Source organism: Nocardia sp. 852002-51101_SCH5132738 (assembly GCF_001665695.1).
Taxonomy (GTDB): Bacteria; Actinomycetota; Actinomycetes; order Mycobacteriales; family Mycobacteriaceae; genus Nocardia; species Nocardia nova.
The window spans coordinates 57,672-113,777 of the sequence record NZ_LZML01000189.1; the positions used below are offsets into that span (position 1 = coordinate 57,672).

Annotated in this window: 59 protein-coding genes and 1 riboswitch (1 of these 60 cut by a window edge); of the genes, 19 read left to right on the plus strand and 40 right to left on the minus strand. The window is 68.2% G+C overall.

Features of this window, described 5'->3' with window-relative positions; genetic code table 11:
- The 6 genes from carD to A5789_RS29625 all read left to right on the plus strand — a co-directional run.
- Nucleotides 1-80: the 3' end of an RNA polymerase-binding transcription factor CarD gene (gene carD / locus A5789_RS29600; protein WP_019931623.1), read on the plus strand. Its footprint begins 409 nt before the window's first position; 80 of the gene's 489 nt are visible here — the last part of the coding sequence; its start codon lies beyond the left edge, outside the window; the stop codon is at nt 78-80.
- Nucleotides 81-90: 10 nt separating this feature from the next.
- Nucleotides 91-867 (plus strand): 2-C-methyl-D-erythritol 4-phosphate cytidylyltransferase, encoded by a 777-nt coding sequence (gene ispD / locus A5789_RS29605; RefSeq protein ID WP_082856664.1) that lies wholly within the window; start codon nt 91-93, stop codon nt 865-867.
- 14 nt (nt 868-881) lie between these two features.
- On the plus strand, nt 882-1,364 hold the full coding sequence (ispF, locus tag A5789_RS29610; RefSeq protein ID WP_063010212.1) for a 2-C-methyl-D-erythritol 2,4-cyclodiphosphate synthase: 483 nt from the start codon (nt 882-884) through the stop codon (nt 1,362-1,364).
- A gap of 238 nt (nt 1,365-1,602) precedes the next feature.
- Nucleotides 1,603-2,988: a cysteine--tRNA ligase gene (gene cysS / locus A5789_RS29615; protein ID WP_064903602.1), complete on the plus strand. Its 1,386-nt coding sequence runs from the start codon at nt 1,603-1,605 to the stop codon at nt 2,986-2,988.
- 61 nt (nt 2,989-3,049) lie between these two features.
- Entirely contained in the window at nt 3,050-4,018 is a 969-nt protein-coding gene (rlmB, locus tag A5789_RS29620; RefSeq protein ID WP_063010106.1) for a 23S rRNA (guanosine(2251)-2'-O)-methyltransferase RlmB, read from the plus strand.
- Between the two features lie 275 nt (nt 4,019-4,293).
- A complete protein-coding gene (locus tag A5789_RS29625; RefSeq protein WP_063010108.1) occupies nt 4,294-4,590 on the plus strand; it encodes a hypothetical protein in 297 nt (98 codons plus the stop codon).
- Nucleotides 4,591-4,665: 75 nt separating this feature from the next.
- Here the strand turns inward: A5789_RS29625 and A5789_RS29630 are convergent, their stop codons facing one another.
- The 3 genes from A5789_RS29630 to A5789_RS29640 form a co-directional block, all read right to left on the minus strand.
- Nucleotides 4,666-5,496: an enoyl-CoA hydratase/isomerase family protein gene (locus A5789_RS29630; RefSeq protein WP_063010110.1), complete on the minus strand. Its 831-nt coding sequence runs from the start codon at nt 5,494-5,496 to the stop codon at nt 4,666-4,668.
- Between the two features lie 130 nt (nt 5,497-5,626).
- Nucleotides 5,627-6,799 (minus strand): acyl-CoA dehydrogenase family protein, encoded by a 1,173-nt coding sequence (locus A5789_RS29635; RefSeq protein ID WP_030517325.1) that lies wholly within the window; start codon nt 6,797-6,799, stop codon nt 5,627-5,629.
- Nucleotides 6,800-6,924: 125 nt separating this feature from the next.
- A complete protein-coding gene (locus A5789_RS29640; RefSeq protein ID WP_064903630.1) occupies nt 6,925-7,668 on the minus strand; it encodes an alpha/beta fold hydrolase in 744 nt (247 codons plus the stop codon).
- A 44-nt stretch (nt 7,669-7,712) separates the two neighbouring features.
- Between A5789_RS29640 and mhuD the strand changes: the two genes are divergently transcribed.
- Nucleotides 7,713-8,027 (plus strand): mycobilin-forming heme oxygenase MhuD, encoded by a 315-nt coding sequence (gene mhuD, locus A5789_RS29645; RefSeq protein ID WP_030517327.1) that lies wholly within the window; start codon nt 7,713-7,715, stop codon nt 8,025-8,027.
- Nucleotides 8,028-8,087: 60 nt separating this feature from the next.
- Here mhuD and A5789_RS29650 read toward each other — a convergent pair whose 3' ends face one another.
- The 3 genes from A5789_RS29650 to A5789_RS29660 all read right to left on the minus strand — a co-directional run bounded on the left by A5789_RS29650 (nt 8,088) and on the right by A5789_RS29660 (nt 10,483).
- On the minus strand, nt 8,088-8,531 hold the full coding sequence (locus A5789_RS29650; RefSeq protein WP_030517328.1) for an OsmC family peroxiredoxin: 444 nt from the start codon (nt 8,529-8,531) through the stop codon (nt 8,088-8,090).
- 114 nt (nt 8,532-8,645) lie between these two features.
- Nucleotides 8,646-9,494: an ABC transporter permease subunit gene (locus tag A5789_RS29655; protein ID WP_063010112.1), complete on the minus strand. Its 849-nt coding sequence runs from the start codon at nt 9,492-9,494 to the stop codon at nt 8,646-8,648.
- Complete coding sequence (locus tag A5789_RS29660; protein WP_082941056.1) at nt 9,491-10,483, minus strand: ABC transporter ATP-binding protein; 993 nt, start codon at nt 10,481-10,483, stop codon at nt 9,491-9,493. Before A5789_RS29660 ends, A5789_RS29655 begins: the two co-directional genes overlap by 4 nt.
- Before the next feature lie 126 nt (nt 10,484-10,609).
- Here A5789_RS29660 and A5789_RS29665 point away from each other — a divergent pair, with 126 nt between their 5' ends.
- Both A5789_RS29665 and A5789_RS29670 read left to right on the plus strand, forming a co-directional pair.
- Entirely contained in the window at nt 10,610-11,821 is a 1,212-nt protein-coding gene (locus A5789_RS29665) for a sensor histidine kinase (protein ID WP_064903604.1), read from the plus strand.
- Nucleotides 11,818-12,483 (plus strand): response regulator transcription factor, encoded by a 666-nt coding sequence (locus A5789_RS29670; protein WP_064903606.1) that lies wholly within the window; start codon nt 11,818-11,820, stop codon nt 12,481-12,483. Before A5789_RS29665 ends, A5789_RS29670 begins: the two co-directional genes overlap by 4 nt.
- A gap of 24 nt (nt 12,484-12,507) precedes the next feature.
- Here A5789_RS29670 and A5789_RS29675 read toward each other — a convergent pair whose 3' ends face one another.
- The 21 genes from A5789_RS29675 to ftsH all read right to left on the minus strand — a co-directional run bounded on the left by A5789_RS29675 (nt 12,508) and on the right by ftsH (nt 33,858).
- Nucleotides 12,508-13,416 (minus strand): LLM class flavin-dependent oxidoreductase, encoded by a 909-nt coding sequence (locus tag A5789_RS29675; protein WP_064903607.1) that lies wholly within the window; start codon nt 13,414-13,416, stop codon nt 12,508-12,510.
- 76 nt (nt 13,417-13,492) lie between these two features.
- Nucleotides 13,493-14,278, minus strand: a complete 786-nt coding sequence (locus A5789_RS29680; RefSeq protein ID WP_064903609.1) for a phytanoyl-CoA dioxygenase family protein — start codon at nt 14,276-14,278, stop codon at nt 13,493-13,495.
- A gap of 146 nt (nt 14,279-14,424) precedes the next feature.
- Entirely contained in the window at nt 14,425-16,974 is a 2,550-nt protein-coding gene (locus A5789_RS29685; protein WP_063010122.1) for an ATP-dependent Clp protease ATP-binding subunit, read from the minus strand.
- Nucleotides 16,975-17,301: 327 nt separating this feature from the next.
- Nucleotides 17,302-18,276 (minus strand): triacylglycerol lipase, encoded by a 975-nt coding sequence (locus A5789_RS29690; RefSeq protein ID WP_064903611.1) that lies wholly within the window; start codon nt 18,274-18,276, stop codon nt 17,302-17,304.
- 111 nt (nt 18,277-18,387) lie between these two features.
- Entirely contained in the window at nt 18,388-19,011 is a 624-nt protein-coding gene (locus A5789_RS29695) for an FHA domain-containing protein (RefSeq protein WP_063010126.1), read from the minus strand.
- Between the two features lie 238 nt (nt 19,012-19,249).
- A complete protein-coding gene (locus A5789_RS29700; RefSeq protein ID WP_030517338.1) occupies nt 19,250-19,615 on the minus strand; it encodes an Lsr2 family protein in 366 nt (121 codons plus the stop codon).
- A gap of 114 nt (nt 19,616-19,729) precedes the next feature.
- Nucleotides 19,730-21,196 carry a lysine--tRNA ligase gene (lysS, locus tag A5789_RS29705; RefSeq protein ID WP_063010128.1) on the minus strand — a complete coding sequence of 489 codons (1,467 nt, stop codon included), beginning with the start codon at nt 21,194-21,196 and terminating at the stop codon, nt 19,730-19,732.
- 165 nt (nt 21,197-21,361) lie between these two features.
- Nucleotides 21,362-21,799 (minus strand): rhodanese-like domain-containing protein, encoded by a 438-nt coding sequence (locus A5789_RS29710; RefSeq protein ID WP_063010130.1) that lies wholly within the window; start codon nt 21,797-21,799, stop codon nt 21,362-21,364.
- Nucleotides 21,796-22,455: a cysteine dioxygenase family protein gene (locus A5789_RS29715; protein WP_082941048.1), complete on the minus strand. Its 660-nt coding sequence runs from the start codon at nt 22,453-22,455 to the stop codon at nt 21,796-21,798. Before A5789_RS29715 ends, A5789_RS29710 begins: the two co-directional genes overlap by 4 nt.
- 175 nt (nt 22,456-22,630) lie before the next feature.
- Nucleotides 22,631-23,425: a type III pantothenate kinase gene (locus A5789_RS29720; protein ID WP_036497452.1), complete on the minus strand. Its 795-nt coding sequence runs from the start codon at nt 23,423-23,425 to the stop codon at nt 22,631-22,633.
- 21 nt (nt 23,426-23,446) lie between these two features.
- On the minus strand, nt 23,447-23,866 hold the full coding sequence (gene panD / locus A5789_RS29725) for an aspartate 1-decarboxylase (RefSeq protein ID WP_030517343.1): 420 nt from the start codon (nt 23,864-23,866) through the stop codon (nt 23,447-23,449).
- Between the two features lie 14 nt (nt 23,867-23,880).
- Entirely contained in the window at nt 23,881-24,906 is a 1,026-nt protein-coding gene (gene panC, locus A5789_RS29730) for a pantoate--beta-alanine ligase (protein ID WP_082856666.1), read from the minus strand.
- Complete coding sequence (locus A5789_RS29735; protein ID WP_063010220.1) at nt 24,906-25,781, minus strand: Rossmann-like and DUF2520 domain-containing protein; 876 nt, start codon at nt 25,779-25,781, stop codon at nt 24,906-24,908. The genes panC and A5789_RS29735 overlap by 1 nt, the downstream gene beginning before the upstream one ends.
- Before the next feature lie 346 nt (nt 25,782-26,127).
- Nucleotides 26,128-27,111 (minus strand): diiron oxygenase, encoded by a 984-nt coding sequence (locus tag A5789_RS29740; protein WP_030517346.1) that lies wholly within the window; start codon nt 27,109-27,111, stop codon nt 26,128-26,130.
- An 89-nt stretch (nt 27,112-27,200) separates the two neighbouring features.
- Nucleotides 27,201-28,283, minus strand: coding sequence for a DUF6779 domain-containing protein (locus A5789_RS29745; protein ID WP_193615586.1), 1,083 nt, complete (start codon nt 28,281-28,283; stop codon nt 27,201-27,203).
- Between the two features lie 70 nt (nt 28,284-28,353).
- A complete protein-coding gene (locus A5789_RS29750) occupies nt 28,354-28,824 on the minus strand; it encodes a DUF3180 domain-containing protein (protein ID WP_063010222.1) in 471 nt (156 codons plus the stop codon).
- A gap of 22 nt (nt 28,825-28,846) precedes the next feature.
- The gene (folK, locus tag A5789_RS29755) at nt 28,847-29,383 is read right to left on the minus strand and encodes a 2-amino-4-hydroxy-6-hydroxymethyldihydropteridine diphosphokinase (RefSeq protein ID WP_064903613.1); all 537 of its coding nucleotides are present in this window, start codon (nt 29,381-29,383) and stop codon (nt 28,847-28,849) included.
- Nucleotides 29,380-29,772, minus strand: coding sequence for a dihydroneopterin aldolase (folB, locus tag A5789_RS29760; RefSeq protein ID WP_063010141.1), 393 nt, complete (start codon nt 29,770-29,772; stop codon nt 29,380-29,382). The genes folK and folB overlap by 4 nt, the downstream gene beginning before the upstream one ends.
- Nucleotides 29,769-30,692: a dihydropteroate synthase gene (gene folP / locus A5789_RS29765; RefSeq protein ID WP_064903615.1), complete on the minus strand. Its 924-nt coding sequence runs from the start codon at nt 30,690-30,692 to the stop codon at nt 29,769-29,771. Before folP ends, folB begins: the two co-directional genes overlap by 4 nt.
- A 10-nt stretch (nt 30,693-30,702) precedes the next feature.
- Entirely contained in the window at nt 30,703-31,374 is a 672-nt protein-coding gene (gene folE, locus A5789_RS29770) for a GTP cyclohydrolase I FolE (RefSeq protein ID WP_036525602.1), read from the minus strand.
- A 75-nt stretch (nt 31,375-31,449) separates the two neighbouring features.
- Nucleotides 31,450-33,858 carry an ATP-dependent zinc metalloprotease FtsH gene (gene ftsH, locus A5789_RS29775; protein WP_063010145.1) on the minus strand — a complete coding sequence of 803 codons (2,409 nt, stop codon included), beginning with the start codon at nt 33,856-33,858 and terminating at the stop codon, nt 31,450-31,452.
- A gap of 311 nt (nt 33,859-34,169) precedes the next feature.
- On the opposite strand from ftsH, the gene A5789_RS29780 reads away from it, so the two are divergent.
- Complete coding sequence (locus tag A5789_RS29780; RefSeq protein ID WP_063010147.1) at nt 34,170-35,093, plus strand: hypothetical protein; 924 nt, start codon at nt 34,170-34,172, stop codon at nt 35,091-35,093.
- A gap of 6 nt (nt 35,094-35,099) precedes the next feature.
- Here the strand turns inward: A5789_RS29780 and A5789_RS29785 are convergent, their stop codons facing one another.
- On the minus strand, nt 35,100-35,921 hold the full coding sequence (locus tag A5789_RS29785; RefSeq protein WP_227463118.1) for a DUF1266 domain-containing protein: 822 nt from the start codon (nt 35,919-35,921) through the stop codon (nt 35,100-35,102).
- A 217-nt stretch (nt 35,922-36,138) separates the two neighbouring features.
- On the opposite strand from A5789_RS29785, the gene A5789_RS29790 reads away from it, so the two are divergent.
- Entirely contained in the window at nt 36,139-36,387 is a 249-nt protein-coding gene (locus A5789_RS29790) for a DUF2277 domain-containing protein (protein ID WP_030517356.1), read from the plus strand.
- A 4-nt stretch (nt 36,388-36,391) separates the two neighbouring features.
- Here A5789_RS29790 and A5789_RS29795 read toward each other — a convergent pair whose 3' ends face one another.
- Nucleotides 36,392-37,786, minus strand: coding sequence for a CdaR family transcriptional regulator (locus A5789_RS29795; protein ID WP_064903617.1), 1,395 nt, complete (start codon nt 37,784-37,786; stop codon nt 36,392-36,394).
- Nucleotides 37,787-38,254: 468 nt separating this feature from the next.
- Between A5789_RS29795 and A5789_RS29805 the strand changes: the two genes are divergently transcribed.
- The 3 genes from A5789_RS29805 to A5789_RS29815 all read left to right on the plus strand — a co-directional run bounded on the left by A5789_RS29805 (nt 38,255) and on the right by A5789_RS29815 (nt 42,556).
- Entirely contained in the window at nt 38,255-39,790 is a 1,536-nt protein-coding gene (locus A5789_RS29805; RefSeq protein ID WP_227463121.1) for an aldehyde dehydrogenase family protein, read from the plus strand.
- The gene (locus A5789_RS29810) at nt 39,787-40,626 is read left to right on the plus strand and encodes an SDR family oxidoreductase (RefSeq protein ID WP_063010153.1); all 840 of its coding nucleotides are present in this window, start codon (nt 39,787-39,789) and stop codon (nt 40,624-40,626) included. Before A5789_RS29805 ends, A5789_RS29810 begins: the two co-directional genes overlap by 4 nt.
- Nucleotides 40,627-41,179: 553 nt before the next feature.
- Complete coding sequence (locus tag A5789_RS29815; protein ID WP_369817529.1) at nt 41,180-42,556, plus strand: amidase; 1,377 nt, start codon at nt 41,180-41,182, stop codon at nt 42,554-42,556.
- 22 nt (nt 42,557-42,578) lie between these two features.
- On the opposite strand, the gene A5789_RS29820 is transcribed toward A5789_RS29815, so the two are convergent.
- The 5 genes from A5789_RS29820 to A5789_RS29840 form a co-directional block, all read right to left on the minus strand.
- On the minus strand, nt 42,579-43,460 hold the full coding sequence (locus A5789_RS29820) for a LysR family transcriptional regulator (protein ID WP_030517361.1): 882 nt from the start codon (nt 43,458-43,460) through the stop codon (nt 42,579-42,581).
- 376 nt (nt 43,461-43,836) lie between these two features.
- A complete protein-coding gene (hpt, locus tag A5789_RS29825; RefSeq protein WP_030517362.1) occupies nt 43,837-44,391 on the minus strand; it encodes a hypoxanthine phosphoribosyltransferase in 555 nt (184 codons plus the stop codon).
- Nucleotides 44,392-44,415: 24 nt separating this feature from the next.
- On the minus strand, nt 44,416-45,348 hold the full coding sequence (gene tilS / locus A5789_RS29830; protein WP_063010230.1) for a tRNA lysidine(34) synthetase TilS: 933 nt from the start codon (nt 45,346-45,348) through the stop codon (nt 44,416-44,418).
- 173 nt (nt 45,349-45,521) lie between these two features.
- Complete coding sequence (locus tag A5789_RS29835; protein WP_082856671.1) at nt 45,522-46,658, minus strand: zinc-dependent metalloprotease; 1,137 nt, start codon at nt 46,656-46,658, stop codon at nt 45,522-45,524.
- Between the two features lie 14 nt (nt 46,659-46,672).
- Nucleotides 46,673-48,100, minus strand: a complete 1,428-nt coding sequence (locus tag A5789_RS29840) for a D-alanyl-D-alanine carboxypeptidase/D-alanyl-D-alanine-endopeptidase (RefSeq protein ID WP_064903621.1) — start codon at nt 48,098-48,100, stop codon at nt 46,673-46,675.
- A gap of 268 nt (nt 48,101-48,368) precedes the next feature.
- On the opposite strand from A5789_RS29840, the gene ppa reads away from it, so the two are divergent.
- Nucleotides 48,369-48,860 carry an inorganic diphosphatase gene (gene ppa, locus A5789_RS29845; RefSeq protein ID WP_064903623.1) on the plus strand — a complete coding sequence of 164 codons (492 nt, stop codon included), beginning with the start codon at nt 48,369-48,371 and terminating at the stop codon, nt 48,858-48,860.
- Between the two features lie 130 nt (nt 48,861-48,990).
- Here ppa and A5789_RS29850 read toward each other — a convergent pair whose 3' ends face one another.
- Nucleotides 48,991-49,812: a crotonase/enoyl-CoA hydratase family protein gene (locus A5789_RS29850; RefSeq protein ID WP_064923426.1), complete on the minus strand. Its 822-nt coding sequence runs from the start codon at nt 49,810-49,812 to the stop codon at nt 48,991-48,993.
- A gap of 185 nt (nt 49,813-49,997) precedes the next feature.
- Here A5789_RS29850 and A5789_RS29855 point away from each other — a divergent pair, with 185 nt between their 5' ends.
- Together A5789_RS29855 and A5789_RS29860 are read left to right on the plus strand one after the other, a co-directional pair.
- Nucleotides 49,998-50,462: a flavin reductase family protein gene (locus A5789_RS29855; RefSeq protein ID WP_082856681.1), complete on the plus strand. Its 465-nt coding sequence runs from the start codon at nt 49,998-50,000 to the stop codon at nt 50,460-50,462.
- Nucleotides 50,463-50,569: 107 nt separating this feature from the next.
- Nucleotides 50,570-50,683: riboswitch (SAM riboswitch) on the plus strand.
- Between the two features lie 212 nt (nt 50,684-50,895).
- Nucleotides 50,896-52,197, plus strand: a complete 1,302-nt coding sequence (locus A5789_RS29860; RefSeq protein ID WP_064903635.1) for an aminotransferase class V-fold PLP-dependent enzyme — start codon at nt 50,896-50,898, stop codon at nt 52,195-52,197.
- 16 nt (nt 52,198-52,213) lie between these two features.
- Here A5789_RS29860 and A5789_RS29865 read toward each other — a convergent pair whose 3' ends face one another.
- The 4 genes from A5789_RS29865 to A5789_RS29880 all read right to left on the minus strand — a co-directional run bounded on the left by A5789_RS29865 (nt 52,214) and on the right by A5789_RS29880 (nt 53,968).
- Nucleotides 52,214-52,402 (minus strand): hypothetical protein, encoded by a 189-nt coding sequence (locus A5789_RS29865; protein WP_030517370.1) that lies wholly within the window; start codon nt 52,400-52,402, stop codon nt 52,214-52,216.
- 29 nt (nt 52,403-52,431) lie between these two features.
- Entirely contained in the window at nt 52,432-52,884 is a 453-nt protein-coding gene (locus A5789_RS29870; protein ID WP_082856673.1) for a DUF2752 domain-containing protein, read from the minus strand.
- 64 nt (nt 52,885-52,948) lie between these two features.
- Nucleotides 52,949-53,326: a glyoxalase superfamily protein gene (locus tag A5789_RS29875; protein ID WP_082941051.1), complete on the minus strand. Its 378-nt coding sequence runs from the start codon at nt 53,324-53,326 to the stop codon at nt 52,949-52,951.
- An 18-nt stretch (nt 53,327-53,344) separates the two neighbouring features.
- Nucleotides 53,345-53,968, minus strand: a complete 624-nt coding sequence (locus A5789_RS29880) for a TetR/AcrR family transcriptional regulator (RefSeq protein WP_155525876.1) — start codon at nt 53,966-53,968, stop codon at nt 53,345-53,347.
- A 99-nt stretch (nt 53,969-54,067) separates the two neighbouring features.
- Between A5789_RS29880 and A5789_RS29885 the strand changes: the two genes are divergently transcribed.
- Nucleotides 54,068-54,856, plus strand: a complete 789-nt coding sequence (locus tag A5789_RS29885; protein ID WP_063010161.1) for an SDR family oxidoreductase — start codon at nt 54,068-54,070, stop codon at nt 54,854-54,856.
- Nucleotides 54,857-55,028: 172 nt separating this feature from the next.
- Nucleotides 55,029-55,544 carry a L,D-transpeptidase gene (locus tag A5789_RS29890; protein WP_051041826.1) on the plus strand — a complete coding sequence of 172 codons (516 nt, stop codon included), beginning with the start codon at nt 55,029-55,031 and terminating at the stop codon, nt 55,542-55,544.
- 34 nt (nt 55,545-55,578) lie between these two features.
- Here A5789_RS29890 and A5789_RS29895 read toward each other — a convergent pair whose 3' ends face one another.
- Nucleotides 55,579-55,923: a YrdB family protein gene (locus A5789_RS29895; protein ID WP_030517376.1), complete on the minus strand. Its 345-nt coding sequence runs from the start codon at nt 55,921-55,923 to the stop codon at nt 55,579-55,581.
- Nucleotides 55,924-56,106: the final 183 nt, after the last annotated feature.

Genomic DNA, 56,106 nt, shown 5'->3' on the forward strand with positions numbered 1-56,106 from the left:
GTGAGCTCGCGCTCGCCGAGGGCACCGACGACGTCAAGGCCGAGACCCTGCTCGACGAGGTTCTCGCCGCGGCCTCCTGACCGCATCGCCTTGACGCTCAACTCCCGCCGCGTTGTGGCATTGGTACCTGCCGCCGGTCGGGGCGTTCGCCTGGGTGAATCGACACCCAAGGCATTCGTCCCGGTCGGCGGCAGTCCCATGCTCGTACACGCAGTAGACGGTCTGATCGCGTCCGGGGTCGTCGACCGCATCGTGATCATGGCGCCCATCGAGATGATCGATGCGGCCCGGGAACTGCTCGCCGCCCGTGCCCACGCGGCCAGCTCGATACCGGTCGATGTGGTGGCCGGCGGCGTAGAACGCACCGACTCGGTGCGCGCCGGCTTGGCCGCCGCCCCGGAAGCCACCCATATCCTCGTGCACGACGCGGCCCGCGCCCTGACGCCGCCGTCGTTGATCGAGCGCGTCGTGGACGCGCTGGACGCCGGTCATCGCGCGGTCGTCCCCGGCATCCCGGTGGCCGACACCATCAAGGCAGTCGACGCGGCCGGTGATGTCACCGGGACACCGGACCGCTCCGGACTGCGGGCGATCCAGACTCCCCAGGGCTTCGACGCCGCGCTGCTGCGCGAGGCCTATGCGGTCGACCTGCCCGCCACCGACGATGCCGGCCTCGTGGAGGCGATGGGCGCGACCGTCTCGGTGGTTCCGGGCGATCCCCTGGCATTCAAGATCACCGGCCCACTGGATCTGCGACTGGCGAACGCGCTGGTAGCGGACGACTCCACCGCCGCGGGCGGGGCTGCCGGCGCGGCGAACGCCGAGACCGCGGTCACCACGACGACCGAGGCGGCGGTGACCGGATGACCGATCTCACCGCGCTGCGCACCGGCATCGGCAGCGATGTGCATCCCATCGAACCCGGTCGGCCCTGCTGGATGGCCGGGCTGCTGTTCGAGGGCGACGACGGCTGCTCCGGACATTCCGACGGCGATGTGGCCGCCCACGCCCTGTGCGATGCGCTGCTGTCGGCCGCCTGCCTGGGCGATGTCGGCGCGGTCTTCGGCACCGGACGTCCCGAGTGGGAGGGCGTCTCCGGCGCCGCGATGCTGACCGAGGTACGGCGCCTGCTCGCCGAATCCGGATATCGGATCGTCAACGCGGCGGTGCAGATCATCGGTAATCGCCCCAAAATCGGGCCGCGACGCGCCGAAGCGCAAAAAATACTCGGCGAATTACTCGACGCCCCGGTTTCGGTATCCGGTACGACGTCCGACGGTCTGGGGCTCACCGGCCGTGGGGAGGGAATCGCCGCGGTCGCGACCGCATTACTCGTGCACGACGGGCGATGTAGTACCGCGTAACCGCAGTCGGCGATTCGGTGCTGATTTATCGTTCGCGCCGATCTACCGCGGCGAACTCGGCGCCGACCGCCGTATTCGCATCCGCGCCGGGCGGCCGCACCGTCGGCCTCACACTCGCTCCGGAAACATGCCCCGTCGAATCCGTTCCGGACCCGCGGTGTCATCGCATTCGATGGACCGTGGACCATAGGAGGGGCCCACCCATACCGTTGTTCAACAAGCCTTAGGATGGCTGGTCGTGACTCTGCGCCTGTTCGACACCGCGACGCGGACCCTGCGGGATTTCACCCCGCTGGTCCCTGGACGTGCGTCGGTGTACCTGTGTGGCGCCACCGTGCAGGGCGAACCCCATATCGGGCACGTCCGCAGCGGCGTCGCCTTCGACGTGCTGCGCCGCTGGCTCACCGCGAACGGCTACGACGTGGCCTTCGTGCGAAATGTCACCGATATCGACGACAAGATCCTCGCCAAGGCCGCCGCGGCGGGCCGCCCGTGGTGGGAATGGGCAGCGACGCACGAACGCGCCTTCGACCGCGCCTACGAAGCGCTCGGGGTGCTGCCGCCCTCGGTGGAACCGCGGGCCACCGGGCACATCACCCAGATGGTCGAGATGATGCAGCGGCTCATCGACCGCGGCCACGCCTACGCGTCGAGCGGCAATGTGTATTTCGATGTGCGCAGTTATCCGGAATACGGTGCGCTGTCCGGGCACAAACTCGAAGATGTGCAACAGGGCGAGAGCGCCGGCGAGGGTAAGCGCGATCCGCGCGATTTCACGCTGTGGAAGGCCGCGAAACCGGGCGAGCCGACCTGGCCCTCGCCATGGGGACCCGGGCGTCCGGGCTGGCATCTGGAATGCTCGGCGATGGCCGAGTTCTACCTCGGGCCCGAATTCGATATCCACTGCGGTGGTATGGATCTGGTTTTTCCGCACCACGAGAACGAAATCGCCCAATCCCGCGGCGCCGGAGACGGATTCGCGCAGTACTGGCTGCACAACGGGTGGGTGACGCTCGGCGGCGAGAAGATGTCGAAATCGCTCGGCAACACGCTCTCGGTGCCGAATATTCTCGCCCAGGTGCGGGCCGTGGAATTGCGGTTCTATTTGGGCAGTGCGCATTACGCGTCGATGCTCGAATATTCCGAACAGGCGCTGGCGGATGCCGCGCAGACCTATCAGCGACTCGAGGCATTCGTGCAGCGCACCGTCGAGCGGGTGGGTGAGGTCGCGGTCGGGAAATGGACCGACGCCTTCGCCGAGGCGCTGGACGACAGTCTCGCGATCCCGAAGGCCCTGGCCGAGATTCATCGCGTGGTGCACGAGGGCAATCGGGCGTTGGAAGCGGGCGCGGGCGAATCGGCGCGCGAGGCCGCCGGACAGGTGCGGGCGATGCTCGGAATTCTGGGCGTCGATCCGCTGGATGCGCACTGGGCCGGCCCGAAGGACACCTCGGCGGCCGAATCCGCGCTCGACGTCCTGGTGCGGGCCGAACTCGAACGCCGCCAGCAGGCCCGCCGCGAAAAGGACTGGGCCACCGCCGACGCCGTGCGCGACCGGTTGGGCGCGGCCGGAATCGACGTCGTCGACACTCCCGGCGGCTCGGATTGGTCGCTGGCCAAATGATTCTCCCAGCGAAGCCTGCTGATCGGGTGCGGGTGTCGCGACCGACACGAAAGGCATACTGATGGCAGGAAATTCGCAGCGACGAGGTGCGATCCGTAAGGGCGGCACCAAGAAGGGCGCCGTCGTCGGCAGCGGTGGTAAGCGCCGTCGCGGACTCGAGGGCCGCGGCGCCACCCCGCCCGCCACCATGCGCAAGAACCACCCCGCCGCGAAACGCGCTGCGGCGGCGGCGAAAGCGGCCAAGGCGACGCAGGGGCAGAACCGCGCCCGGCCCGGTACCCGCAAGGGTGACGACGGGCCGGAGTTGGTGCTCGGCCGCAATCCGGTGGTGGAGTGTCTGCGCGCGGAGGTTCCGGCCACCGCGCTGTACGTCGCGCTGGGCACCGAGAACGACGACCGCCTCACCGAGTCCGTGCAGCGCGCCGCCGATGCCGGAATCTCCATCCTGGAGGTGTCGCGCATCGACCTGGATCGGATGAGCACCAACGGTTTACATCAGGGCATGGCCCTGCAGGTGCCGCCGTACCGCTACGCCCATCCGGAGGATCTGCTGGACAGCGCCCGCGCTTCGGGGACCGCCCCGCTGCTGGTGGCGCTGGACAACATCTCCGATCCCCGCAACCTGGGCGCGGTGATCCGTTCGGTCGCCGCGTTCGGCGGGCACGGCGTGGTGATTCCGCAGCGCCGCAGCGCCAGCGTCACCGCGGTCGCCTGGCGCACCAGCGCCGGCGCCGCGGCCCGGCTGCCCGTGGCGCGTGCGACCAATCTGACTCGCACACTGAAGGATTGGGCCAAGGCAGGTCTGCAGGTGGTCGGCCTCGATGCCGGCGGCGACACCGTCCTCGACGACTTCGACGGCACCACACCGACCGTCGTGGTCGTCGGCTCGGAGGGCAAGGGCCTGTCGCGCCTGGTCCGCGAAACCTGCGACACCATCATCAGCATCCCGATGGCCGGGCCGGTGGAGTCGCTCAACGCCTCGGTGGCAGCGGGAGTCGTGCTGGCCGACATCGCCCGCCAACGCCGCTGAGCGGGGGGCAGCCGGGCTATCGGCCAGTGAGTTCTGCACCGTCGCAGCCGTTTGCGAGGCAGCAGGCGCTTACCCCACGCGGGTGAACGTCTACGAGGCGTGCACCATGGTGGTCTCGGCCCGCCTCGATTTTGGAGCGACGGAGCGAGGGAGCGCAGCGACTGAGCGGAGGAGTGAAAAATCGAGGCCCAAGGGGCCGAGACCCCCGCCGAAGCGAAGCGTAGGCCGAAGATACAGCTTTTAGGGTGGGCACGCCTTAAACTCGCACGGTGGCCATGAATCAACCCGACTACTGGGGATCGCTGCCTGAGCCGCCGACCGGTAACCCGGTCGAACACCCCCATGCGACGACGGTGCTGATCCTGGGTGTGCTGAGCCTATTGTGTTGTGGCGCATTGGGTCCGGTGGCATGGGTGATGGGCAAGCGGGCGCTCGACCAGATCGAGATGTCCGGCGGCACCATCGGCGGCCGATCGCAGGTGGTGGTCGGCTATGTGGTCGGCATCGTCGGCACCGTACTGATGGTGTTGTACGCGTGCGTCTTTCTGTTGATGCTCATCGGCGGGCGCTGACCGGGCGGCTCCGGGGGAACTCGCCGGCGGTGGCTCCGTAACCGGTCCGAGGTCGAAGCGCCCGGCTTCGCAGGACTAGGCCGGTTCCTCGGCGGTGCCGTCGAGACCGCGACGCTCGCCCGGCGACGACAACTCGCCCGCGGGCCATTCGGCGCTGATACTGCCCTTCCACTGTGGCTGGCGGCGGTCGCGAAACGCCGCCATGCCCTCGGCCGCGTCCACGCTCTTGCCGACGAAGCCGTGCAGCTCGGATTCCAGCCGGCCGACCGCCTCGGGGCTCATCCCCAGGCCCTCCCAGAGCAACCGTTTGGTCAGAGCGGTCGGTAGCGGCGCGGAACCGGCCGCCAGGTCGTGCGCCACGGCCAAGGCGGTCGGCAGTACCTCGCCCGCCGGCAGACTGCTGTTGGCCACGCCCATCTGGCGCGCTTCCTCACCGTCGAAGGTGCGGCCGGTGAGCATGATGTCGGCGGCGTTGGCCATTCCCGCCAGCCGCGGCAGTGTCCAGTGCGCGTAGCCGTCGGCCATCGCGCCGCGACGCACCTGATTCAGCCCGTATACGGCATCGGTGGCCATGTATCGCAGATCGCACTGCAGGGCCAGCGACAGCCCGATCCCCACGGCATGCCCGTTCACGGCCGCGATCACCGGCTTGCGGATTTGCCACGGCGGCGGATCGATCGTGCCGCGCACGTCACCGACGCGGGCGGACAGATCGGCGCCCGCGCAGAACGCGGGCGGCGTCCCGGTGATCACCACCGCCCGAATCGCGTCCTCGGTATCGCAGCGCCGCAGCGCGGTCCCGAGCTCCACCGCCATCGTGGGCGTCATGGCGTTCTGCTGTGCGGGACGGTTGAGCGTGAGTACGGCGACACCGGCGGACACATCGACCTGCAGTTCCGAACTCATGCGACGATCCTAGGTTTGGGTGATCTTTCCCGACCACCTTACTGGCTGTGTTATCTGCCTCCGCTTCGCTGCGGCGGGGTGAACGGCTCATAGACGTACGCCTTGACAGATGGCAGCAGGCGCAGGACCGCTATCCCCGCAACACTTGGCGGCCGATCGCGTACTTGTGGACCTCGGTGGGGCCGTCGTAGAGGCGGAAGGCGCGCATATCGCGGAAGATCATCTCGACCACGGTTTCGTCGCTGATGCCGATGCCGCCGAGGACCTGGACGCAGCGGTCGGCGACCTTGAACAGTTCCTCGGACACATACGATTTGGCCATCGAACTCTCGTGGCGAGCCTTGTGGCCCTGGTCCATCAACCAGCAGGCGTGCCAGATGGTCAGGCGGCACTGGTGCAGGGCGATCTCGTTGTCGGCGAGCATGAAGGACACGCCCTCGTGCTCGCCGATCGGCTTGCCGAAGGCCGTGCGGGTCTTGGCGTGTTCGACGGCGATGCTCTGGGCGCGTTCGGCGGCGCCGAGCCAGCGCATGCAGTGGGTGAGGCGGGCGGGGGCCAGTCGCAGCTGGGCGTAGCGCAGCGCCTGGCCGCTCTCTCCCAGCAGCGACTCCTTGGGCAGGATCAGATTCTCGAAGCGCACGACGCCGTGGCCGCCGACGTAGTTGCGGTCCATCGTGTTCATGGTTCGCTCGATGACGATTCCGGGCGCGTCCCCCTCGGTGAGGAACAGGGTCGGGCCCGCGGGGAGGTGGTCGTTGTCCTCGAGTTTGGCCATGATGATCCACGTCTTGGCCCCGTCGGCCCCGGTGATCAGCCATTTGCGGCCGTTGACGGTGAAGTTCTCGCCGTCGAAGGTGGCGGTGGTGGCGAGCTGGCCGGGATCGGATCCGGCGCCGCCCGGCTCGGTCATCGCGAAGACCGAGCGCTGACGGCCGTCGATCACCGGCATCAGGAAGCGGTCGACCTGCTCGGTGTCGGCGACCTTGGACAGTAGGAACATGTTGCCCTCGTCGGGCGCGGCGCAGTTCATCGCGACCGGTCCCAGCGTGGACCACCCGGCGGCCTCGTACAGCACGGCCTGTTCGACGTGGGTGAGCCCGCGGCCGCCGAGTGCCTCGGGCGCCTGGATGGTGAGCAGCTTCTCGGCCCGCGCCAATTCGACCAATTCCTGGCGCAGATCGTCGTTGGGCCCGTGCGCGGTCAGGCGGGGGTCGCGCTCGAACGGAACGATCTTGTCGATGACGAACCGGCGGATGCGGTCACGTTCGGCGGCGAGGTCGGCGGGTATCGAGAAGTTAATCATGATTCACCTTATGGTCGGGGCCTGAGTGGAGCATACGTCGCCTCCCCACCGAGACTGAAGGCGATTGCCCGCAACTGCCGGACCTCGGGTCTCCCTTCGCCCGGACCCACGCGCAGGCGATCCGATCAACCCACGTTTTCGTGCAGAAACCGTTCGACTTCGGCGCGATAGACAGCGGGCTGGTCGTCGTGGACGAGATGTCCGGCGGCACCGACGACCACATGGCGCACACCCGCCCGAGCGGCCGCCATCTCCCGCATCTGACCTGGCGGCGTGATCGTGTATTCGCCCTCGATCAGCAGGGTCGGCACGCGCACCGCGGCCCATTCGGCCCAGAAATCGCGGGTGCCCCACTCCTCGGAGATGTCGCGGAAGGTCGCGACCGAACCGTGCAACCGGTAGCCGTCCCGGCCGCGCGTGAACGAGTTGAGGAAGTAGCGCCCGGCGACCGGGCCGAAAAAGTCCAGTACCGCGTCGGCGTCGGGGAACGGTTGCGGCCAGGCCTCGATCATCTCCGCCCAGTGCCGCGCGGTGCGCCCGCGGAAATCGGGCGCCATATCCTCGACCACCAGCGCCCGGACCCGCTCCGGGTGCGCGGCCGCGAACATCCACCCGTGCAGTCCGCCCATCGAATGGCCGATCACCACCATCGGTTCCGATATCGCGGCGGTCGCGGCGGCCAGATCGGCGACGAATGCCTCGGTGGTGAGCTCCGGCGGGGCCGGTCGGCCGTGCCCAGCGGCGTCGAAGGAGTGGACATGGCCGAATTCGCGCAGCCACGGCACCTGACCCGCCCAGGTCCGCGCGCTGCCCATCAATCCGTGCAGCAGCAGAATCGGCACCCCGGTGCCACCCTCGTCGTACAACATCGGCACCGACGATACGTGCCGCGCGGTGGGATTAGCCTGTGCTCATGGCTGTTGTGAAGATCAATGCGATCGAGGTTCCCGAGGGAGCCGGACCCGAACTCGAGAAGCGCTTCGCCCATCGGGCGCACGCGGTGGAGAATTCTCCCGGCTTCCTGGGCTTCCAGTTGCTGCGCCCGGTCGCCGGTGACAACCGGTATTTCGTTGTGACGCAGTGGGATTCGGAGGAGTCGTTCGCCGCGTGGCGAGACGGACCGGCCAAGGAGGCGCATGCCGGCCAGGCCCGCCAGCCGGTCGCCACGGGCGCCTCGCTGCTGGAATTCGAGGTGGTCCTCGACGTCGCGGCGAAGCCCGCTCAGTAGTTTCTCGCCGCACCCGGTGGTCGGTCCGACCACCGGGTGAGGTGCGCCGGTCGCCCCGGCTCAGCTTTCGAGGGCGGCGTCGAGTTCGATCGTCTCGACGCCGGCCAGAGCCTTGCTGACCGGGCAACCGGCCTTGGCGGTCTGGGCGGCCTGCTCGAAGCCGCCGGCGTCGATACCCGAGACCCGGCCGCGCACGGTCAGCTTGATCGCCGAGATGCGGAAACCGCCCGCGGGATCCGGGCCGAGCGTCACATCGGCATTCACGTCCAGGCTTTCGATGGTGCCGCCGGCAGCGCCGATCTGACCGGACAGCGCCATCGCGTAGCAGGACGAATGCGCGGCCGCGATCAGTTCCTCGGGGCTGGTGGTGCCCTCGGCGGTATCGGCGGTGCGCTTCGGGAACGAGACGTCGAATTTGCCGACACCGGAACTGGCCAGGTCGACCTGTCCGGAACCGTCCTGCAAGCCACCGGTCCATGCGGTACGCGCGCTGCGTGTAGGCATCGCTGTCCTTTCGTCGAGTGAGAATGAGCCGTCGCGATCGAACCTACTCGCCGCGCGCGCTCGACTCACCGCTGTCCGGCCCGGCGCGATTCCGGCGCGACGCCGCGGCGCTGTTCACGCCATATCGCGGCGCACCATCAGTGCCACTGTGCCGCAGGCGAATACCGCGATGTACACCGCCAGCACGACGAACGACGCCGGTCGGGACAGGATGTCCAGGACGCCCGGCGTCGCCGTGCCGCCCACGGTGCGCATGGCCCCGGCCGCCGAACCCGCCGCGGTCCCCGGCAGATGGTCGGTGAGCGCCCGGACAGGCGAGAAGATCGACGCGACACCGCGCAGCAGATTCTCCACGACGAGCACCCACACCAGGCCCAGGCCCACCGCCAGCGCCGGACCACGGGCGATCGCCGCGATCAGCGCGCCGGCCAGCGTCCACATACCGAGGATCACCACGCCGGTCGCGAGACCGAGCAGGGTGTGCGCGGCTGTCGGCAGCGTCGGCGTCCGATGCTCGGCGGCCCCGATCATCGCGGCCACCCCGGTATCCACCACGAACGCCGCACCGACCAGGCCCACCACCACGCTCATCAGGGAAACCACGGTTCCGCCGACCACCGCACGACGCGAGGGTCCCTGGGTGAAAACGGTTTTCCAACTGCCCCAGCCGTATCCGCTTCCCACCACCAGCGCGCCCAGGACGAGCATGAGCGCACCACCGAACATCGCCATGCCCTGGGTGAACACCTCCGGCACGGCCGCGGGCAGCATCAACTGCAACAGCACCTCGCGCGGCTGCCCGTTCGACATCCGGGAACTGCTGCCCGAGGTGTAGGCCAGATAGTTGAACAGATACGCGAAAACGAGATTCAGCGCGATCCAGGTGCCGAGCACGATCCAGAACGCGGGCCACTTCCGCAGCCGTGCGAATTCGGCCCTGGTGCAGGCCACTACGTCGTTCATCGGTGCTCCTGTTTCGTCATCTCGAAAAACACTTCCTCCAGCGACTTTTCGTCGGTGCGCAGTTCCAGCAGATCCGCGCCGGATGCGATCACCGCGCGCGCCACCTCGGGCGCCATTGCCCTGCCGGCATCGACTCTGATGCCGGCGGCGATCGGTAACGCACGGTGTTCGCCCACCACCCGGCGCACCGCCGGATAGGCCTTCTCCATCGGCTCGGCGCGCACGAGAAGTGTTGCCGCACCGCGCAATTGGCTCACGGTCGATTCGGTGAGCAACTTCCCGCCGGAGATGACGCCGACCCGATCGCAGATTTCCTGCACCTCGCTGAGCAGATGCGAGGAGAGCACGACGGTGTGCCCGTCGGCGGCCAAACCGGTCACCAGTTCTCGCATTTCGGCCATTCCGGCCGGGTCCAGACCGTTGGTCGGCTCGTCGAGTATGAGCAGATCCGGGTTGCCGAGCAGGGCCGCGCCGACACCGAGGCGCTGCTTCATGCCGAGCGAGTAGGTGCGGAACCGATCGCCTGCCCGGTCGGCGAGTCCGACTCGCGCCAGGATCTCGTCCACCTCGGCGAATCGGTCGCGAGGCCGGGAACCGGCGGTGCGCTCGGTCAGGTGGTAGCGGGCCAGCACGCGCAGGTTGTCGCGGCCGGACAGGTACGGATAGAAGCCGGGCCCTTCGATCAGAACGCCGATGCGCCGCAACGACTCCCGTTCGCCCGGATTCAGGCCCAGCACCGTCGCGGTACCGGAGGTCGGCACGATCAGCCCGACGAGCATCCGCAGCGTCGTCGTCTTACCGGCGCCGTTGGGGACGAGAAATCCGTAGATCTCGCCGCGGCGCACGGTCATGGAGACGGCGTCGACTGCCGTGTGGTCGCCGTACTTCTTGGTGAGAGACTCGGTAACCACGATCTCGGTGGCGCTGGTCCGGGTCCGCGTGACCGTGCCGGGGAACTCGCCGGCCGGATCGGCATTCGATCTGTTCATACCTCGACCATCCGCTTCGACCAGCACCGACACATCCGCCGGGGCGCCCGGCTCGGCGTACGTATCTGGACGTAATTCGCGGCGCGCGGGCTCGTGCGGCGACGCGGCGGGGTTACCGTTCGAACTGTGCAGTCGAGTAAACGGCCCGGCGCCCGGGATGTGCTGCTGTGCGTCGTCGTGGCCGTCGTCCAGCTGGGCGGCGGGCATGCGGCGAATGCGCATCAGTCCGGCGTGCGTCCACTGGATGCGCTGGGATATGCGCTGCTGGTGGCCGGCCCGCTGCTGTTGACGATGCGCGCGAGGTATCCCCGGGCGGTCTTCGTGGGCGTGCTCGCGGTCACCGTCGCCTATCTGCTGGTCGGCTACGGTTACGGGCCGGTCTTCGTATCGCTGGTTATCGCCTTCCTGACCGCGGCCTCGCGCGGCTCCCGCTGGTACACCTATCCGCTGGTGCCGCTGGGATTCCTGCTGATGGTGTGGCCGGTGCCCGCGCTGCGCGGCCACGGGCCCGGGGGCTGGCCGGTCGTCGGCATCCTGGCCTGGCTCGTGGTGCTGATCGCGATCGCCGAGGGCATCCGGCAGCGGCGTTCGGCGCTGATCGCGCGCCGGCAGCGCGTCGAGGCTGCCCGGCGCAACCGGGAAGCCGAGCGTGCCCGTGAACTGGCCGAGCGCGAACAGCGCGCGGCCCAGGAACGGCTGGCCATCGCGCGCGAACTGCACGATGTGCTCGCCCACAGCCTGTCGCTGATCAATGTCCAGTCGTCGGTGGCGCTGGAACTGCTCGACCGCAAACCCGAACAGGCCGCGACCACCCTTTCGGCGATCAAAGAGGTCAGCCGCGATGCGCTCGGCGAGGTGCACAGTCTGTTGCGCTCGATCCGCGCCGGCGCGGAAACCGTTGCGGCGCCGACCAGCCCGGCGGTCGGCATCGGCGATCTGGAATCATTGCTGGCTCCGATGCGCGCCGCCGGCACGCCGGTCCACACCCGGATTTCCGGCACACCGCGCCGGGTGCCGGTGGTGGTCGACGTCGCCGCCGCTCGCATCGTGCAGGAATCGCTGACCAATGTGCTGCGGCATGCGCCCGGGGCGGAAGCGACCGTGGCTGTCGATTATTCGCCGAGCGAGCTGTGCATCACTGTGGACAACGAGCGCTCCCCGAATTCTCCACAGTCGTCCACAACCGGTGGTGGGAACGGAATTCCGGGCATGATCGAACGCGCCCGCGCACTGGGTGGCGAGCTCTCGGCAGCACCGCGGCCGGACGGCGGGTTCGCCGTGCGGGCCCGGCTGCCGATTCCGGATCGGCCGGACGCCGGCCTACAGGAGGTGTCGTGAACGAGATCCGCGTCCTGGTCGCCGACGACCAGGCTCTGGTTCGCGCGGGATTCGCCGCGCTGCTGGACGCCCAGGACGGCATCGAGGTCGTCGGGGAGGCCGGTGACGGCGACCAGGCCCTGCGGATGACCCGGGAGCTGCATCCCGATGTGGTGCTGATGGATATCCGCATGCCGGTCCTCGACGGCCTGTCGGCCACCCGCGAGATCGCCGCCGACCCCGGCCTGTCCGAGGTGAAGGTCGTGGTACTCACCACCTTCGAACTCGACGAATACGTCTTCGAAGCCGTGTGCGCGGGCGCCACCGGGTTCCTGGTCAAACACACCGAACCCGCGGATCTGGTGAAGGCGGTGCGCGTGGTGGCTGCCGGGGACGCGCTGCTCTCGCCCAGCGTCACCCGCCGCCTGGTCGCCGAATTCGCCACCCACGCCAAACCCGCGCCCGCCGCGGCGCTGTCGGAGCTCACCGATCGGGAGCGCGAGGTGATGGCGCTGGTCGCGGAAGGGCTCACCAATGCCGAAATCGGCCGGCGCCTCTTCATGAGCCCCGCCACCGCTCGCACTCACGTGAGCCGAATCCTGGTGAAACTCAACGCCCGTGATCGAACGCAACTCGTGGTCCTTGCCTACGAGTCGGGGTTGGTCCGCCCCGGCTGGCAGTAATTCGGGGTCGGTCGCGGCTCCGGGTCAGCGACCGAATTCCGCGGCCACCGGGATCACCTCGCGCCCGAGCACCTCCAGGGGCGTCAGCTCGTCGACGCCGGCCACCCGTCCGATCACCAGATCGATTCCCACCTCCGCCATCCGCTCCAGCTGCCCCAGCACCTGGCCCACGCCGCCACCGCTCGGCCCGAGATCGAAGGCGAAGACGCAGCTCTTGCGGATCTCGCGCGGATCGCGGCCGATCTCCGCGCACAGCCGGTCCAGCAGTTCGATCTTGCTCGCCAGCTCCGGCCCCGGCCGCAGACTCGCCACATCCGCGTAGCGCGCCACCAGCGGCAATGTGCGCCGCTCACCGTCGCCGCCGACGAGCACGGGTGGATGCGGGCGATGTCCGCCCGCCGGCGGATTCCGCACCACCTGCGGAGCGTTCAGCGGGCGCTCGACGTGAAAGTGCTTGCCGGATACGGGTTCCGGACCGCCCCGCGCACCGGTCCACATGGCCCGGCAGATCCGCAGCGCCTCCTCCAGCATGTCGTAGCGGTCGCGCAGCGGCGGGAACGGCAGGCCGTACCCTTCAACATCGCCGGTGGAGGTGCCCGTCCCGATTCCCAGCCAGGCCCGGCCGCCGGACAGCACATCCAGGGTGGTGACCAGCTTTCCGAGCATGGCCGGATGCCGATAGTGCACCCCCGACACCACCGCGGTCAGCTCCACCCGCGAGGTGTGCGCCGCGATGAACGACAGTGTCGAATACGCCTCCAGCACATTCTGTTCCACCCGTCCCAGCCATGGGCTCTGCCAGAGATGATCACCCACCGCGACGACTGAGAACCCGCTGTCCTCGGCCGTGTGGACGACCTCGGCCAGGCGCGATCCGATGCGTTCGGAGGGGGTGTCCAGCGCGAAGTTCGTCAGATGCAATCCGATATCCATGACTTTCACCCTCTGCCTCGCGGCAGCGCGAATCATCCGTCCGGAGAACACATCCCGGGTACGTCCCCGCGCGTAGTCAGCGGGTGACGCCGAGCTCGAGCCCCTGTCGGATCGCCTGCTCCACCGGCGAATACGCACCGTCGGGCCGGTCCAGCACGCACGGTTCGTGCAGCAGCAGCGGCGGCTGGGCCATGAATTTCGGGTTCCGGCCTCGATGCGCCTGGGCGGCATGCACCAGGAACGGATGGCACAGATACACATCTCCGGCCCGACCGGTCGCCGCCATTTCCGGAAGGTCCGCGGTGGCGGCGAAGTCCTCGACCAGGTCCGACATCGCGACTCCGGCCACACCGTACGGTTCCAGCACCTTCGCCATGCGCAGATGCGAGCCCATCCGGATCCGTGTCGGCGCATCGTCGGGGCCGACATCGGAGAACAGGAACAGCATCAGCAGCCCCCGCCCCTGCGACCGCACGTTGATGCGCCACCGCAGATAGTCCTGCGGATCCTCGCCCGGGAAACTCGCATCGATATGCCATCCGTCGTCACCCGGCGGCTGCTCGCTGGGGAAGCGAATCGGGAAGGTGCCCAGTCCCTGAGCGGCGACCCATCGGCCCGCACCGACCAGCCGATCGCACGCCTGGGCCAGCACTGGGCTGCGCGCGGCCCGGGCGAACGGCGGGTCCGCGAAACCGGGCAGCCGGACCACCGGCCGCGTCCACGTTCCGGAATCCGCCGGATCGCATCCGGTCGCGCGCCAGAGTATTTCCCGCGCCTCGGCCGCGGTGGACTCGGAGAACGCACCCTCCACTCGGACGAAACCGTCGGAGATGAAGTCTTGCACCTCGGCATCGGTCAGCACACAGCCCTCATTCCGCTCGCGAACATCGCCAGCATGGAACAGGTTCCCGCGCGGCCGCCACTCATTTTCAGGGCAGGCAGCCGCGGATACGACGATGCCGGCCACCCCGTCGGGGTGACCGGCATCGGTCGGTTCGTACGGACTACTTACTCGCCCGAGGCCTCCGGAGCGGTCTCACCGGCGCCGGCCAGCGCCGCGACCGGTTCGGCTTCCGCCTTGGCGGGCTTGGCCTTACCGGCGAAGGTGAACTTGGCATCCTCGCCGGCGCCCTCGCCGTCCCAGTTCTCGACGTCGACCTCGACGATCTGGCCGGGGCCGATCTCGCCGAACAGGATCTTCTCCGAGAGCTGATCCTCGATCTCGCGCTGGATGGTCCGGCGCAGCGGGCGAGCGCCCAGCACCGGATCGAAACCGCGCTTGGCGAGCAGGCTCTTGGCCTTCTCGGTGAGCTCGATCTCCATATCCTTGTTCCGCAGCTGCGTCGCGACGCGGTTGATCATCAGATCCACCATCTCCACGATCTGCTCGTTGGTGAGCTGGTGGAAGACGATGACGTCGTCGATACGGTTGAGGAACTCCGGACGGAAGTGCTTCTTCAGCTCGTCGTTGACCTTGAGCTTCATCCGCTCGTAGTTCGAGCCCTCGGCGTTGGACTGCGAGAAGCCCAGACCCACGGCCTTCGAGATATCCGAGGTGCCGAGGTTCGAGGTGAAGATCAGCACCGTGTTCTTGAAGTCCACGGTCCGGCCCTGGCCGTCGGTGAGGCGGCCGTCCTCCAGCACCTGCAACAGGGTGTTGTAGATCTCCTGGTGGGCCTTCTCGATCTCGTCGAACAGCACGACCGAGAACGGCTTGCGGCGCACCTTCTCGGTGAGCTGGCCGCCCTCCTCGTAGCCGACGTAGCCCGGAGGGGCACCGAACAGCCGCGAGGCGGTGAAGCGGTCGTGGAACTCGCCCATGTCGATCTGGATGAGCGCGTCGTCGTCGCCGAACAGGAAGTTCGCCAGCGCCTTGGACAGCTCGGTCTTACCGACGCCGGACGGACCGGCGAAGATGAACGAACCGGACGGACGCTTCGGATCCTTCAGGCCGGCGCGAGTACGGCGGATGGCCTTCGACACGGCCTTGACCGCGTCCTCCTGGCCGATGATCCGCTTGTGCAGCTCGTCCTCCATGCGGAGCAGACGGGTGGTCTCCTCCTCGGTGAGCTTGAACACCGGAATACCGGTCCAGTTGGCCAGCACCTCCGCGATCTGCTCGTCGTCGACCTCGGCCACGACGTCCAGATCACCGGAACGCCACTGCTTCTCCCGCTCGGCGCGCTTGGCGACGAGCTGCTTCTCCTTGTCGCGCAGCCGCGCGGCCTTCTCGAAGTCCTGCGCGTCGATGGCGCTTTCCTTCTCCCGGCGGGCATCGGCGATCTTGTCGTCGAATTCGCGCAGGTCCGGCGGAGCGGTCATCCGGCGGATGCGCATCCGCGCGCCCGCCTCGTCGATCAGGTCGATCGCCTTGTCCGGCAGGAACCGGTCGTTGATGTACCGGTCGGCCAGCGTGGCCGCGGCCACCAGCGCACCGTCGGTGATGGACACCCGGTGGTGCGCCTCGTAGCGGTCGCGCAGGCCCTTCAGGATGTTGATGGTGTGCTCGACCGTCGGCTCGCCCACCTGGACCGGCTGGAACCGGCGCTCCAGGGCGGCGTCCTTCTCGATGTACTTGCGGTACTCGTCGAGGGTGGTGGCACCGATGGTCTGCAGCTCACCGCGGGCCAGCTTCGGCTTCAGGATCGAGGCCGCGTCGATCGCGCCCTCGGCGGCACCCGCACCCACGAGCGTGTGCAGCTCGTCGATGAACAGGATGATGTCGCCGCGGGTGTTGATCTCCTTGAGCACCTTCTTCAGGCGCTCCTCGAAATCACCGCGGTAGCGGCTGCCCGCGACCAGGGAACCCAGGTCGAGGGTGTAGAGCTGCTTATCCTTCAGCGTCTCCGGCACCTCGCCGTTGACGATGGCCTGAGCGAGACCCTCGACGACGGCGGTTTTACCGACGCCGGGCTCACCGATCAGGACCGGGTTGTTCTTGGTGCGGCGGCTCAGCACCTGCATGACGCGCTCGATCTCCTTCGAGCGGCCGATGACCGGGTCGAGTTTGCCTTCGAGTGCGGCCTGGGTCAGGTTGCGGCCGAACTGGTCGAGGACCAGCGAGGTGGACGGGGTCCCGGATTCGCCACGAGCACCGGACTCCACCGCCTCCTTACCGCCCTGGTAGCCGGACAGCAGCTGGATGACCTGCTGCCGCACCCGGTTGAGGTCGGCGCCCAGCTTCACCAGCACCTGGGCCGCGACGCCTTCGCCCTCACGAATCAGGCCGAGCAGAATGTGCTCGGTGCCGATGTAGTTGTGGCCGAGCTGCAGCGCCTCGCGCAGGCTCAGCTCCAGCACCTTCTTGGCCCGGGGGGTGAAGGGGATGTGACCGGACGGCGCCTGCTGGCCCTGTCCGATGATCTCCTCCACCTGGCTGCGCACACCCTCGAGCGAAATTCCCAGCGACTCCAGGGACTTCGCCGCGACACCCTCACCCTCGTGGATCAGGCCCAGCAGGATGTGCTCGGTGCCGATGTAGTTGTGGTTGAGCATCCGAGCCTCTTCTTGGGCCAGGACAACGACCCGCCGCGCGCGGTCGGTGAACCTCTCGAACATCGCTCCCTCACTTCCTGCTCCGCTATCCACGGCATCCGGCGCTGCTGTTGTGCTTCGTGCTTCACACCTGTGGCGCCAGCCTGCCATGAAGCCCTGGGGTTGCATCCCCCGCCTCTACTGTAGTTGGCGGGGGTCACGGCCGTCGTCCGTCTACCCTATTGCGAACGGGCGACACCGCGAGTCATACCGTTCTAACGCGGCTCCAACCCGGAACGTTTCCCCAGCAACTACGCCCACAGCTGAATTTTCGGGCCCCCTTCCCGACGTCGGGGTTCGCGGCCCCGAAACTCGGCCGCGAATCTCCGCGCGACGTCCTCGCCGACGGAACTATCCGGTGAGCGGTGGGATGAAATGGCAGGGCACGGGGTGCGGATCGTCCGGATCCAGGGCGTTGAGGGCGAACGCGGCCGCCCGGTCGCTGCCCGCGATGCCCGCGTGCTCCGAATAGTCCGACGCGCAGCCGTCCTGGACCACGATGTTCGTCGTCGTCGGTCCGGGTACCAGGGCAACGGTGTACGGGACCACCAGCTCGTCGTAGCGGGTCTCGATATTGGTGTAGGTGACGTCCGGGTCGTAGACGCCGTCGGAGTTCAGGGAGCGGAGGAAATCCGTACTGCCCGTCATCTGCGCGCAGGCGGCACAGGGGCTCACGCCCAGGACGCCGTCGAAGGCCGGCTCCGCGCCCAGGCGCCGCGCGAACTCACGAGCCGGATCGATCACCGGGCCGAAGGTGCCCAGCCACGGCGCGGCGATCGCCACGAACTTGTCGACCTTGTCCGAACCGCCCAGCCGCTTGACGAAGTAGTTGCCCACCAGATTGCCCTGCGAATGCGCGATCAGATCGACCTTCGCGGCGCCGGTCGCCGCCAGCACCCGGTCCACTAACTCCGCGAGCTGCGCCGAACTGTCCTCGATCGGCCGCATGCCGCCGATCGCCGAGAGCGGCCACGGCAGGTCGTAGGCGCCGTAGGTCAGCGAGTAGACGCAATATCCCTCGTTGGCCAGCAGCGGCGCGTACACGCCCCAGTTCGTCTGCGCCCCGCCGCCGGTGCCGTGCACCAGCACCACGGGTTCGGGATGCGCGGCGCTGGGCCGGCACGACCAGTCGTCGGCGCCGGGCAGGGAACCACCCGGATTTCGCAGCTCATACGGAATGCCGGAGAAGAAGTTGTAGTCCACCGGATATTCGGCGTGGGCCGCCGCTGCGGCGGTCACCCACAGGGTGCTCAATACCGCCAGGACGAGGATGGATCCGGGTAACCGGCGCAGCAGACGCGGCGCACGCACGGGATGAGACGACATCGAGAGCTCCAAAAACTAGAACGCGTTTCAACACGCTAGCGGGAGCAGGGAACCGTGCGGATCGATACCGGCGGGTAACCGGAATCGCGCGTCACATCCGGCGGACGGATCTCAGAGGTCGCGCTGCGAGATGATGCCGTTCTGGATGGCCAGCGCCGCCAGCCGCACCCGCTTCTGATTCTGCGGCAGATCCTCGACGCCGAACTTCGAAAACAGCGCGCGCAGATGGGTTTTGATCGCATCCACGCTCAGATACAACTCGTCGGCGATCTGCTGATTGGAGGCGGGCGTGGCGAATTCGGTATTGCCGCGGTACGGGCGGCACAGCGCGATCAGAACCGCGCGCTGCGTATCGGTGAGTGAACGGGGACTCGGCACCGAGCCGACGGAAGTCCGGGTCGCGTCGTCGACCGTACCGGTGTAATCGTGAAACGACAGCATCGAGGTCCCGACCCGGATGCGGTCGCCGGCCTCCAGCCGGCGGCGGCCGGCCAGCCGCTCGCCGTTGACGAAGGTGCCGTTGCGCGAGAGTCCGTCGTCGACGATCGTCCAGTGCGCGCCGAGGTATTCCACTGCCGCATGCAGTCGCGACACCTCGGCGTCCCAGCCCAGGGACAGATCTGCCTGCGGCGAACGCCCGATGGTGATGCGCTGATGATCCGGCGTCAGCGTCAGTTCGTGGCGGCGGCCGGTGTCGTCGATGAACCGGAGAAACGATTCGTGAATATTCGTCACCGCGTTGCTACCCCCACCCTCGTACCGCCAGTGACGTGGTCTGCATAGGCCCCATGGTGCCGCGCCGACGCGGCGACGAGCAAGATCACCACGCCGGGACCGTCCGGGTACGGCCGCACCGAAATACCGCGACCGCACGGAAATACCGCCGAGGCATCGAAATGCCGCTGCCGCCCGGACGTCGCACGATTCCTCCGGGCGGCAGCGGCACAGACGCAGCCGGGTCTTTTCGACCGCACTAGTTGTTGCGGCCGACTTCCTTGTGGTAGCTCTCCACGACATCGGCGGAGATGCGACCGCGCGCGGAAACCTTGTGGCCCTTACGCCGCGCCCACTCCCGAATTGCCGCACTCTGTTCGCGATCCATGGAAACTCGGCCCTTCGGCGCACCGGTGGTCGCACCGACCGGCTTGCTGCGCCGGCGACCGCTCACCCGGCGGGCATTGGCAACCCACACGTCCAGCCCGTCCCGCAGCTTCGCCGCATTCGCCGCCGACAGGTCGATCTCGTACGAAACACCGTCGATCGCGAACTCGATGGTCTCGTCCGCAATGGACTCACCATCGACATCGTCGATCAGGCTAACGGTGACCTTCTTTGCCATGAGATGAACGTCCTCTCGAAATCGTGCGACCCGGATACCAGGCCGATGCCCGAGTCGAGAATACCTCTAGATACGAAATTTCCAAGACGGGGAATCGGCATTCAAACCCGGTACTCAGCGACCGGACGGACGCACAATTGGGAACAGTATGGTTTCCCGGATTCCGAGTCCGGTCAGTGCCATCAGCAACCGATCGATTCCCATACCGGTACCGGTTGTCGGCGGCATACCGTGTTCCATGGCGGCGAGGAAGTCCTCGTCCAGCCGCATGGCCTCCTCGTCACCGGCGGCGGCGAGTCTGGCCTGGTCGACAAAACGTTCCCGCTGTACGACCGGATCCACGAGTTCCGAATAGCCCGTAGCCAACTCGAATCCGCGGACATACAGATCCCACTTCTCCGTGACGCCCGGCTTACTGCGATGCTGGCGCGTCAAGGGTGAGGTCTCCACCGGGAAGTCCCGCACGAAAGTGGGCGCATAGAGCTTGTCGCCATAGCTGTGTTCCCACAGTTCCTCGACAAGTTTGCCGTGGCCGTAACCCTTGTCCGGAGGAATTTCCAGACCGACCCGATCGGCTAGCGCGAGCAATTCCGGAACAGTAGTTTCCGGCGTTACCTCGACCCCCAGCGAATCGGATAGCGAGGGATACATCTCGATGGTGTTCCACTCACCACTCAGGTCGTATTCCGTACCGTCGGCGAGTGTGACGACCTGAGTGCCGAAGACCTCTTGTGCGACTTCCTGGATCAATTCCCGCATCATCCGCGCGGAATCGTCGTAGGTGCCGTAGGCCTCATAAGTTTCCAACATCGCGAACTCGGGCGAATGCGTCGAGTCGGCGCCCTCGTTACGGAAGTTGCGATTGACCTCGAAGACCTTCTCGATCCCGCCCACCACGCAGCGCTTCAGGAACAACTCCGGCGCGATGCGCAGATACAGATCCATATCCAGCGCATTGGAATGGGTGACGAACGGACGCGCCGCCGCACCTCCGTGCAAAGTCTGCAGCATCGGCGTCTCTACCTCGAGGAAACCCCTGCGCTCCAACGCATTTCGCAGTGCGCGCACGGCCGCCACCCGGGTGCGGGCCATCTCCCGCGCCTCCGGGCGCACGATGAGGTCGACATAGCGCTGGCGGACCCGCGACTCCTCGCTCATCTCCTTGTGCGCCACCGGCAGCGGACGCAGCGATTTGGCCGCCATCGACCACGAATCGGCCATCACGCTCAATTCGCCGGTGCGGGAGGAAATCACTTCGCCGTGCACGAAGACGAAATCGCCCAGATCGACATCGGCCTTCCACGCCGCCAGCGCATCGGCGCCGACACCGTTCAGGCTGATCATCGCCTGCAGCTTGGTGCCGTCCCCCTCCTGCAGCGTGGCGAAGCAGAGCTTGCCGGTATTGCGCATGAAGATGACCCGGCCGGCCACGCCGGCCTGCACGCCGGTGCTGGTGTCGGGCTCGAGGTCGGGATAGGCGGCGCGGATCTCGGCGAGGGTGTGGGTCCGCGGCACCACCACCGGATACGGCTCTACGCCCGCGTCGAGCAGCCGCTCACGCTTCTCCCGGCGGATCCGCATCTGCTCGGGAACGTCGACTTCCGCTGCGGCAGGATGCGATTGCCCCGCAGGAACCCGGCCCGCGGAGCCACCGGACGAAGGGCTTTTCGGGGTGCTCACAGCGAACCACCCTATCGTGCGCCGGAAATCGTTCTGCGCGCGCCCGACCCCCGCTCACCCGGGCTATTACAGCGAGACGAGTGCGGTGATCTCACCGGCCAGATGCGGTGCGCCGGCGGCCACCGACAGCAGCCCCGCGGCCTTTACCGCCTGGTAGCCACCGACCAGATCGGTGGCCCGGTGCAGACCCAGCTGCTGCAGTGTGGCTGCCGCCAAACTGGAGGTGTAACCCTCCGAGCAGACGATCACCCATTCGCGATCGTGATCGGTGGCCAGGGCGAGCCGTGCGGGGCTGGTGGGGTCCAGCCGCCACTCCAGCACATTGCGCTCGATCACCAGGGCGCCCGGCAGGGTGCCCTCCTTGACCCGCTGGGCCTGCGGACGGATGTCGACCAGCAGGGCGCCGCGCGCGATCGCCTCCGGCAATTCGAACGCGTACATGCGCGTCAATCGCGCACGCGCCGCCTCCAGCATGTCGTTGATGGTGAGATGCGGGTACGTCATTTCACATCGCCTTCGGGCTGGTCGGTGAGCAAGGTCCGGGTACGTCGCAGCGTCCCGTGGCCGGTCACCTCGTAATACGACATGGCGGACAGAGGTGGTGAATACGCGTGCACCGAGAGCGTCGGATTCGACGGCTCGGGCACACCCGCGAACTGATCCGGGGCACGCACCACGTCGTGCACCCAGCCGAGCGGGAACGAGGCCTGATCACCGGCGGTGAGAGTGCGCTGGCGCAATTCCTTGCCGTTCCAGCGGAATTCCGAGAGCGCACCGCTCAGCACGGTGAGCGCGCCGAGCGAGCCGGCGTGGTCGTGCAATTCCGTCGACCGGTCCGGCACCCAGCTGATCAGCCAGACATCGACCTCGTCGTCGGCGAGAAGCCGGACGGCCCAACGGTTTTCGGTGGGCCACACGCCACCGGACGGCAGCAGGTGGTCGAAGCGGCCCGCCATGACGTCCTCGGCGCCCTCGTCGGTCAGCCGCAGCAGATCCGCCGGGCGCAGCCGGGTCGGCAATGCGGACGACACCGAGCGATCGGTGATCTCGGCGGTGAGGCGGTTGGCCGGACGAGCGGGCGGCAACTGCCCCGTCCGACGCCGCGCGACATCACCGCTCGCGGCGGAGGTAACAGCAGAGGTGAGGACAGAGGAACGCATGAGCGAAGCTCCAGGAGTAGTGGACGGCCGAGGGCGGATACGCAGCCTCGACAATCAGCCGAGGCGAATCAGCCTCGACAACACTCCTGGGTGCTCACGCGGAAAGTCACGAGCCGAAGTCTAGCAGGGTGACCAGCGCGTGCAAGGCGGTGTGTTTCACCCCATAGCGCGCCGGTCACGGGCGGCGGCGCTGCTGGTTGCGCTCGTAGACCAGACGGAGGCCGTCCAGGGTCAGATGCGGCTCGTGGTGGTCGATGGTCTCGGATTCGGGGACGATCAGCGGTGCGGTCGGGCCCGTCGCCACCACCGACACATCGTCACCGGCGAAGGCGTCGAGTTCGTCGCGAATCCGGTCGATCAAACCGTCCACCAGGCCCGCGAAGCCGAACACCGCGCCGGACTGCATGCACTCCATGCTGTTCTTACCCACCACCGAACGCGGGCGGGTCAGTTCCGCGCGCCGCAGCGCACTCCGGGCCACCAGCGCCTCGGTGGAGATCTCCACGCCGGGGGCGATCGTCCCGCCGAGGAACTCGCCCTTCGCCGACACCAGGTCGACACAGATGGCAGTGCCGAAATCGACCACGATCGCCGGCGACTCGAAACGATGATATGCCGCAAGGCAGTTCACGATCCGGTCCGCGCCGACCTCTTTCGGATTGTCGACCAGCAGCGGGATTCCGGTGCGCACACCGGGTTCCACCAGCACGTGCGGCACGTGCGACCAGTAGCGACCCAACATGGTGCGCAACTCCCGCAGCACCGGCGGCACCGTCGACAAGGCCGACACCCCGACCACCTGGTCCAGCCGCTCGCCCACCAAACCCCGCACCTGCATGGCGAATTCGTCGGCGGTCAGCAGCGGATTGGTGTGCACGCGCCAGGTGTGCACCAGCTCCGCATGCGCACCACTGCCCGAGAACAGGCCGATCTCGATACTGGTGTTGCGGACGTCGATCGTCAGCAGCATCCTCGCCCCGCTGCCCGCGGCTCAGGCGAAGGTCAGCGAGCGCGGCGAGGTCAACCCCGAACCCTCCGGGGCGTGCGCCGGGTCCGAACCCAGCTCCACCGGACGGTTGCGGTCGTCGACGAACACCACCCGCGGCTGGTACTCGCGCAGCTCGGCCTCGTCCATCATGCCGTAGGCGATCAGGATGACGAGATCACCCGGATTCACCAGATGCGCTGCTGCGCCGTTGATTCCGATCACGCCCGAACCGCGCTCACCGGCGATCACATAGGTTTCCAGCCGGGCGCCGTTGTCGATGTCGACGATGCAGACCTGCTCACCCTCGAGCAGATCGGCGGCGTCCATCAGATCCGGGTCCACGGTCACCGAACCCACATAGTGCAGATCGGCGTGAGTCACCGTGGCACGGTGGATCTTCGACTTCATCATGGTGCGCAACATCGTGGTCGCCTTTCCTATGCGTCGGCCTGGGCAGGCTGGAAATCGGGGACAGCGTTGTGGCCGTCGGCGGGTGCGACGGGTCCGGAGGCGGCAGCCTGCGTAACCACGGAGGGCCCCGCGGACGCCGCATCGGACACCGCGGGAGGGACGGAAACGGGCACGTTGTCGATCAGGCGGGTGGCGCCGATGCGGGCGGCCACCAGCAGGCGAGCGTTCCCGCTGCTCGGAATGGGACCCAGATCCGAACCACGCAACTCCAGGTAGTCGACGTCGACACCGGTCGCACCGTCGAGCACCGAACGAGCCGCGGCCAGAACCGCGTCGGGCCCGCGCCCCGCCGCATGCCGGCCCGCGGCCAGCGCGGCGGACAGCGTGATCGCCAACTCGCGCTGCTGTTCGTCCAGGTAGCGGTTGCGCGAGGACAGCGCCAGGCCGTCGGACTCGCGCACCGTGGGCACCGCGACGATATCGACGTCGAAGTTCAGATCCCGGACCATCTGCCGGATCAAGGTCAGCTGCTGATAGTCCTTCTCGCCGAAGAACGCCTCGTGCGGACGCACGATCTGCAGCAGTTTCGCCACCACCGTCAGCATCCCGGCGAAATGGGTCGGGCGGCTGGCGCCCTCCAATTCGGCGCCGAGCGGTCCCGGATGGACCGAGGTGCGCGGGCCGTCCGGATACATCTGGGCGACGCTCGGCGCGAACACCAGCGCCACGCCCTCCTCGCGCAGCAGCGCCACATCGCTGTCGAGGGTGCGCGGGTACTTGTCGAAGTCCTCGTTCTCACCGAATTGCAGCGGGTTGACGAAGATCGACACCACCACAACCTGATTCGTGCGCTTGGCGCGGCGCACCAACTCCAGATGGCCCTCGTGCAAAGCACCCATCGTCGGCACCAGCGCGACCGTGCGACCGACCCCGCGCAGTGCGGAGGTCACCGCCGAAACACCGGCCGGCTCGTGGACGACCGTGAGCTCGCCCGGGCGATACAGCTTGCGCAGCTGCTCCGGGGTCAGCTTCTTCGCTCCCGAATTCGACATCAGTATCCCTCCAGCAGGCCGATCAGATCCGGATTCGTGCGGGCCAGCTGCGCCGTGCGCAGCGACATCGCGCGATAGCCGGCCGCCAGTTCCGGATCGGCAGCGGCCAGTGCCTCCAGGTGCGTCGAGACGGCGAGGGCGTCACCCCGCGCCACCGGACCGGTCAGCGCAGGCAGGCCGCGCCGCAGCGCGTTGTCCAGCGCCGCCGAGACCAGCGGCGCCAACATCCGCTCCGCCAATCCGTTGGGCTGGTCGTCGACCACCTGCTGCCCCAGCAGGCCCGGACCCTCCAGCGCCGCCCGCAACGCCGCGACCGCATCGACGATCAGGGTGACCAGATGATTACTGCCGTGCGCGAGAGCCGCGTGGTACAGCGCGCGATTCTCCTCCGGGACCCGCACCGGCTCGCCGCCCATCTCGATCACCAGCGACTGCGCGATGGCATAGCCGATCTCGTCGGCCGCGGTGATGCCGAAACAGGCATTCGCCAGGCGGGCGGTGTCCTCGTCGTGGCCGGTGAAGGTCATCGCCGGATGGATCGCCAGCGGGCGGACATCGGTCAGCGGGGACAGGACGGCCACACCGTTGGCCCCCGAGGTATGCGCGACGATCGTTCCCGGACGGACCACCCGCGCCGCCGCCAAACCGGCCACCAGACCGGGCAGTTCACTGTCCGGTACGGCCAGGATCAACAGTTCGCTGCGCGCCGCGATCTCCTCGGCCGGCAAGATCTGCGATTCCGGCAACCGCGTGTGCGCCCGATGCCGCGACGCATCGGAAATCGCCGACACCCCGAACACCACGTGCCCGGCCCGCTCCAGCGCGACACCCAGCGCCGAACCCACCCGGCCCGCCGACACGATGCCGACCGTCAGCCGGGCCGGCGCCGGATCACTGCCGGGTACAGCGGACGAGCCCGAGACCGCAGGCGCGGCGGGGCGCGACGAATCGGCCTCGTCGGGCCGCGAAAAATCGGAGGTCACCGTTGTCCTCTCGGAAGGCGTTCCAGTCCCGCATGGCGGGTACCGGACGTTACGAGTCGAGAATAGGTAGTGACCGGGGGCGCTGCCAGAGGACCCGCGCGTGATATTTCCCTCAGTAGATTCGGCCTGCGCTTCGCTCCGGACCTTTGGCCTCCGCTTCGCTTCGGACCTTTGGCCTCCGCTTCGCTTCGGACCTTTGGCTTCCGCTTCGCTTCGGCAGGGGTCTCGGCTGCCGCCCTTACGCGGCCTTGCGGGCGGGTTCGCTGCGGTAGCGGGAGGTGGGGCCGTGGATGCCCAGGAGGCGCCAGGCGACCTTGGCCACGGGGTTCATCAGGCCGCTGGTGGTGGCCAGTGCTCGGACATCGCCGAAGATGTTGCGCATGGTGACCTGGGATTCGGTGCTGCCCCAATAGGCCTCGCGCATCACCTCCGCGGGGATGTCGAACTTCTCCACGAACTCCTTGGGCGGAGTCATGATCATGTCGAGCATGATCCGCATCGCGGTCGGGAAGAGCAGCGACAGCACGAACTTCGTGGCCGGATTCATGCCGGGCACGTTGCGGCGCAGATATTCGTGTGCGAACGAGATGTGGCGCGCCTCTTCCGCCACGTGGATCTGCATCACCCGCTGCACCATCGGATGCAGGTCGGTACCGGCGCGCAGCAGCGACTTCTGCAGGTGGTCGATGGGTTCCTCACCGCCGAGGATCATCGTGAAGAACAGTTCCGGGAAGTACTTCACGGCCGGCCAGATGATCATGGTCAGCTTGCGGTCGACGGTGCCCATGCCGACCACATCCTCGCCGATGCGGTTGATCATCTCCTGGAACATCATCGTGTGGTTGCACTCTTCGGCCGCCTCGTGCGTCACGTAGCGGAATTCCGGATCACCGTTGGGCACCGACACCAGGTACTGCATCAGACCGCGGATCAGCAGTTGCTCGAAGTCCAGGCCGACCTTGGCGATACCGGCCTGGCGCCACATACCCATGGCGATTTTGCGTTCCACCGGCTGCGCCTTGTACCAGGGATGGCGTCCCAGCGGATCCTCGTCCGGCATGATCCAGCGGGTGTCGGTGGGATCGACCGCGAATTCCGGTGAATCCCAATCGATGTCGACGTAGGGGTCGAAGTTCTTGTGCACCGACCCCTCGGACAGACCGCGCAGGATCTCGTGATACTCGGGATCGGCCGACGTGTTCTTTACGGCAGTGGACAGCATCTTCGGTGTCTCCTTCGCAGTACTCTCCTGCGAAAGTTACCGATACTTAGCGTCACATGCAACCTGTTTCACAGGCGTGATCGCGGGCATTACGAGCTGTTCTGCTCCGATCGCAGATTCGCCATGATCTCCGCGACGGTGAGTTTGCGCCCCGGCTGATCCTCGTCGGAATCGGCGTGGCGACGACGGCGGGAACCGGCGGTACCCATGGTCGTCGTGGGCTGGACGGGAGCCAGCCGCGGCACCGAGGAACTCGGGCGCGAGTCGCCGGACTCCGTGGTCGCCGGCTCGGAAGTACCGTTCGCCGACGCGGTGGCGGATTTCGCCGAGCTCGCCGAGGGATCGTCGATCTGCCGGTCGCCGGACGGGGCCGATCCGGACTCCGACGACAGGGGCTCCGACGGCTGAGACTCCGACGGCTGAAACTCCGACGATCCGGACTGCGCTTCCCCACCCTGGCGACCGCCGTTTCCGTCGCCGTTCACCGACGGTCCGGACGAAACCCCCTCCTCATCCAGCGCCTCCGCCGACACCACGGCGGTCTCGGCCGTCACCGGATCGTCGTACGGACTGGCGAAGGCCGGGGGTTCGGGATGATCGGGATCGAAGACCGGCGAGACCACGTGCAGCGGCACGGCAGGTGCGCTCCACGCGTCCCAGGTGTCGGTTTCCTGCGAGCTACCGTTCGCCACGGTCGCGTGGGTGAGCTCCTGCACCCGCACGGCCTCGGCGCGCAGCGCCGGTCGGTCGACCAGTAGGTCGCCGTCGAACAGCCGCTGCAGACTTTCGCGCAACACGGTCAGTTCGCTGCGCAGCGCGGCCAGTTCGGCGGCGTCCGCGCCGACCTCCCGGCGCACCCGCGATTCGACACCGAGTTCGTATTCGCGGCGGGCGGTGATCTCGCGTTCGAGCTGCAACTCGTAGACCTTCTGCAGGTCACGAGCCTTGGCCTGATCGATCGCCGCATCCCGGCGATAGCGGGTCGCCGCCAGCGCGGCCACCGCGGCGGCCCACAGAGCCGCGACCAAACCGACCCGGACCAACTGCACATTGTTGCTGAAAATCAGAAACACACTGGCAATCAGACCGAGCAGAATTAATACGCCGACGACGATTTTTCCCGCGTTGTCCCGCTGTCGCGGGGAAGCACTGCTACGGGAGGGTGAAACCATGTCCGCAAGGGTAGCTCGAATAGCGGATTCCGGCGCGCAGCCGGTCCGGAACTCCACTCGATTGCGTTAGCTATGAGGTAGCCGGTTCGTCTGGTGGCTCATGTGGCGCGCGGCAGCAATACTCCAGCCACAGCGCGGCGGCGACCAGCACCACACCGGCGATCAAACCCACGATGGCGCCGGGGGTGTCCGAGGCGGCCGCGCGGATATCCGACCGCTGCGGCAGCACCCAGATCAAAAAGCCCAGCCACACGCCGGCCGCCAGGGACCCCACCTGCGCCGAAGCCTTCGCCAGCGCCACCGCGCGGGCCGCGGTGATCGGATGCAACTGTTTCGGCCCGTCACCGATGCGGTGATCGCCGACGCGGGCGCGAATCACGAACGCCAGCACCGCTTCCACGGCGGCCACCGGATACAGCGAGGCGGCCGCGATCACCGTGATCGGCGGAAAGCTCGAATAGGCCCACCGAGTCGCCACCCACGCCACCGCGGCGGCGATCACGACATTGGCGAGCAGATCCAGAATTTTGGTCGGCCTCATGACGTTCATGACCAGCCGCCGTTCATCGTTGCGCCGCGGACAGCGACAGGTCGGTGAGCCGGACGCCGTCGATCTCGTCCGGATCGAGCTCGGCGAGCAGTTCCCGAATCGGCCGGGTCCGGCCGAGCACCTCCAGCGTCGCGTCGGGTTCGACTTCGGCCCACGGAATCAGGACGAACGCGCGATTGTGCGCCTGCGGATGCGGCAGTGTCAGTTCCGGGTCCGCACTGGTCACCGGATGCAGCCCCGCGGGGCCACGCTCCGCGCACCAGATCACGTCGACATCCAGAGTCCGTGCGCCCCAGCGGATCTCGCGGACACGCCCGGACCGCCGTTCCAACCGCTGTCCGCGTTCGAGCCAATCGCGCGGGCCCAGCTCCGAATCCTCGACCACCACAACGGCATTGAGGTAGTCCTCCTGCGGCACTCCACCCCACGGAGCGGTCGAGTACACCGACGAGACGGCGACCAGCTGCGGCGTCAGCGCCTCCACCACACTGCGGAGATGGGCGAGCCGATCCCCCAGATTCGACCCGATCGACAGCACCGCACGGCTCATCCTGCCACCTCCGGGGTCGGCGGTAATCCTCGCCGCCTGGTGGCCACCACGCGGACATCGGCGAAGGTGTGCGGAATCGGCGCCGAGGGCTTGTGCACGACCACCTCCGCCGCGGTGACGCGCTCGTCGCGCATCACATCGTCGGCGATCTCGGCGACGACGGTCTCGATGAGATTGCGCGGCGGGCCGGAGACGATCGCGACCGCGCGTTGCGCCAGCTCGCCGTAGTCGACGGTGGCCGACAGCTCATCAGTCGCGGCCGCCTTCGCGAAATCCAGCCACAGGGTGATGTCGACCAGGAATTCCTGGCCGTCGCGGCGCTCGAAATCGAAGCAGCCGTGGTGACCGTAGGCGCGCAGACCGCGCAGCTCGATGCGATCGGTACTCACTCGCTCCCCTGATTGTGTGAACCGGCTTCGGCGGCTCGCCGCCCCGCAGATTCGGCGGCTCGCCGCCCCGCAGATTCAGCGGCTCGCCGCCAGGCATCCGCGACGGCGATGGCGTCGAGCGACGACCGCACATCGTGCACTCGCACGCCCCATGCGCCGTGCTGAGCGGCCAGGGCGGAGATGGTGGCGGTGGCGACCTCACGCCCGTCGGGCGGGCGCGGTCCGGACTCGTCGGCCAGCAGCGAACCCAGGAAACGCTTGCGGGAGGCGCCGACCAGAATCGGCAACCCCTGGGCCGTCAGTTCCGGCAGTGCGCCCAGCAGGGCCCAGTTGTGCTCGGCGTTCTTGGCGAAGCCGAGGCCGGGGTCCAGTACCAGCCGGCTCGGATGCACACCGGCCGCCATAGCCAGATCCACCTGGGACGAGAGTTCGGCCAGCACCTCGCACACGACGTCGTCGTAGTGATCGGCGGGGCCGATGTGGCGATGATCGGCATTCGCCCGCCAGTGCATCAGAATCCACGGGATCTCGGCGGCGGCAACGACTTTCACCATCTCGGCATCCGCGCGACCACCGGATACGTCGTTGACCACGCTCACTCCGGCGTCGATCGCGGCGGCCGCGACACTGGCCCGCATGGTGTCCACACTGGTCGGCACGCCGGCTTCCACCAGACCGCGAATCACCGGGACCACCCGCTGGGCCTCGGTCTCCGGATCGATGCGAACGGCGCCCGGGCGGGTGGACTCACCGCCCACATCGATGATGTCGGCGCCCGCCTGGTACAGCCGCACCCCGTGGGCGACCGCGACAGCCGGATCGAGGTAGCGGCCACCGTCGGAGAAGGAGTCGCTGGTGACGTTCACCACGCCCATCACCACGCACGAGCGCCCGTCCCGGGGAGTGATCAATGCGCTCATGGGCGATCGCTCATTTGCGCAGGATCAGGTCGAGAGCTTCGGCGCGCGAGGACGCGTTGGTCTGCAGCAGGCCGCGGACCGCGGACGTGGTGGTGCTCGCGCCCGGCTTGCGGATGCCGCGCATCGCCATGCACAGATGCTCGGCCTCCACCACCACGATGGCGCCCCGCGGATCCAGCTTCCGCATGACCGCATCGGCGATCTGGCTGGTCAGCCGCTCCTGGACCTGCGGCCGCTTGGCGTACAGGTCGACCAGGCGGGCCAGTTTGGACAGACCGGTGACCCGGCCCTGCGGGCCCGGAATATATCCGACGTGGGCGACCCCGTGGAAGGACACCAGGTGATGTTCGCAGGTCGAGTACATCGGGATGTCGCGCACCAGCACCAATTCCTGATGCCCTTCGTCGAAGGTGGTGTTCAGCACCGAATCAGGTTCCACGTACAGGCCCGCGAACATCTCGCGATAGGCGCGCGCGACCCGGGCGGGAGTATCGATCAGCCCGGGGCGGTCGGGGTCCTCCCCGACCGCGACCAGTAGTTCACGTACCGCGGCCTCGGCCCGCTTCTGGTCGAAGGGCCGACCGGTACCCAGCGCGATCAGGGCCGGTTCCTCCGCAACCACGGCGGCACCCGCGCCCGACGCCGAATCCGACCCGGCGGGAGCGCTGTTGTTGGCCGACATACGAGGACACCTCCACAATCACGTAAATCAACGCGCCGACAGCGCGGTTCGACCGTCGAGCCTAATCGCAGCCGGTCAGCGGTGGCTGTTCGGTCCGTCCCAATCGCCGTGATCCTGAGTGCCGTTCTGCGTCGATCCGTCCTGATCTCCGGGCCATTCGGGCCGGCGATGACCGCCGCCGTAACGCTGCGGCTCGCCATAGCGCTGAGGCTCGCCGTATCCCTGCGAGCCGCCGCCCTGAGGGGCGCCGCCGTACTCCGGCTGCTGCGGCGATCCGCCCGCGGACGGATCCTCCTGCGGCGGCCAGCCCGGAGCCGACCAGCCGGCGGGAGCGCCGTAATCCGGCCGGGAGCCGTGCGTACTCTGCCGCGGATATCCCGGGCCACCCGCGGGCCGCGGGTAGTTCCCGGGCTGCGGGGCGGGATAGCTGTAGCCGGTCGGAGCCGGGGCCGGGTTGCGATGGCCCTCCTGCGGATAACCGTTGGCCGGCACCGGCTGCGGAGCCGGCTGCTGGTTCGGCTTGCGGGTCTCGGCTTCCTCCGGCCACGGCTCACCGCGTTCGGCGGCGAGCTCGCGCGGGGTCTTCACCGGCGGCCGATCCGAGGGCACGCGTTCACCGAAATCGTTGAAGGCGGTGATGCGCGGACGCTTGTCGACGGTGGCGAGCACCTGCTCGAGGTCCTTGCGGTGCAGGGTCTCGCGCTCCAGCAGCGCGGTGGCCAGCGCGTCGAGTTCGTCGCGATATTCGTTGAGGATCGCCCAGGCCTCGGTGTGCGCGGCCTCGATGAGGTTGCGCACCTCCTCGTCGATCTCGCGGGCCACCTCATGCGAATAGTCAGAGCCTGTGCCCATCGTGCGGCCCAGGAACGGGTCGCCCTGTTCCTGCCCGTAGCGCACCGCGCCCAGCCGGGCACTCATGCCGTATTCGGTGACCATGGCACGCGCGATCTTGGTCGCCTGGTCGATATCGGACGAGGCGCCGGTGGTCGGCTCGTGGAAGACCAACTCCTCGGCGGCGCGGCCACCCATCGCCATCACCAGGCGGGCGATCATCTCCGAACGGGTCATCAGGCCCTTGTCGTCCTCGGGCACGGTCATGGCGTGCCCGCCGGTGCGACCGCGGGCCAGGATGGTGACCTTGTAGACGGGCTCGATATCCGGCATCGCCCACGCGGCCAGGGTGTGACCACCCTCGTGGTAGGCGGTGATCTTCTTCTCGTGCTCGCTGATGATCCGGCTCTTGCGCCGCGGGCCGCCGATTACGCGGTCGACCGATTCCTCCAGCGCCGGTCCGGTGATGACGTTGCCGTGCTCACGGGCGGTGAGCAGCGCCGCCTCGTTGATCACGTTGGCCAGATCCGCACCCGACATGCCGACGGTGCGCTTGGCGAGGCCGTCCAGATCGGCATCGGGGGCGATCGGCTTGCCCTGCGAATGCACCCGCAGGATCGCGCGCCGACCGGCGAGGTCGGGATTGCCGACCGGGATCTGGCGGTCGAAGCGGCCCGGGCGCAGCAGCGCCGGGTCCAGGATGTCCGGGCGGTTGGTGGCCGCGATGATGATCACACCGGTGCGGTCGCCGAAACCGTCCATCTCGACCAGCAACTGGTTCAGCGTCTGCTCGCGCTCGTCGTGCCCACCGCCGAGGCCGGCGCCGCGCTGGCGGCCGACCGCGTCGATCTCGTCGACGAAGATGATGCAGGGGCTGTTCTGCTTGGCCTGGTCGAACAGGTCACGCACGCGGGAGGCGCCGACGCCGACGAACATCTCGACGAAGTCGGAACCGGAGATGGTGAAGAACGGCACCCCGGCCTCACCCGCGACCGCGCGGGCCAGCAGCGTCTTACCGGTTCCGGGCGGGCCGTAGAGCAGCACGCCCTTGGGGATCTTGGCGCCCAGCGCCTGGTAGCGAGCCGGATTCTGCAGGAAGTCCTTGATCTCGTACAGCTCTTCGACGGCCTCGTCGGCACCGGCCACATCGGCGAATGTGGTCTTGGGCATATCCTTCGACAGCTGTTTGGCCTTGGATTTACCGAAGCCCATCATGCCGCCGCGACCACCGCCCTGCATCCGGGCCATCACGAAGACGAACAGACCCAGCAGAATCACCATCGGCAGCACGAACAGCAGCACCTGGGTGAACCAGCTGTCCTGTTTGACCGCGGTGTTGAACGGCGCTCCGGACTGCTGCACGTCGCGCAGGATCTGCGCGGAGACCTCGCTGCCGCCGGGGTACTTGGCCATGATCTGGGTCTGGCCGCCGGTGGCGTCGTTGCCCTGTTTCAGGGTGATGCGCAGCTGCTGTTCTTTGTCATCGATCTGGACCTGCTTGACGTTCTGCTTGTCGGCAAGCTGGGTGAGCGCCACCGAGGTATCGACGTTCTTCCAGCCGCGCGTGTCGTTGCTGAAGTAGCTGACCAGATAGATCACGAGCAGGATGCCCGCGACTATGGCCAGGTTGCGAAACACTGTCTTGCGGTTCATAGAGCGTCGGCCGGCGGGCCAGTCCTTTCCGGTGTTTCCGGTGTATGCCTACTATGCGTCGGGCGGGGCCGTATCCATACCGGCACCGACCGGGTCGGGCAGAACGGATGCGGACAAGCCACGTTACCGCGTACGGTCTACTCGATACATCGCGCAGTTCGGCAGCTGATGCAGTTCAACAGGTAAACGGTCGGAGAACGCTGGTGGTTCCCGGCCTATCGGGCGATCACCTCACGGTGTCCGTCCAAGTGGTCCCAATCATGGCATGCACGACCTATTGTGAGCGACAACACAGGACGAACGCAGGGGGTATGGACATAGTCGAGCTACGGACACCCACAGCGATACTGCGCCACGGCGGCGGGCGACTCCAGGTTCTGCGGCCGGGCACCGATGGCGAGCGGGTGCTCGACGTACCGGTGTCGGACCTGCTCAAGGTCCGGCTGAACCGGCGCGCCGACGACGCCGTCGTGATCGAGATCTATCTGCGTTATCCGAGTCCGGTCCTCACCGGCGTCCCGGCCGACCGCACCCCGCTCCCGGTGCTGATCGCCGAACACGACGTACCGGCCGCGACCGTGATCGTGGAGCGGATCAACTCCCAGATCCTGTCCACCCAGCGCATCGATATGTCGGCCCCCGATCTGGTGCCTCCCGCGCCGGTCTGGGGTAAGACCGGGCCGACCCGGGCCGACGTGGACCGCGCGGTCCGGCGGATGGCGCCGCGGCGCGAGACCCGCGCGGCCGCCGGAGCGCTGCACACGATGGTCACACCCGAGGAATTCATGTTGGAGACGGCGATGGTCACCGCGGTCCCGCCGGCCGGACGGGGGCGCGGGCTGATGGCCGTCACCACCGACCGGGTGCTGCTGCTCTCGATCGGATCCACTCCCCGCTACGCGCACGAGATGCCGGTTTCCGCGCTGATCTCGGCCGAGGTCGGCAAGGGTTCGGGCGACGAGCCGGGTGGTGATTACGGCATCGACCTCACCGACGGCAACCGAACGCTGAGTTTTCTGGGGACCGACCGGGCCGATACCGATCGGATCGTCGGCGCGGTGAATTTCGCGATTCAGCGCGAGTCCGCCGACGGCGCCGTAGCGCCGCCGGACCCCGGTGTGGCACAGCTGTATTCGGAGTGGGAACTGCTGGTCGAGCGTCATTCACTGGCGATGGTCGACGATGCGCAGTTCCAGCGCTACGGCCGCGGGATCCTGCGCTCGCTCCCCGACTGAGACGCGCTACTCCCCTTGGAGTGCGATGCGCCGCCACGGACTGGTCGGCCGCATCCATAGTCGGACCAGTTCGAGCCGCCGATCGGTGCCGCCGGACTTGAGTTCGGCCAGATCCTCGCAGGCCTGCCAGTAGGTCCAGCCGGTGAGATAGGCGTCGCCGAACTGCCGCCAATTGCGGTAGCGCTTCTGCGCCGGCGGCAGGGCGCGCATCACATAATCCCAGGCGGTATCGGCCTCGAGGTAGCCGGCGGTGAAGGCCATTCGTGCCACCGCCACCACCCGGGCGAGGTCCCAGGCCTGGATATCGGCCGGCAGCGGTTGCACCAGATGGCCGGTCAGATCGAGTTTGATCGCCTGGGACCAGATGTCGTAGTCGCGAACCAGCGCCTCCGGATTGTCCATTCCCCGGAACGCCCCGACCTGCCGCAGGAACGCGCGATGCCGATCGGCGCGTTCACCGAAGCGGTCGCGTTCGGGCGAGTTGAGGGCCGCGTTGACCAGCGGATGGACCAATGCGTACAGGGGCGCGTGCATCCCTTCGAGCAACTGTTCCATCGACGCCATCGCCTCGGTCCCGTCGGTGATTCCCCAGGCTCCGGTCAGGGTGTCGATGGCCAGTTCGCGGCGGTCGCCGAGCGGATGTTCCCGCTCGGGCCCGAGCAACAGCGCGTCGTGGAACGCGTCCCAGCGGGCGGAATAGAACGCCCCCAGGGACAGCGCGCGCAATTCGTCGTCGGAAACCTGAGCGCCGGACCAGTGGTCGTCCTCGCGCTCGTCCAGTTCCGGGTAGGGGAATGTGGTCAGGGTCGGCATGTCGCGGGCAGCCATGGTTCCGATTGTGTCGTATCGGCGATGCGGGAGTTCGATTATCTCCCGATGCCGTGTCGACTGTGACCCGCACGATTCGCCGCGTTCACCGATCGGGGCGCTCTAGAGGCGGATTTCGAGGCTTCTGGACGCTTCGTCGCAGTCCGATACACACATTTTTCACATTTGCCGTTTCATCGGGCGCCGCAAGCCCCTACCTAGGGCTACTCTCGGCGCCATGAGCAACATCACCGTGCTGCGCGGGCTCGAACCCCGTGCCACCGAGCAGGAAATCTTTGCTGCCGCACAGGAATACGTGCGGAAGGTGGGTGGCCTGACCGGTCTGTCGTATGTCACGAAGCCGGCCTTCGACAAGGCGGTGGCCGCGGTGGCGGCGGCAACGACGACGTTGCTGGCGGAACTGCCCGACCATCCGGTGACCGCGGCGGCGGAACCGCCGTTGCGCGCGACCGGAGACCGGGTCTGAGCGCTCACACCCCGTAGACCGCGACGCATTCCAGCGCGAGCTCGAGTCGCAGCCCGCATTCCTCGATGCGGCGCCCGAGCGTTTCCTCGATGCGCTGAACGCGGTAGCGGACCGTGTTCTTGTGCACACCCAGGCGCGCCGCCGCGCCCTCCGGGCTGCGGTGGCAGCGCAGATAGGCGAGCAGCGTCTCGCGCAGCCGCGCCGAACTCGCATCCGGCGCGGCCAGCGGTCCGAGTTCCCGCCGGATCAGCGCACGCATCGCCGCGACGTCCGCACCGGCCAGATATGCCGGTTCGACCTGCGCGTACGGCAGCACCCGGCCGAGTTCGACGGCCGCGCGCTCGGCCACCTGCCGGGCCGCGATCGCCTCGCGGTGGCTCTGCCGGAACCCCGCCACGCCCGTCCCGGACGACCCCAGCGCGAGGCGCATCGGGGCGGCGACGATATCCGCGGCGACCGCCGCGACCGCCTCGGCATCGGCCGCGATCCACGCCCACAGCGCCGCCGATCCGGCCGGGACGGTGAGGACTCCGACCCCGCCGAGCGCGTTGGCCAGCCGCGTGGCCGTACGTTCCAGCCGCCCGAGTTCGTCGCTGCCGCCCGCCAGCCGGTCGTCACCCGGCGCACGCTCCCCCGCGCGGCCATCGTTTCCTGCGACTGCATTGCCGGGCTGCCCGGTCGGGGCATCCTCGCCGTCGCCCGCGCCGGGGGCGTCGATCCAGCCGGCGAACCCGTCCGCCGCGGCAGAGAGCAACGCAGCGGCCCCGCGCGCGGCGGGATCGGTCCACAGCACGATCGCGACCTGGCGTTGCGCGAGGCGGAAACCCAGCCGCGCCGAGGCGTAGTCCGCGTCGACATCCTCTCCCGACAACAAGGTGCGCACGATTTCGGTGCGCTGGTTGAGCGCAGCGCGCAGACCGCGCTCCCGCTCCTGCATATAGGTGTCGGTCAACGCCTCGACGGAGGTGTTGACCCAGCGGGTGGAGCGCTCGAACAGCCGGATCAGCGCCGAGCGTTCGAACTGCTCGGGCAGTCGGCGCTCGTCGATCACCTCGGTCATGTAATCGTTCGCGGCCTCCTGGCCGGCGTGGTAGACCCGCAGCAGCAGCCGCAGGTCGTAGCCACGGCGGGCCAGAGTGCGCGCGAACGCGTGTGCCTGCTCGGGAACCGCGTAGTCCATCGCGTCCTGGGTGAGACCGCTGAGCACCGCCAGGGCATGCGCCCGGGTGCTGGATTCCAGGTCGCGGCGCAGATCACGATCGGTCAGCTCCGGTACGCGGCCGACGATCTGCGCGTCGAGCCGGGCCACCATCTGTTCGAGGGTCTCCCCGCGCAGTGTCTCGGCGACGAAATCGGCCATCCACTGCCGCACCGCCACATCGGACGCAGCTGTCGCCATCACCGATCCCCCTCCGTCACACGATCTCGTTCCGCAGCCGCCGACCACCTGTCACCGGCGGCGAAAAGTTGTGCTCTGGTGCCAAATTCCGCGCGAGTCCTTGACCGCAAAGACCAAGCAGCGCGCGATTCATTGTGACACGATCATAGATCAGTGAAGTGATTCACAATGTCAACCGTTCGCAGCGCAGCGCACGTGGGGAGAGACAGCATCGTGCCGAATACCGAACCGTCACCCGGCGAATCCACGGCCGGGAAGCCGACCGGCGCCGACAAGCCGGCCGCCCGCAAGACCGCAGGCCGCACCGCGGCCAAGAAGACGCCCGCGAAGTCGGCGGCCAAGTCCGCCCCGGCCGCGAAGTCGAGCCCCCCTGCGAAGTCGCGCACCGCGGCCGCCGAGAAATCGGCACCGGCCGCCGCCGAGCAGGCCTCCTCATCCGGGCCGCAGGCGAGGGCGGTCGCGACCGCGGTGGCCACCGAGATCGAGGTACGCAACCCCGCGACCGGCGAGCTGGTGGGCACCGTCCCCGCCGAATCGGCCGACGCGGTGGCCGCCAAGGTGCGCGAACTGCGGCTCTACCAGCCCGAATGGGAGGCCATCGGGCCGGAGGGCCGCAAGGAATGGCTGCTGAAGCTGCAGGACTGGATCATCGATCACACCGATCATCTCGCCGATGTGCTGCAGTCGGAAACCGGCAAGGCCCGCGTCGACGCGCTGATCGATCCGAGCTTCTCGGTCGACCTCACCGGCTATTACGCCCGGCGCGCAGGCAAATTCCTCTCCGACGAACATCCCTCCCCGCACAGCCCGCTGGCCCGGGTCAAGAAGCTGACCACCGCCTACCGGCCCTATCCCGTGGTCGGTGTGATCACGCCGTGGAACTTCCCGCTGGCGATGCCGGTGATCGACGTGATTCCGGCGCTGGCCGCGGGTGCGGCGGTCGTCCTCAAGCCTTCCGAGGTGACTCCGCTGTCCGCACTGGAACTGGCGCGCGGCTGGTCCGAAATCGGTGCGCCGCCGGTGCTGGCCGTGGTGACCGGCGCCGGCGAGACGGGTGCGGCGGTCGTCGACAACGTCGACTACGTGCAGTTCACGGGGTCGACGAAGACCGGTAAGCGGATCGCCGCCGCCTGCGTGGAGCGGCTCATCCCCTACAGCCTGGAACTCGGCGGCAAGGATCCGGCGATCGTGCTGGCCGATGCCGATATCGACCGCGCCGCCTACGGCGTCGCATTCGGCGGCCTGTTCAACGCCGGGCAGGTGTGCATCTCGGTCGAGCGTGTTTACGTCGAGGCGCCGATCTACGACACCTTCGTCGAGAAGCTGGCCGCGCACGTGCGCGAACTGCGGCAGGGCGCCGACGGCCGGGAGCCGAAATACGATGTCGGCGCGCTGGCCAACGACGCGCAGAAATCCATCGTCACCGACCACGTCGAGGATGCGATCGCCAAGGGTGCGCGGGCCGTGACCGGCGGCAAGGCCACCGGTGTGGGCACCTTCTACCAGCCGACCGTGCTGGCCGACGTCGACCACTCGATGAGCTGTATGACCGAGGAGACCTTCGGCCCCACCATCCCGGTGATGAAGGTCGCCGATGAGGCCGAAGCCGTTCGGCTGGCCAACGATTCGATCTACGGCCTGTCCGCGTCGGTGTGGACCGGCGACAAGGCGCGCGGGGAACGCATTGCGCGTCAGCTGAATGCGGGCGCGGTGAATATCAACGACGTCTTCGCCAACATGTTCAGCTTCGCGCTGCCCATGGGCGGCTGGCAGCAGTCCGGTGTGGGCGCGCGCTGGGGCGGCGCCGACGGCGTGCGCAAATACTGCCGCAAACAGGCCATCACCGTGCCGATCCTGCCCACGCAGGAAAAAGAACTCATGTGGTTCCCGTACAACACCACCAAACTCGGATTCGCGCTGGCCGCGATGCGCGCCGCGGGTGCGCGTGGCATGCGCCGGCTGGGTATCAAGGACATGCTCGACACGGTCGGAGGGAAGAAGTGACCGACTTCGGCAAGATCAACGGCAAGGTCGTCGTCATCACGGGCGGTGCCCGCGGTATCGGCCTGGCGACCGCGACGCGGCTGCAGCAACTCGGAGCGAAGATCGCCATCGGCGACGTGGACGAGACGGCCGTCAAACAGTCCGGCACCGACCACGATTTCGACCACTACGGCCGAGTGGACGTGACCGACCAGCAGTCGTTCAGCAGTTTCCTCGACGAGGTGGAACGGGCGCTCGGCCCGATCGATGTGCTGATCAACAATGCCGGCATCATGCCCACCGGCAAGGTGGTCGACGAACCGGATGCGCTGACCCGCCGCATCATCGACATCAATGTCTACGGCGTCATCCTCGGCTCGAAACTGGCGCTGGCCCGGATGCTGCCGCGGCGCAGCGGCCACATCATCAACATCGCCTCCCTCGCCGGGGAGACCCACATCCCCGGCCTGGCGACCTACAACGCCACCAAACACGCGGTCCTGGGCTTCACCGACACGCTGCGGGAGGAGTACCGCGATACCGGCGTGTCGTTCTCCTCGGTGCTGCCGACGCTGACGAACACCGAACTGGGATCGGGTGTTTCGGCGCCGAAGCTGATGCGCCCGGCCGAGCCGGAGGAGATCGCCGAGGCCATCGCGAAACTCCTGGTGGCGCCGAAGTCGAAGGTGCGCGTGACCAGGGTGGCCGGCGCCATCTCGCAGGTGGTCGGGTTGCTGCCGGAATCGGTGGGCGATGCGATCGGGCGTGCCCTGGGCGCGCAGCAGACCTTCCTCGGCGACGTCGATTCGGCGGCCCGCAAGGCGTACGAGGAACGGGTCCGCAGCGGAACCGAATAGCGCGGAGCAAAACGAGCTGTCCGGCCGCGGTGTCCAGTGGGCGCCGCGGCCACCGTGCATTCGACGTCGACGCGGTCGTGGTTTCGCGGCACCATCCGCCACGCCCTGTGATCATCGACGGTGTGCATCGCCGAAAGTGATAACTTGCGCGACAACATCGAAACAGCCCATATCGACCACAACGCGACGGGGGCTTTGACATATGCACAACGAGGGCACCGCACTAGCCGACGCGATATCGAACGCCGTCTCGCGCGCCACCCGGGAGGTAGCAGTGGACGCAGACGAAACCACCGGTACGGAAGCAGCGGTTCCGGCCTCCGGTTCCGAATCCGAAACAGCTGAGCTCCAGCAGGATTCTCCTGCCGACGCCGAGGCGACCGCCCCGGCCGACCCGTCGCGATCGCCCACCGCCGCAGTACCGGCGGAGGACGCAGCCACCGTGAAGGCACAGGCCGCGCCCCCTGAGCACCCCGGCGACACCGGGCAGTCGGCGGACCCGGCCCAGCGGCCCGACGCGCCCGCGCGGCCCGCGGACGTTGAGCCGCTCCCCGTGGGCGATGCCGCGGACACCGCCGAGACCGTCCCGAACCCGGCGACATTGACGACCGCCACCGCGATCGCCGCCGCGGTGCGCGACGGTCTGGTCACCGCCGGGCAGGTCGTCGACGCCGCGCTGGATCGCATCGCCGGAGGCGATACGCGAGTAGGCGCCTTCCACACCGTCCGCGCGGAGCGGGCACGGGCCGAGAGCCGGGCCCTGGCCGACCGCGCGGATCTCGACATCCTCCCGCTGGCCGGCGTTCCCGTCGCGGTGAAGAACAACATCGATGTGGCCGGTGAGATCACGGCCGCGGGGTCGCGCGCCGGGTCGGGCGTCCCCGCCGGCTCGGATCATCCGGTGGTGCGGCGGTTGCGCGCCGCGGGCGCGGTCGTGGTCGGTCTGACCGAGATGCCGGAGGGCGGGCTCTGGGGCACCTCCGACACGCCCGAGCGAATTGTGCGTTCTCCGTGGAATATTCGCTACAGCGCCGGCGGCTCCTCGGGTGGGTCGGGCGCCGCGGTCGGCGCCGGACTCGTGCCGGTGGCCCACGGTAACGACGGACTCGGGTCGGTGCGCATACCCGCCGCGTGCTGCGGCGTATTCGGCATCAAGCCGGGGCGCGGCGTGGTCCCGGCCCAGGTCGGTGTCGACTCCTGGAGCGGCATGACCGAGAACGGAGTGCTCGCGACCACGGTCACCGATGCGGCACTCATGCTTTCGGTGCTGGCCGACCGGCCCGCCCTGGCCGATCTGGAACCGCCGACGCCGCTGCGCATCGCGATCGCGACCGGATCGCCGTCCCCGCTGGTACGGGTGGACAAGCATTGGGCGGCGGCCGCGCAGACCGCCGCCCGGCTCGCCGGGGAGGCCGGCCACGGCGTCGCTCCCGCCGCACTGCCCTACCAGGGCGCCACCACCGCGCTGGCGTGGCGCTGGCTGGCCAATGCGGCGCGCGAGGCCGGTGCGGTGGCGAATCCGGAACTGCTGCAACGCCGTAGCCGCGTGCATATCGCGCTGGGCCGGGCGGTGCTGAGGGCCGGTCTGGTCCGGCCGAATCAGGTCGATCGGCTCGAGGCGCGGCTGCTCGACTTCTTCGAGCAGCACGATGTGGTGATCACCCCGACCCTGGCCGCCCCCGCTCCGGCGGCACGCAACTGGCACGCCCGCGGCTGGCTGGCCAATGTCGTTGCCAACGTTCGCTTCTCGCCGTTCACGCCGCTGTGGAATCTGGTCGGCTGGCCCGCGGCGAGCGTCCCGATGGGACTGCATCCGCGCACCGGGACGCCGGTGGCAGCACAGCTGGCCGGGCCACCCGGCAGTGAATCGACGCTGCTGCGGCTCGCCGCCCAGTTGGAGGCGGCCCAGCCCTGGCAACGCACCGCCTGACAGCGCCTGTCGTTCGGTCGCGTTATCGGTCGTCTTCGACGACGGAGAAGCCCCCGGCGACAACGCGATTGGCGAAATCGAGAATGGTCGGCCGGTCGTCGTCCGCGCGCCACACCATCGCGAGTTCGCACGGCGCGAGGCCGGCGACCGGGCGGGCGGTGAGCCCGGGCCATCGATACATCGGCACGTTGTTCTCGGCCAGCAGGCAGACCCCGAGTCCGAGGCTGACGGCCTCGAGCCGCTCCTCGGCCGTGGCGGCCTCGCCGCCGATCTTGGCCTGGCGGCCGCCGCGGGCGTCGCCGCCGAGCCAGAAGTCGCGTGCAGCACCGGCTTCGGCGGGCATCGCGATGAACGGTTCGTCGATCAGATCGGCGAATTCGATCGTCTCCTGATCGGCCAGCCGGTGATTTTCCGGGAGAAGCACCCACCTCGCCTCGGTGCGCAGCACCTGCCAGCGGTAGCGCCCGGAATCGGGCACCGGCAGCCACATCAACGCCAGATCGGCCTGCCGGCCCGCGAGGCCGCTGGAGGGATCGGTCCACGACGCCGAATGCAGCGCCAGCCGATGTCCGCTGGCACTTTCCAGTTCGGCGATCAGACCGCGTCCGATCGAGCTCTGGATACCGACCCGCAACACCTCGCCGGCTTCCTGGAGAGCCACGTTGGTGACCTCCCAGAGCTCCAGGATGCGGCGGGCGCCCTCGAGCAGCTCTTTACCGGCGACGGTCAGCGCCACGCTGCGCTGATTGCGATCGAACAGGACGACGTCGAGCTGACGCTCGAGCTGGCGGATCTGCCGCGACAGGGTGGGTTGAGCGATGTGCAGCCGCTGGGCGGCATTGGTGAAATGCAGTTCCTCAGCGACGGCGACGAAGTACCGCAGGTCGCGCAAATGCGGGTCCATAGCACCTTGCTATCAGAATCGGTCTTGGAAATCCAGCCGCTTTAGACCTTCGAGTCCGAATAGAGGGTCAGAAACAGCCAAACGGTTTGTTACCGACAGCATAGGGCTCCGCCATAACTCCAGCACAATCGCCTCGGAAAATTTCCAGCGAACGCGACTGTCGTCGCCGAGAGCCGATGAAACGACTTCACCGCGCGCGACGACCAGCGGTGATGTCACTTTCGGCGCAGCGCGTAGATCTCCGTCGCCGAGACGGCCCCCTATCCGGGCCGACCAGCAACTTCCATCGATAGCGATTGCGCAGGGAACATCTTCAAACGGTGATTTTCGCCACAGTCCGGCGGAATTCGGTCACCAATTCGGTCATGTGCCCAGTTCAGGCGCTGTAGACCCGCGGGTTCAAGGTGCCGATGTAGGGCAGATCGCGGTAACGCTCGGCGTAGTCCAGTCCGTACCCGACGACGAATTCGTTCGGGATGTCGAAGCCGACGTGCGCGACCTCGATGTGGGTGCGCAGGGCATCGGGCTTGCGCAGCAACGTCACCACCTCCAGCGAGGCGGGGTTGCGGCTGGAGAGGTTTCGCATGAGCCACGACAGCGTGAGACCGGAGTCGATGATGTCCTCGACGATCAGCACGTTGCGCCCGGCGATGTCCTTGTCCAGATCCTTCAGAATCCGGACCACACCCGAGGACGAGGTGGACGACCCGTACGACGAGACGGCCATGAACTCCATCTGCGTCGGGATCGGCAGCGCCTGCGCCAGCTCGGTCATGAAGAAGATCGCACCCTTGAGCACGCCGACCAGCAGCAGATCACCCTCGGGCGCGTCGGGGGGATATCGCTTCGCGATCAGTTCGGCCAGCTCGTCGACCTTGGCTCGGATCTGCTCCTCGGTGATCAGCACCGACGCTATGTCGTCCCCGTACACGTGTGCTGGCTTCCCTTCGGGTCGTTATCGTGCAAACGCCAACGTCAGCCTGCCACGTTCGCGCCTGGCAACCAACCTGATCCCCGGCATTCCTCCGCCGACCGCGACGCCGCCCTGGCCGTGCCACTCGGTAATCAAGGACTCGACCGCGCGTAAATGCTTGTCCGTCAAGGCTTTTGCACCGCCGTCGAGCAGCCAGGCCCGGATGACACGCCGACGAATCGCGGACGGCATCGTGGCGAGTGTCTCGACCGACAGTGACGAACCATCACGCGCGTCGATCAGCAATCGATCGGCAATCGCATCGAGCGCCTCGCCGTCCTCGCGCAGGTGCGCGGCCGTGCGAGCCAGCGCCGGCGCCACACCCCCACCCAGGACCTCTTCCAGCAGCGGGAGCACCTCGGTCCGCAGCCGGACACGGGTGAATTCGGGGGCGGCGTTGTGCGGATCCTCGTGCGGCACCAGGCCCAGATCCCGGCACATCTCCCGAGTGACCGCGCGCCGCACACCCAGCAGCGGCCGGCCCCAGGGCTCGTCGAATTCCGTCATCCCGCGAATCGAACGCGGACCCGATCCGCGCGCCAATCCGAGCAGCACGGTTTCCGCCTGGTCGTCGAGGGTGTGCCCGAACAGCACCGGGAGCCCGGCGCGCGCCGCGTCCAGGGCCCGATAGCGCGCCTCCCGGGCGGCGGCTTCCGGGCCACCCGCGCCGCTCACCCGCACCCGGCACACCCGCGCGGATCGGCATCCCAGTCGCCGGGCGACGGCGGCCGCCTCGGCGGCGACCTCCGCGGACCCGTCCTGCAGCCCGTGGTCCACGATGAGCGCGTCGACCGCCGCGGCCTCGGCCACCGCCGCAGCCGTCAGTGCGAGCGAATCCGCCCCGCCGGAGAGCGCGACGGCAACCACTCCGTCCGGCGCGTAGCGCACAAGCCAATCCCGCACCGCGTGCCGCATGACCAAGACGGCTCGGGTCTCGGGCAACCGTGCCGGCTCCACTGCCCGCGCCTCCTGTGCGCCCAGCCGGACCGGCTCGGACGCCGACGGCGATTGCGCATGGTCGGGCGATCGGATCTGCCCCGCCGACACCGGATCCGTTCTCGGCGCCTCCGCGGGCAGATCCGCCGGGTTCATCCCAGGACTCGGTCGATCCATCGTTGCGGAGTGCTGATCTCGTCGGGCCGGGGCAGGGTGTCGGCGTCGGTCCAGACGGTGTTGAACCGCTGCATGCCGACCTTGCCGACGACCTCGTCGACGAATGCCTTGCCGCGCACGTACTGCGCGACCTTCGCATCGACGCCGAGCAGGGCACGCAACAGGCGCTGGACCGGATTGGCCGGGCGCCGCCGGCGCTGATCGAAGGCCTCGCGGATCTGCGCGACGGTGGGGATCACGGCCGGGCCGACGGCATCCATCACGTGGTCGGCATGGCCCTCCAGCAGCGTGCCGAGCATGAGCAGCCGGTCCAGTGCCTCGCGCTGCGGCGGTGGCTGGGTGGCGCGCAGCAGGCCGAGGATGCCGCGATCGGCCGGATCGTCGCTGACACCGTTGTCGCGCCGGCGGCGTAACTCCTCCATCAGCCGGGTCAGCACCTCGTTCACCGATTCGTCGCCGACGGCGCCGAGAGTGTCGACGTTGCTCTTCATGTAGTCGCCCAGCCAGGGCGCCGAGGAGAACTGCACCCGATGCGTCACCTCGTGCAGGCACACCCACAGCCGGAAGTCGCTGGGCGAGACGCCGAGCGCGCGTTCCACGGCCATGATGTTGGGGGCGACCAGCAACAGGGTGCCGTCCGGCCCGCTGAACGGGTCGTATTGGCCGAGGATCGCGGTGGACAGGAAGGCCAGCATCGCCCCGGCCTGAACACCGGCGGGTTTCCCGGCGAAACGGCCGCGCTCGTCGTCGGCGGACCCGGTGAGTTCGGACATGGATTCGGCGGCCGCGCGGATCCAGCCGCGGCGATCGACGATCGTGGCCTGCGGAACGGGCTGGTCGTCGAGGAGCAGACTCACCTCGCGCACCGGGCCCTCGGCCCGCACGGACGCCTCGGACAGTTCCTGGACGACCTGTTCGGCCGAATACCGCGTGGTGCGGGGACCGGACGGCACGACGGCGCTACCGGCGCGTGCGGCCAGCTGCCAATCGACCGAGCCGGCCAGCACCGAGCGCTTCGCGGCCGAGTTCGTCGCCACCTCCACGGGTTCGCGACCGGCGACCGCGGCATCGTCGGCGGTACGGCCATCGGCGGGGTCACCGGATCCGGTCATCGCATTTCCACCCGTCAGGAGCATCCACAGTTGCGAAGCGTGGTGGCGACGGCGTCCAATGCCGGACGGCTGGCCTCGGGGGGCCGATCGTTCGACATCAGCGCGAAGGTCATGACCCGGCCGTCGCGATCCAACACATATCCAGCCAACGCGCTCGACACGGACAGAGTTCCGGTCTTGGCGCGCACCCAGCCCGCTCCGGAGCGTTCGGGGCCGCCGTCGACGAACCGCACGGCCAGCGATCCGGTACCGCCGGCGACCGGCAGATAGTCCAGCAGCGGCGCCAGCGGAGAGGCGACCGCGGCGGTGTCACCGGTGTCGACGACCGAGGGCGCGGCGGTCCCGCCCGGATCCGCACCGCCCGGCTGCGCGGACGCGGCGGACTCGGCGATGATCCGGTCGAGCAATCGCGCCGGAACCCGGTCGTCGGTGGACAGTCCGCTGTTGTCGATCTGGGTGACGCCCGCGGTGTCGAATCCCGCCGCCTTCAACGCCGTCAAGGTGGCGGAGGCGGCACCGGCGAACGACTGCTCACCACCGGTCGCCGCGGCGATCTCCCGGCCGATCGTCTCGGCGAGCACATCGTCGGAGTGAATCATCATGTCCCGCAACCGGTCTCGCAGCTGCGCGGATTCCACGTGGGCCAGTTCGGCGGCGCCGGGCGCGGCCTTGCCGAGCCGTACCTTCGCGGGGTCGGCGCCCAGCTCCAGCGCCAGCCGGCGACCCGCGTCCAAGGCGGGAGTGGCCGAACGCGGCGAATATTCGACCAGCGGGTCGAGGCGACCGCCATCGATCATCACCGGTTCGATCGGCGCCCATGAACCGCCCGCGATATCGGCCGGATCCCAGCCGGCCGGTGAGGTCGGGCCGGAATACAGCGAGGTGTCGACGACGACCGTGTCGACCGGATGGCCGGCGGCACGAATCTGGGCCACCAGATCCGACAACTTCGGCCCGTCCGGGTAGTACCCCTTGCCGTCGGCCTGCGCGGTCAGGGTGGGATCGCCGGCGCCGACCAGCACCACCTCACCGGGCGCCGAGCCGGCCACCACCCGGGTGGTGAGCCGATGATCCGGCGGCAGGACCAGCAGGGCCGCCGCCGTGGTCATGACCTTGAGGGTGGACGCCGGGATCATCGGCTTGTCCGGATCGGCGCTCCACAGCGTGGCGCGGGTGCCGGGGTCGGAGATCGATCCGGCGAAATTGCCCAGGTCCGGACTGGTCGCCACATGGGACAGGGCATCGGCCAGGCCCTGGCGGCTGGGTTCGGGCGCACTCGCCGAGGCGGGATTCAGCTGCGGAAAAGGCTTCACGGGGGCCGGGGGTGCGGCTATCGTCAAACCCCCGTGCCGGAATTCCTCGGTCCACGGGCGCACCGTCACCAGGGCGACCGTGGCCACGACGACGGCGACAACGGTTGCGACCAGCACCGCGACCCACATATTGCGGCGTCGGCGAGCGGCCAGCCCACCGATGTTCTTCCTACCTCGACCTACCACGTGACAGCTGTCTCCCTATTCACCCGTGTGAGGCGGACGCTCCCTGCCGCACCCATGCGCGCATCGACCACACTATCCTCACCTCGCCGGCGTTCCACCGAACGAGCTGGCGAGTCGGCAGCCCACCGAACCGGTCGGCGAGTCGGCCGCGGCACACGCCGGCGAGCAGCCGTACCGCATCAACGCATACGCATCGGACGAAGGAGATGACGTGGAGTTCGACGTCACCATCGAGATCCCCAAGGGGCAGCGCAACAAGTACGAGGTCGACCACGAGACGGGTCGGGTGCGGCTGGACCGCTACCTCTACACCCCGATGGTCTACCCGGCCGACTACGGCTACATCGAGAACACCCTCGGCTCCGACGGCGACCCGCTGGACTGCCTGGTACTGCTGCCCGAGTCGGTGTTTCCCGGCGTGATCGTCGAGGCCCGACCGGTGGGTGTGCTGCTGATGAGCGACGAGGCCGGCGGCGACGAGAAGGTCGTCGCGGTTCCGGCCGGTGACAAGCGCTGGGATCACATTCAGGACGTCAACGACATCCCGGAGTTCGAGCGCAAGGCCATCGAGCACTTCTTCGAGCACTACAAGGACCTCGAGCCCGGCAAGTGGGTCAAGGTGGACGGCTGGGACGGCCGGGCCAAGGCCGAGACTCTTACCACCGAGGCGCTCGAGCGGCTGCAGGAGCAGGGCGGGCACTGAGTGCCGCCGGCGCCCCCGCACCACCGGGCCGCCGGGCATCCCTACCGAGCGAGGGCGCTCGCGGGCGTATGCGTCCCGCGGGCGCCCTCGCCGATTCGGCAGCCGTGTCGGCAGGCCGCCGGCTCGAGCGCTACTTGCCCTGGAAGTTCGGCTTGCGCTTCTCGAAGACGGCCTGGATCGCCTCGGTCAGATCCTCCGAAGGCAGGAAGGCCGCGTTCCACGCCGACACGTACCGCAGCCCGTCGGCCACCTTGCCGGCCTTGGGCTGATCGAGCACGTCCTTGATGCCCTGCACGACCAGCGGCGGGTTCGCGGCGATCTCCTCCGCCAGCGTGTGCGCGGCGGCCAGTACCGCCTCCTGGTCGGGGTAGACGTCGTTGATCAGGCCGATCTTCTCCGCGCGCGCGGCGTCGATGTCCTTGCCGGTGTAGGCGAGCTCGCGCACATGGCCCTCGCCGATGATGCCCGGCAACCGGTGCAGCGACCCGATGTCGGCGACGATGGCGACCTTGGCCTCGCGCAGGCTGAAGCTGGCCTCCGCGCTGGCCAGGCGGATATCCGCGGCGGCGATCAGATCGAGTCCGCCGCCCACGCACCAGCCGGAGATCGCGGCGATCACGGGTTTGCGGCAGTCGGCGACCGCGGTCACCGAGGCCTGCATGCGCCGGATCTCGTAGAGGAAATCGGTGCGCGGTGCGGCCAGGGCCTTCTCGGCCAGCAGCGGACCGAAGGTCGGGCTCATCGCGGGCAGATCGAGACCGTAGGAGAAGTGCTTACCGGAACCGGTGAGCACGATCGCGCGGATCTCCGGATCGGCGTCCAGCTCGCGGAAGATCAGCGGCAACTCACTCCAGAAATCCGGGCCCATGGCATTGCCCTTGCCGGGTCCGGTCAGCGTCACTCGCGCGACGTGACCGGTGCGCTCGACGTCGAAAGCCTTCCAATCACTCATTCGTACAGCGTATCGGGGCAGTTCGGCGGCACCGGGACAGCGGTCGGGATTGCGGGAGAGCGGGCAGGACGTAGGTTGGAAGCGTGAGCAGTTCCCAGCGACCCGACGCCGAGCTGGCCGATCTCGAACCCGAGCATCTCCGACCTCAGCACGACGGCGTCACCGCAGCGCAGTACCGAGCCGCCATGCGCCACTACCCCGCAGGAGTGACGATTGTCACCCTGAGCCGGCCGGAACGCCCGGTGGGATTCACCGCCACCTCCTTCGCCTCGCTGTCGCTGGATCCGCCGTTGATCTCGTTCAACATCGCGCACACCTCCTCGTCCATCGACGCGATGACCGAGGCCGATTCCGTCGTCGTGCACTTCCTCGGCGAACATCAACAGCATCTGGCACAGCGGTTTTCGCGTGCCGCCGAACAGCGTTTCGCCGACCCGGAGTTGTGGTCGACGCTCGACACGGGCGAGCCGGTGCTGCACGGCACCCCGATCTGGGTGCGCGCCACGGTGCACCGGCTGATCCCGATCGGCGACCACACCCTGGTCGTCGGACTGGTCACCCGCGTACACGACGACACCGGCGGCGAACCGATGCGCAACCCGCTGCTGTACTACAACGGCACCTATCATCGCCCGGCCGGATTGGACTGAGCCACAAGCTGTTTCACGCATGTCGCGTTTGCGGCGCGGCGCGGCGCACCTTCTCGCCGGATGCCGGCGCTTGACAATGCCCGGCGAATTCTGCCAATCTCGGCTCAGGTCACGAGTACCAGCGTCAAGCCCCGGCTAGCTGGTCGGCAACCCTCCTCCGCGGTGGGGTGCTCCGGGTGACGACCTGGCCGCTGCTCGATCGAGCACGGCAAGCGCGGACTCCGATCACCCTCCACATCCGGAGTCCCTGAACAAAGGGATCGTCCCGATGCGTACTGCTGTCTCGACAATTGCCGCCGCCACCGCCGAAACGGTTGTCCCGGAACAGGTTTGCTCTCACCGAGGCTGCGCCTCCCGCTCCGGCGCCGCCTGCACCTGCTCGGCCTCGGACTGCGCCGGCAATGCCACCCGTTCCTGCCGCACCGGTGAACCGATCGCGCGCGTCTCCGGGTGCGATCTACGAGTTCCGTTGGTACAGGGCGGTTTCCGTACCTACGCCAACTTCGACTACGCCGCCAGCGCGCCCGCCCTGGCCCAGGTCACCGACCGTGTGAACGAGCTGCTCCCCTATTACGCCAGCGTGCACCGCGGCGCCGGATACGCCTCCCGCATCAGCACCGACTGCTACGAGGCGGCACGGGTTTCGGTCGCCCGGGCGGTGAACTGCGCCGACGACCAGGTCGTGGTGTTCACGCGCAACACCACCGACTCCTTGAATCTGCTGGCCTGCTGCGTTCCCGGCGACACCGTGGTGCTCGATATCGAGCACCACGCGAACTTCCTGCCCTGGACGCGCCGCGGCCGCCGGGTGGTCCCCGCCGCCGAGACGATCGCGGAGACGCTGCACCGGATCGAGGCCGAGCTGTGCGCCGAACCGGCTGCGCTGCTTGCGATTACGGGGGCGTCGAATGTGACCGGCGAGGTGCTGCCGCTGGCGGAACTGACCGCACTCACCCATCGCCACGGCGCCCGCATCCTGGTCGATGCTGCGCAGCTGGCCCCGCACCGCCGAATCGACCTGCAGGCGTTCGCGGAATCCGGCGGAACCGGCATCGACTATCTGGCCTTCTCCGGGCACAAGCTGTACGCGCCCTTCGGCGCCGGTGTGCTGGTGGGTCGGCGGGACTGGCTGGACGCGGCCCCGCCATATCTGGCGGGCGGCGGAGCGGTCACCGCCGTCACCACCGAACAGGCGCACTGGGCGCCCGCACCGCAGCGGCACGAGGCGGGGTCACCGAACGTCTTGGGCGCGGCGGCCGTCGCGGCGGCCTGCGAAACGTTGAGCGCCCTCGACGAACAAGCCGTGGTCGAGCACGAACACCACCTGATTCGCCGCCTGCGCGACGGACTGGAAACCGTTGCGGGAGTGCGGCAATTGCGGATCTTCTCCGACAGCGCCGACAGTGTGGGCATCGTGGCGTTCACCGTCGACGGGTTCGAGCCCGGCCGCGTCGCGGCGTATCTGTCGGCCGAATTCGGCATCGGCGTCCGCGACGGGCGATTCTGCGCTCATCCACTGTTGCAGCGGCTGGGCGTCGACGGCGCGGTGCGCGCAAGCGTCGGCCTGGGCACGTCGGTCGCGGATGTCGATCGACTGCTTGAGGCGCTGCGTCGATTGGTTCGAGACGGCGCTGCGTGGAACTACACGTATGCGGGCGGACAGTGGTCGCCTCTGCCGGAGACCCGGCCGGGTTTGACCGAGGCGGCGCACGGCGCGGCGCCGTGCACCCTCTGATCCAGCGCGATCCGATTCACGGCACCAGGTAGCGGGCGGCCAATTCCTCGATCAGCGGATCGCCGTCGGGAACGGACTCGATGGCCTCGAGGTCCTTCTCGATCGCGATCTGGCGCGGGTCGTCCTGCTCGGGGTCCGGCGCGCCGTCCTCGTTCAATTGGCGCAGCATCTTCTCGCGCACCCGAGCCTTCAGTGAATCAGCGATTTCCTGGGTCATACTTCCAGCATGCCCGCCTAGACCGGGGCCAACCAGGTACCCCAGGGGGTGTTGCGGGCGACGGTGAACACCACGAGCAGCCCGATCAACCACCATTGCGCCTGGCCACGAAGGGTAAAGGGAAAGGCGGTGTCGGCTCTGCCGTGCCAGCGGCCCAGGGCCCACCGTCCCCACCACAATGCGAGGGTGAGCAGCAGCGGAAGCACGAAGACATTGCTGTGCAGCGCGTCGAGCACCCGGCCTTCGGTGAGATTGTGCACAGCACGCAATCCACCGCATCCCGGGCACCACCATCCGGTCAGCGCATAGAACGGACAGATCCCGTACGCCCCCTGGCTGTGCGGATCGCGGAAGTGCAGCACCGTAGCCGCGGCGACCACCGCACCGGCCGCCAGCAGCGGCCCGCCCTGAGTACGCCATCCGGTGCGCGGCACCGACCGTTCGCCGGGCAGCTCGCGCGCGATATCCACAGTGTTCACGGTAATCGGCGGCACGGGTGAGCCGCCAGCCGTCGCCCCACCGCCGGATGTCGGTTCAGGCCGGTTGGGCGAATCGCAGGAGGTTGCCGAACGGGTCGGTCACGGCGAACCCCCGGCCGCCGGGGCCGTCGTCCGGGCGCCCGGGTTTGGCGTACCGGTATTCCGCCGCGGCCAACTCGGATTGCCAGGCGTCGATATCGTCCACAGCGATCCACACCACCGATCCCGGCGTGCCGTCGCCGTGATGCTCACTGAGATGCAGCCGGGTCGCCGCGCGCGAAACCTGCGCGTACAGCGGGAAATTCGCGCCGAACCGATGCTCCCAGTCCACGGTGAAACCCAGGAAGTCCAGGTAGAACTCGTAGGCCAGGCCGACGTCGTAGATCCGCAATACCGGTATCGGAGCGGCGAATCCGATCGCGTCGCTGTGCATGGCCCGATCGTCACATATTCACCGGGCCCGCGTCGTGACCGGCGCGGTGAGGGTACCGGCGAGCATGTCGATGACCTGGTCCCAGGCCTCGCGGTCGTCGGCGGCGATCCGGCCCGCCTCGACGGCCCGTTCGTGGTCGGCCAGCAGCGCGAACAGCACCGTGGTGAGACTGCGCAGCCGGCGATGCCGCAGGCGCGGCGGCAGGTCCGAGAGCGCGCGGTCCAGCCCACCCACGATCACCCGCACCGAGGTCCGTTCGGCGCTGTCCAGATTGGCCGCGTCCGACACCGCCGGATGGGTGCGGATCTGTTCGAGAAACCTTGCGTAATAAGAACTCTCGTTCCGCGCTCCCAGTTCGAACATGGGGATGACCAGCGCGTCGAGCAGCGTGTGCACATCGTCGCCGGTCGCGGCCGGCCGCTGCGCCAGCAACTCCAGCCGGCGCACCTCCAGGGTCGCCAGCCGCTGCTGCACCACGGCCTCGACGAGTCCGTCGCGCGATCCGAAGTGATAGGGGATCGCCGAGTTGTTGCGCTGCCCGGCCGCGGCGGCGATATCGCGCAGCGGGACCAGATATCCCCGCTCGGCGATCAACCGTTCCCCCGCCATCATCAACCGCTCCCGGGCACTTACTGCTTCCACCCTGAGCACGATACGTCCTACCAGCGAATTGAGCACTAGTCCTTGACAGTTAAGAGCTAATTCTTAACACTGCGAGGACACCCAACGAGAGGACTAGCGATGATCCTGGACAAATTCCGACTCGACGGCCGGGTCGCCGTCGTCACCGGCGCCGGCCGCGGTATCGGCGCCGCCACCGCCCTCGCCCTGGCCGAGGCGGGCGCCGATGTGGCGATCGCCGCGCGCACCCAGTCACAACTGGACGCGGTCGCCGAGCAGATCCGCGCGACGGGCCGGCGCGCCCTCGCCGTGGCCTGCGATCTGTCGGACCTCGACGCCGTGACGGCACTGGCCGACGCCGCCGCCACCGAGTTCGGCCGCATCGACATCGTGGTCAACAATGTCGGCGGCACCATGCCGAACACCTTCATGACCACCTCGCCGGAATTCCTCGAAGAGGCCTTCCGCTTCAACGTCTCCACCGCGCACGCCCTCACCCGCGCGGCGGTTCCGCACATGCTCGCCGGCGAGGGCGGCTCGGTGGTCAACATCTCCTCGATGATGGGCCGGGCGCCCGGGCGCGGCTTCCTCGCCTACGGCACGGCCAAGGCGGCGCTCGCGCACTGGACCCGGCTGGCCGCCGCGGATCTGTCGCCGCGGATCCGAGTCAACGCCATCGCGGTCGGATCGGTGCTGACCTCCGCACTCGAGGTCGTGGCACAGAATCCCGAGGTCAAGGCGAAGATGGAGGCGGATACGCCGCTGCATCGGCTGGGTGATCCGACCGATATCGCGGCCGGCATCGTCTACCTCTGCTCGCCCGCGGGCAGCTATCTCACCGGCAAGATTCTGGAGATCGACGGCGGTATCGCCGCACCCAACCTGGAACTCGGCCTGCCCGATTTGTGATAACAACGCGGATTCTTCCGTACCATCTGCGCGCTCGGCAGGTCACAATGATCAACTATGCACTGTGATCGAGCACACATCGGTCGCATACGGTGCCGTCCCAGCTTGTCGACGAATGCGCCCGCCGCCCGGCCCGGCCGGACAGCGGGCCGGGTAGAGAGGTCGGACGCATATGAACTGCACGAGCATCACCCGATGGACGATCCGAGCGGCGGCCGCGACGGCGATCGCGGCCGCCGGATTCGCTGTCACGGTGCCCGCGGGCGCCGACCCGGTGTGGCCCGGCGGCCCCGACATCCCCGGCATTCCGCAACTCGTGCCCTCCCCGCCGGGCCAGATCTCGGCTCCTTGTTCGGCCGCGGCGCGCGCGTGCCTGCGGCTGTCGACCAACGAGGGCTGGCTGATGGACAACGGCCGCGTGGTCTACGGCCCGACCCCCATCTCGCACGGGCGGCCCGGGTATGAGACACCGCCCGGCACCTTCCACGTCGCGTTCAAGGAGCCGTACCACTGGAGCACCATGCACAACGCCGAAATGCGTTGGGCCGTCTTCTTCAACGGCGATATCGCCACCCACATCGGACCGATCGAGGAGCAGTCCCACGGCTGCATCCGGATGACGCCCGAAGGCGCCAAGGCCTTCTACGACTACGTCAATCCGGGCGACGTCTTCGAAGTCGTGCCGTGACCGTACGCGCCGGCCCGGATTCCGGGTCGGCGCGCTACGAATTCAGGTGGCCCAGTTTGATCGCCAGCAGATTCGCGATCACGATGCCCGCGAAAACGACCGCGGCCACCCGGTGCCCCAGCCCCCACAGCGCGGCCGCGGCGCCTCCGAACACCACGATCTTGGTGATCACCGCGAGCAGCGGAATATCGAAACTCGCCTTCGGCGCCGCGAACATTCCCCACACCACCGCGGCGGCCAACGGGATGCCCAGCGCCAGAACGACTTTTACCACGGTGTTGTCGCCGACGCGCCAGCCCCACAGTCCCAGCACCACCAGCGCGCCCACCTCCGCGGCGAACGCGACGGTCAGATTGGCCCACTTCCACAGTTCCTGCATGACTGCCCTCTCGCTAGCTTGAGAGCAGCGCTCTCTAATAAGAGCAGTGTGCGCTAGCGCGGAAGCGTTGTCAACCGTTGAGAATTACCGCGCGACGGCGCTGGGAGAGCAGGCCCGACGGGAGATCGCAGGATCGACCCAATCCGCGCGAGCGAGACCGTCGAAGCGCCGAAATCGACAGGC

What these genes read in the sequence shown, in the direction of transcription:
- rlmB (WP_063010106.1), top strand. Translation starts at nt 3,050, where the DNA reads ATGGCAGGAAATTCGCAGCGACGAGGTGCGATCCGTAAGGGCGGCACC.
- A5789_RS29625 (WP_063010108.1), top strand. Translation starts at nt 4,294, where the DNA reads ATGAATCAACCCGACTACTGGGGATCGCTGCCTGAGCCGCCGACCGGT.
- A5789_RS29630 (WP_063010110.1), bottom strand. Translation starts at nt 5,496, where the DNA reads ATGAGTTCGGAACTGCAGGTCGATGTGTCCGCCGGTGTCGCCGTACTC.
- A5789_RS29635 (WP_030517325.1), bottom strand. Translation starts at nt 6,799, where the DNA reads ATGATTAACTTCTCGATACCCGCCGACCTCGCCGCCGAACGTGACCGC.
- A5789_RS29640 (WP_064903630.1), bottom strand. Translation starts at nt 7,668, where the DNA reads ATGTTGTACGACGAGGGTGGCACCGGGGTGCCGATTCTGCTGCTGCAC.
- mhuD (WP_030517327.1), top strand. Translation starts at nt 7,713, where the DNA reads ATGGCTGTTGTGAAGATCAATGCGATCGAGGTTCCCGAGGGAGCCGGA.
- A5789_RS29650 (WP_030517328.1), bottom strand. Translation starts at nt 8,531, where the DNA reads ATGCCTACACGCAGCGCGCGTACCGCATGGACCGGTGGCTTGCAGGAC.
- A5789_RS29655 (WP_063010112.1), bottom strand. Translation starts at nt 9,494, where the DNA reads ATGAACGACGTAGTGGCCTGCACCAGGGCCGAATTCGCACGGCTGCGG.
- A5789_RS29660 (WP_082941056.1), bottom strand. Translation starts at nt 10,483, where the DNA reads ATGAACAGATCGAATGCCGATCCGGCCGGCGAGTTCCCCGGCACGGTC.
- A5789_RS29675 (WP_064903607.1), bottom strand. Translation starts at nt 13,416, where the DNA reads ATGGATATCGGATTGCATCTGACGAACTTCGCGCTGGACACCCCCTCC.
- A5789_RS29685 (WP_063010122.1), bottom strand. Translation starts at nt 16,974, where the DNA reads ATGTTCGAGAGGTTCACCGACCGCGCGCGGCGGGTCGTTGTCCTGGCC.
- A5789_RS29690 (WP_064903611.1), bottom strand. Translation starts at nt 18,276, where the DNA reads ATGTCGTCTCATCCCGTGCGTGCGCCGCGTCTGCTGCGCCGGTTACCC.
- A5789_RS29700 (WP_030517338.1), bottom strand. Translation starts at nt 19,615, where the DNA reads ATGGCAAAGAAGGTCACCGTTAGCCTGATCGACGATGTCGATGGTGAG.
- lysS (WP_063010128.1), bottom strand. Translation starts at nt 21,196, where the DNA reads ATGCGGATCCGCCGGGAGAAGCGTGAGCGGCTGCTCGACGCGGGCGTA.
- A5789_RS29710 (WP_063010130.1), bottom strand. Translation starts at nt 21,799, where the DNA reads ATGACGTACCCGCATCTCACCATCAACGACATGCTGGAGGCGGCGCGT.
- A5789_RS29715 (WP_082941048.1), bottom strand. Translation starts at nt 22,455, where the DNA reads ATGCGTTCCTCTGTCCTCACCTCTGCTGTTACCTCCGCCGCGAGCGGT.
- A5789_RS29720 (WP_036497452.1), bottom strand. Translation starts at nt 23,425, where the DNA reads ATGCTGCTGACGATCGACGTCCGCAACACCAGTATCGAGATCGGCCTG.
- panD (WP_030517343.1), bottom strand. Translation starts at nt 23,866, where the DNA reads ATGTTGCGCACCATGATGAAGTCGAAGATCCACCGTGCCACGGTGACT.
- panC (WP_082856666.1), bottom strand. Translation starts at nt 24,906, where the DNA reads ATGTCGAATTCGGGAGCGAAGAAGCTGACCCCGGAGCAGCTGCGCAAG.
- A5789_RS29740 (WP_030517346.1), bottom strand. Translation starts at nt 27,111, where the DNA reads ATGCTGTCCACTGCCGTAAAGAACACGTCGGCCGATCCCGAGTATCAC.
- A5789_RS29745 (WP_193615586.1), bottom strand. Translation starts at nt 28,283, where the DNA reads ATGGTTTCACCCTCCCGTAGCAGTGCTTCCCCGCGACAGCGGGACAAC.
- A5789_RS29750 (WP_063010222.1), bottom strand. Translation starts at nt 28,824, where the DNA reads ATGAGGCCGACCAAAATTCTGGATCTGCTCGCCAATGTCGTGATCGCC.
- folK (WP_064903613.1), bottom strand. Translation starts at nt 29,383, where the DNA reads ATGAGCCGTGCGGTGCTGTCGATCGGGTCGAATCTGGGGGATCGGCTC.
- folP (WP_064903615.1), bottom strand. Translation starts at nt 30,692, where the DNA reads ATGAGCGCATTGATCACTCCCCGGGACGGGCGCTCGTGCGTGGTGATG.
- folE (WP_036525602.1), bottom strand. Translation starts at nt 31,374, where the DNA reads ATGTCGGCCAACAACAGCGCTCCCGCCGGGTCGGATTCGGCGTCGGGC.
- ftsH (WP_063010145.1), bottom strand. Translation starts at nt 33,858, where the DNA reads ATGAACCGCAAGACAGTGTTTCGCAACCTGGCCATAGTCGCGGGCATC.
- A5789_RS29780 (WP_063010147.1), top strand. Translation starts at nt 34,170, where the DNA reads ATGGACATAGTCGAGCTACGGACACCCACAGCGATACTGCGCCACGGC.
- A5789_RS29785 (WP_227463118.1), bottom strand. Translation starts at nt 35,921, where the DNA reads ATGGCTGCCCGCGACATGCCGACCCTGACCACATTCCCCTACCCGGAA.
- A5789_RS29790 (WP_030517356.1), top strand. Translation starts at nt 36,139, where the DNA reads ATGAGCAACATCACCGTGCTGCGCGGGCTCGAACCCCGTGCCACCGAG.
- A5789_RS29795 (WP_064903617.1), bottom strand. Translation starts at nt 37,786, where the DNA reads ATGGCGACAGCTGCGTCCGATGTGGCGGTGCGGCAGTGGATGGCCGAT.
- A5789_RS29820 (WP_030517361.1), bottom strand. Translation starts at nt 43,460, where the DNA reads ATGGACCCGCATTTGCGCGACCTGCGGTACTTCGTCGCCGTCGCTGAG.
- tilS (WP_063010230.1), bottom strand. Translation starts at nt 45,348, where the DNA reads ATGCGGCACGCGGTGCGGGATTGGCTTGTGCGCTACGCGCCGGACGGA.
- A5789_RS29835 (WP_082856671.1), bottom strand. Translation starts at nt 46,658, where the DNA reads ATGACCGGATCCGGTGACCCCGCCGATGGCCGTACCGCCGACGATGCC.
- A5789_RS29840 (WP_064903621.1), bottom strand. Translation starts at nt 48,100, where the DNA reads ATGTGGGTCGCGGTGCTGGTCGCAACCGTTGTCGCCGTCGTCGTGGCC.
- A5789_RS29850 (WP_064923426.1), bottom strand. Translation starts at nt 49,812, where the DNA reads ATGAGTGATTGGAAGGCTTTCGACGTCGAGCGCACCGGTCACGTCGCG.
- A5789_RS29855 (WP_082856681.1), top strand. Translation starts at nt 49,998, where the DNA reads ATGCGCCACTACCCCGCAGGAGTGACGATTGTCACCCTGAGCCGGCCG.
- A5789_RS29875 (WP_082941051.1), bottom strand. Translation starts at nt 53,326, where the DNA reads ATGCACAGCGACGCGATCGGATTCGCCGCTCCGATACCGGTATTGCGG.
- A5789_RS29885 (WP_063010161.1), top strand. Translation starts at nt 54,068, where the DNA reads ATGATCCTGGACAAATTCCGACTCGACGGCCGGGTCGCCGTCGTCACC.
- A5789_RS29890 (WP_051041826.1), top strand. Translation starts at nt 55,029, where the DNA reads ATGAACTGCACGAGCATCACCCGATGGACGATCCGAGCGGCGGCCGCG.
- A5789_RS29895 (WP_030517376.1), bottom strand. Translation starts at nt 55,923, where the DNA reads ATGCAGGAACTGTGGAAGTGGGCCAATCTGACCGTCGCGTTCGCCGCG.